This window comes from Pseudoalteromonas lipolytica (genome assembly GCF_900116435.1).
Lineage (GTDB): Bacteria > Pseudomonadota > Gammaproteobacteria > Enterobacterales > Alteromonadaceae > Pseudoalteromonas > Pseudoalteromonas lipolytica.
The window spans coordinates 57,672-98,612 of the sequence record NZ_FPAZ01000016.1 but is presented as its reverse complement, the minus strand read 5'-3'; the positions used below and the strand labels follow the sequence as shown (position 1 = coordinate 98,612).

Annotated in this window: 40 protein-coding genes and 1 pseudogene (1 of these 41 cut by a window edge); 18 read left to right on the top strand and 23 right to left on the bottom strand. The window is 40.7% G+C overall.

The genetic code is table 11. The annotated features are described in order from the left end of the window. Window positions 1-339: pseudogene (locus BM378_RS20460) on the top strand (IS4 family transposase); the annotation flags it as partial. 525 nt (window positions 340-864) lie between these two features. Here the strand turns inward: BM378_RS20460 and BM378_RS16180 are convergent. The 4 genes from BM378_RS16180 to BM378_RS16165 all read right to left on the bottom strand — a co-directional run bounded on the left by BM378_RS16180 (window position 865) and on the right by BM378_RS16165 (window position 2,605). Continuing rightward, window positions 865-1,176: an antibiotic biosynthesis monooxygenase family protein gene (locus tag BM378_RS16180; RefSeq protein ID WP_065979943.1), complete on the bottom strand. Its 312-nt coding sequence runs from the start codon at window positions 1,174-1,176 to the stop codon at window positions 865-867. Window positions 1,177-1,181: 5 nt separating this feature from the next. Further along, the gene (locus BM378_RS16175) at window positions 1,182-1,592 is read right to left on the bottom strand and encodes a GFA family protein (protein WP_074989599.1); all 411 of its coding nucleotides are present in this window, start codon (window positions 1,590-1,592) and stop codon (window positions 1,182-1,184) included. Window positions 1,593-1,609: 17 nt separating this feature from the next. Continuing rightward, entirely contained in the window at window positions 1,610-2,041 is a 432-nt protein-coding gene (locus tag BM378_RS16170; RefSeq protein WP_036968338.1) for a DUF3859 domain-containing protein, read from the bottom strand. An 84-nt stretch (window positions 2,042-2,125) separates the two neighbouring features. After that, window positions 2,126-2,605, bottom strand: a complete 480-nt coding sequence (locus BM378_RS16165; protein WP_051501763.1) for a GNAT family N-acetyltransferase — start codon at window positions 2,603-2,605, stop codon at window positions 2,126-2,128. A gap of 80 nt (window positions 2,606-2,685) precedes the next feature. Between BM378_RS16165 and BM378_RS16160 the strand changes: the two genes are divergently transcribed. After that, entirely contained in the window at window positions 2,686-2,892 is a 207-nt protein-coding gene (locus BM378_RS16160; RefSeq protein ID WP_036968335.1) for a hypothetical protein, read from the top strand. 66 nt (window positions 2,893-2,958) lie between these two features. On the opposite strand, the gene htpX is transcribed toward BM378_RS16160, so the two are convergent. The 5 genes from htpX to bioB form a co-directional block, all read right to left on the bottom strand. After that, window positions 2,959-3,819: a protease HtpX gene (gene htpX, locus BM378_RS16155; protein ID WP_036968332.1), complete on the bottom strand. Its 861-nt coding sequence runs from the start codon at window positions 3,817-3,819 to the stop codon at window positions 2,959-2,961. 175 nt (window positions 3,820-3,994) lie between these two features. Next, the gene (bioD, locus tag BM378_RS16150; protein WP_036968329.1) at window positions 3,995-4,678 is read right to left on the bottom strand and encodes a dethiobiotin synthase; all 684 of its coding nucleotides are present in this window, start codon (window positions 4,676-4,678) and stop codon (window positions 3,995-3,997) included. Then, the gene (locus BM378_RS16145) at window positions 4,675-5,469 is read right to left on the bottom strand and encodes a methyltransferase domain-containing protein (protein WP_036968326.1); all 795 of its coding nucleotides are present in this window, start codon (window positions 5,467-5,469) and stop codon (window positions 4,675-4,677) included. The genes bioD and BM378_RS16145 overlap by 4 nt, the downstream gene beginning before the upstream one ends. Continuing rightward, on the bottom strand, window positions 5,466-6,599 hold the full coding sequence (locus BM378_RS16140; protein WP_036968322.1) for an aminotransferase class I/II-fold pyridoxal phosphate-dependent enzyme: 1,134 nt from the start codon (window positions 6,597-6,599) through the stop codon (window positions 5,466-5,468). The genes BM378_RS16145 and BM378_RS16140 overlap by 4 nt, the downstream gene beginning before the upstream one ends. Before the next feature lie 7 nt (window positions 6,600-6,606). Continuing rightward, window positions 6,607-7,647: a biotin synthase BioB gene (bioB, locus tag BM378_RS16135; RefSeq protein ID WP_036968319.1), complete on the bottom strand. Its 1,041-nt coding sequence runs from the start codon at window positions 7,645-7,647 to the stop codon at window positions 6,607-6,609. Between the two features lie 97 nt (window positions 7,648-7,744). Between bioB and bioA the strand changes: the two genes are divergently transcribed. After that, the gene (gene bioA / locus BM378_RS16130) at window positions 7,745-9,037 is read left to right on the top strand and encodes an adenosylmethionine--8-amino-7-oxononanoate transaminase (RefSeq protein ID WP_036968315.1); all 1,293 of its coding nucleotides are present in this window, start codon (window positions 7,745-7,747) and stop codon (window positions 9,035-9,037) included. A gap of 28 nt (window positions 9,038-9,065) precedes the next feature. On the opposite strand, the gene BM378_RS16125 is transcribed toward bioA, so the two are convergent. Then, window positions 9,066-9,500: an ATP-binding protein gene (locus tag BM378_RS16125; protein WP_036968312.1), complete on the bottom strand. Its 435-nt coding sequence runs from the start codon at window positions 9,498-9,500 to the stop codon at window positions 9,066-9,068. 272 nt (window positions 9,501-9,772) lie between these two features. Between BM378_RS16125 and asnS the strand changes: the two genes are divergently transcribed. Together asnS and BM378_RS16115 are read left to right on the top strand one after the other, a co-directional pair. Beyond that, on the top strand, window positions 9,773-11,170 hold the full coding sequence (asnS, locus tag BM378_RS16120; RefSeq protein ID WP_036968310.1) for an asparagine--tRNA ligase: 1,398 nt from the start codon (window positions 9,773-9,775) through the stop codon (window positions 11,168-11,170). A gap of 160 nt (window positions 11,171-11,330) precedes the next feature. Then, window positions 11,331-12,260: a PstS family phosphate ABC transporter substrate-binding protein gene (locus tag BM378_RS16115; RefSeq protein WP_074989598.1), complete on the top strand. Its 930-nt coding sequence runs from the start codon at window positions 11,331-11,333 to the stop codon at window positions 12,258-12,260. A 318-nt stretch (window positions 12,261-12,578) separates the two neighbouring features. On the opposite strand, the gene BM378_RS16110 is transcribed toward BM378_RS16115, so the two are convergent. Together BM378_RS16110 and BM378_RS16105 are read right to left on the bottom strand one after the other, a co-directional pair. Next, a complete protein-coding gene (locus BM378_RS16110; RefSeq protein WP_074989597.1) occupies window positions 12,579-13,505 on the bottom strand; it encodes an electron transfer flavoprotein subunit alpha/FixB family protein in 927 nt (308 codons plus the stop codon). Further along, window positions 13,506-14,255, bottom strand: a complete 750-nt coding sequence (locus BM378_RS16105) for an electron transfer flavoprotein subunit beta/FixA family protein (RefSeq protein WP_074989596.1) — start codon at window positions 14,253-14,255, stop codon at window positions 13,506-13,508. A gap of 194 nt (window positions 14,256-14,449) precedes the next feature. Here BM378_RS16105 and BM378_RS16100 point away from each other — a divergent pair, with 194 nt between their 5' ends. The 6 genes from BM378_RS16100 (at window position 14,450) to BM378_RS16075 (ending at window position 21,326) form a co-directional block, all read left to right on the top strand. Then, the gene (locus BM378_RS16100) at window positions 14,450-16,096 is read left to right on the top strand and encodes an electron transfer flavoprotein-ubiquinone oxidoreductase (RefSeq protein ID WP_036968302.1); all 1,647 of its coding nucleotides are present in this window, start codon (window positions 14,450-14,452) and stop codon (window positions 16,094-16,096) included. A gap of 366 nt (window positions 16,097-16,462) precedes the next feature. Continuing rightward, on the top strand, window positions 16,463-16,927 hold the full coding sequence (locus BM378_RS16095) for an acyl-CoA thioesterase (RefSeq protein ID WP_074989595.1): 465 nt from the start codon (window positions 16,463-16,465) through the stop codon (window positions 16,925-16,927). A gap of 207 nt (window positions 16,928-17,134) precedes the next feature. After that, a complete protein-coding gene (locus BM378_RS16090; RefSeq protein ID WP_036968298.1) occupies window positions 17,135-17,707 on the top strand; it encodes an outer membrane beta-barrel protein in 573 nt (190 codons plus the stop codon). Window positions 17,708-17,805: 98 nt separating this feature from the next. After that, on the top strand, window positions 17,806-18,510 hold the full coding sequence (tsaA, locus tag BM378_RS16085) for a tRNA (N6-threonylcarbamoyladenosine(37)-N6)-methyltransferase TrmO (protein WP_036968295.1): 705 nt from the start codon (window positions 17,806-17,808) through the stop codon (window positions 18,508-18,510). 113 nt (window positions 18,511-18,623) lie between these two features. Next, entirely contained in the window at window positions 18,624-20,348 is a 1,725-nt protein-coding gene (locus BM378_RS16080) for a proline--tRNA ligase (protein ID WP_036968292.1), read from the top strand. 144 nt (window positions 20,349-20,492) lie between these two features. Next, entirely contained in the window at window positions 20,493-21,326 is an 834-nt protein-coding gene (locus BM378_RS16075; RefSeq protein ID WP_036968287.1) for a UDP-2,3-diacylglucosamine diphosphatase, read from the top strand. Window positions 21,327-21,331: 5 nt separating this feature from the next. Here the strand turns inward: BM378_RS16075 and BM378_RS16070 are convergent, their stop codons facing one another. The 4 genes from BM378_RS16070 to BM378_RS16055 form a co-directional block, all read right to left on the bottom strand. Continuing rightward, entirely contained in the window at window positions 21,332-24,370 is a 3,039-nt protein-coding gene (locus tag BM378_RS16070; RefSeq protein ID WP_083422926.1) for an ATP-binding protein, read from the bottom strand. A gap of 172 nt (window positions 24,371-24,542) precedes the next feature. Further along, a complete protein-coding gene (locus tag BM378_RS16065) occupies window positions 24,543-25,751 on the bottom strand; it encodes an ABC transporter permease (protein ID WP_065979954.1) in 1,209 nt (402 codons plus the stop codon). Beyond that, a complete protein-coding gene (locus BM378_RS16060; protein ID WP_036968282.1) occupies window positions 25,744-26,532 on the bottom strand; it encodes an ABC transporter ATP-binding protein in 789 nt (262 codons plus the stop codon). The genes BM378_RS16065 and BM378_RS16060 overlap by 8 nt, the downstream gene beginning before the upstream one ends. Then, entirely contained in the window at window positions 26,529-27,341 is an 813-nt protein-coding gene (locus tag BM378_RS16055) for a DUF3025 domain-containing protein (RefSeq protein WP_036968279.1), read from the bottom strand. Before BM378_RS16055 ends, BM378_RS16060 begins: the two co-directional genes overlap by 4 nt. Before the next feature lie 111 nt (window positions 27,342-27,452). Here BM378_RS16055 and BM378_RS16050 point away from each other — a divergent pair, with 111 nt between their 5' ends. Both BM378_RS16050 and BM378_RS16045 read left to right on the top strand, forming a co-directional pair. Beyond that, window positions 27,453-29,078: a M28 family metallopeptidase gene (locus tag BM378_RS16050; RefSeq protein WP_036968276.1), complete on the top strand. Its 1,626-nt coding sequence runs from the start codon at window positions 27,453-27,455 to the stop codon at window positions 29,076-29,078. A gap of 71 nt (window positions 29,079-29,149) precedes the next feature. After that, window positions 29,150-30,322 (top strand): putative manganese transporter, encoded by a 1,173-nt coding sequence (locus tag BM378_RS16045; protein ID WP_074989594.1) that lies wholly within the window; start codon window positions 29,150-29,152, stop codon window positions 30,320-30,322. 54 nt (window positions 30,323-30,376) lie between these two features. On the opposite strand, the gene BM378_RS16040 is transcribed toward BM378_RS16045, so the two are convergent. The 7 genes from BM378_RS16040 to seqA form a co-directional block, all read right to left on the bottom strand. After that, the gene (locus tag BM378_RS16040; RefSeq protein ID WP_065979958.1) at window positions 30,377-30,715 is read right to left on the bottom strand and encodes a DUF805 domain-containing protein; all 339 of its coding nucleotides are present in this window, start codon (window positions 30,713-30,715) and stop codon (window positions 30,377-30,379) included. A 287-nt stretch (window positions 30,716-31,002) separates the two neighbouring features. Then, window positions 31,003-32,574, bottom strand: coding sequence for a dihydrolipoyllysine-residue acetyltransferase (locus BM378_RS16035; RefSeq protein ID WP_074989593.1), 1,572 nt, complete (start codon window positions 32,572-32,574; stop codon window positions 31,003-31,005). 8 nt (window positions 32,575-32,582) lie between these two features. Next, window positions 32,583-33,560 (bottom strand): alpha-ketoacid dehydrogenase subunit beta, encoded by a 978-nt coding sequence (locus BM378_RS16030; protein WP_036968262.1) that lies wholly within the window; start codon window positions 33,558-33,560, stop codon window positions 32,583-32,585. After that, on the bottom strand, window positions 33,560-34,774 hold the full coding sequence (locus BM378_RS16025) for a thiamine pyrophosphate-dependent dehydrogenase E1 component subunit alpha (protein WP_036968259.1): 1,215 nt from the start codon (window positions 34,772-34,774) through the stop codon (window positions 33,560-33,562). The genes BM378_RS16030 and BM378_RS16025 overlap by 1 nt, the downstream gene beginning before the upstream one ends. Before the next feature lie 269 nt (window positions 34,775-35,043). Beyond that, on the bottom strand, window positions 35,044-36,099 hold the full coding sequence (astE, locus tag BM378_RS16020; protein ID WP_065979960.1) for a succinylglutamate desuccinylase: 1,056 nt from the start codon (window positions 36,097-36,099) through the stop codon (window positions 35,044-35,046). Between the two features lie 81 nt (window positions 36,100-36,180). Continuing rightward, on the bottom strand, window positions 36,181-37,818 hold the full coding sequence (gene pgm, locus BM378_RS16015) for a phosphoglucomutase (alpha-D-glucose-1,6-bisphosphate-dependent) (RefSeq protein WP_036968253.1): 1,638 nt from the start codon (window positions 37,816-37,818) through the stop codon (window positions 36,181-36,183). A 16-nt stretch (window positions 37,819-37,834) separates the two neighbouring features. Then, on the bottom strand, window positions 37,835-38,431 hold the full coding sequence (seqA, locus tag BM378_RS16010) for a replication initiation negative regulator SeqA (RefSeq protein WP_036968250.1): 597 nt from the start codon (window positions 38,429-38,431) through the stop codon (window positions 37,835-37,837). Between the two features lie 131 nt (window positions 38,432-38,562). On the opposite strand from seqA, the gene BM378_RS16005 reads away from it, so the two are divergent. The 5 genes from BM378_RS16005 to fur form a co-directional block, all read left to right on the top strand. Beyond that, a complete protein-coding gene (locus BM378_RS16005; protein WP_036968246.1) occupies window positions 38,563-39,330 on the top strand; it encodes an alpha/beta fold hydrolase in 768 nt (255 codons plus the stop codon). 96 nt (window positions 39,331-39,426) lie between these two features. Continuing rightward, window positions 39,427-39,648 (top strand): DUF2788 domain-containing protein, encoded by a 222-nt coding sequence (locus BM378_RS16000; protein WP_036968243.1) that lies wholly within the window; start codon window positions 39,427-39,429, stop codon window positions 39,646-39,648. 2 nt (window positions 39,649-39,650) lie between these two features. Then, a complete protein-coding gene (gene ybfE / locus BM378_RS15995) occupies window positions 39,651-39,929 on the top strand; it encodes a LexA regulated protein (RefSeq protein ID WP_004586673.1) in 279 nt (92 codons plus the stop codon). Between the two features lie 14 nt (window positions 39,930-39,943). Beyond that, complete coding sequence (gene fldA / locus BM378_RS15990; protein WP_036968238.1) at window positions 39,944-40,471, top strand: flavodoxin FldA; 528 nt, start codon at window positions 39,944-39,946, stop codon at window positions 40,469-40,471. Window positions 40,472-40,661: 190 nt separating this feature from the next. Beyond that, window positions 40,662-40,941, top strand: partial view of a ferric iron uptake transcriptional regulator gene (gene fur, locus BM378_RS15985; protein WP_036968236.1) — the 5' portion only. It continues 164 nt past the right edge of the window; the window shows 280 of its 444 coding nt (coding positions 1-280); it begins with the start codon at window positions 40,662-40,664; its stop codon lies beyond the right edge, outside the window.

Sequence of the window (40,941 nt, the reverse complement as noted above, 5' to 3'; positions counted from 1 at the left end):
TTACGTAGTAGGAAGCCAGACATGGTACGCCAAGAGTTATGGGGATTACTACTCGCTTACAACTTAATACGCATAATCATGCTTGATGCAACTAAAGAAGAAGATATCTTGCCTACTCAATTAAGCTTTAGCCAATCTATGCGGCAGGTAATCGCTTTCTTCATGTTTACGCCAATACATAGTGCAAGTAAGTTACCTGTTCATTATGATGAGTTACTGACAACACTTAGGTTGTTTATCTTACCCGATAGGCTACCAGACAGGCATTATCCAAGGGTGATAAGAAGGAAACCAAATAAGTATCCTTACAAAAGAAAATGCCAGTCAGCTCTTAACTGACTGGCATTACACAATCGTGGGCTTTATTTTTTAGATAAATAACTCTATGCCAACGTACCCTGTACGACACTGCAATAACGATAATTACATTCAAATCATTAAAAGCTAATTGAATATAAATACATACACATAAAAGATGTTATCGATAACACCATTGTGAAAACTCTTATTTTTCCCTACTCCTCTATTTTGCGAGCTTTTACATACCTAGCGTATTTTCGATGTCATGGGGAGAAATTAAGTCACTGTTCTGATATTACGTATGCGGCTTGCTGGTAACTGAGTGCAAAATGCAACTGGGGTTTATGCACGAAATTAAGACATGTTATTGGTAATAAAGAAGCGACAAAAATGCAAAAGATAAACAAAATTAACTCAGCTCTGCAAAGTTAATTCGACTAAATTAGATGTTACTTAGGGCTTGAACCATCGTTCTTGCGATTAATTATTATACTTCCCCACTCAATTGCTGAGAGTGTAATTAATAAAGATAGAGTATGATGTGTTCTTATTGTTACTGCTATTCTACAGCGAGTATTCACGTTCTACTTTTGCGATACGTGTTGTAAATGCGTTATACCATTTATCGCGACCAAGTTGTTGAGCGTTGAGGTGCTCAACATGTTGTTTCCACGACTTAATAGCATCTAGGCTTTGCCAGTAAGAAACGGTAATCCCTACACCATCACGCACTGATTCCATGCCTAAAAAACCAGGTTGTTGCTCGGCAAGCTCAACCATACGGTTAGCCATTTCTTCATAGCCTGCGGTGTTCTCAGATAAGGTGTTCGTAAATATAACTGCGTAATACGGGGGTTTGGGCGTCGTGGCTATCATAATGGTTACTTACGTCTGCTTGGTTCAAAACCATCATAACATGGAATATCACTGTCGAAGGTATCCCAATTGGCTTTCGAACTGACAAAGTTATGGCTAATCGGACGCTCTGTAATATCGCTGTCCAATAGACCTAAGCGTATACGCAAACGACTCATATCCTCTTTATTTTCACTGTAAATAGGCGAGCCACAACAGCGACAAAAATAACGTATTCTACCGGCTTTAAATTCAAACGCACTCAGATACTGCTTACCTTGTGTAATTGCAAACCCATCACGGCGAATAAACCCATTCGTCGCATAAGCGGTACCCGAATTTTTACGGCATAGTGAGCAATGGCAATGAATAATTGAATCTATGCCACCAGCAATTGTTACCGTTACTTTGCGACACAAACAGCTTCCTTGGTACATATTCCCTCTTGTGGTTTTTAATAGCCGCGATGCTTCCAAAAATCGTTGGCTGAGCCTTCGCTTGGTTTCAGTAAGTTAAACGATTTATCTGCAATTATATGGCCATTTAGCTCAATAGTCATGCGCCAAATACCCACTTTATTATCAACAGGCGCCCAGATAGTATCGCCTAAGTAAAACTGCCAGTCGTTTGTTTTTACATACTCTTCACCTTCAAATGGCGGCATTATTTCACCGTCATCATCGGGAATATTTGGATGATACACACAGAACTTAATTTTTTGGCCTTTTGCTTTTTTAATATTAACAATAAAGCCAAATTCGATATCTAACTCGGCTGGCACATCCGTGGTAAATTCAGTGATTTGTGGTAGGTCTTTTTCTTTTGCATCCCAATGACTGTAGATGCCATAACTTTCAATAGTCGAAACAGGTTTAGCTTTGGCCATACCGACTTAAGGTCCTCTCATTAAACAGGCGCTCATTTTATAGTAGCCATTTTGCCATAACAAGCTTGTACTATAATAACATCTTTAAGTGATGTGTTTTGTCCACAGCTCATTGTTAAGTTCAAAACCACATTTTGCAAGCAGCTTTATGCAAGCTGTATTCTCGGGTTGAACAATTGCATGCACTTTATCGACAGGGGTTGTTATAAACACATTTAGTTTTTGAAAAAACTCTAACAGCACTTTTTGCATTATCCCCTTACCAAAGTAGTGAGATGCGAGTTCAAAGCCTAACACACCCTGCCCATCTATTATGTTAAATAGCCCAATACTGCCAATTACTAAGCCATTGCTTCGTAAAACAATCACTAAACGTATACCTTGCTGGTTATAAAAACCTTCGATATCACCTTGAATAAAATCGTATACGTCACCTTTTGTTAAATCACTTTTATAGTCATTAAATGACTGCACTTGAGGATCTTTTAAAATCTCCCATATTGCTTGGCAATCTTTATGGCGTATGGGCCTTAAATCGTAGGCATAGTTGTCATCACAAGACACGTCTATTTCTTCTTTTTACTTTATGAGCAGGCATTATTGTCTTACTATAAGCGCAATTACAAGCAATTAGGTTTAGTACGATGAGTGAAGAATTTAAAGTAATTCAACCAACCACCACTGTTTATTGCAAAGAACGAGGCGAAGGCTGGACCTTAACAGGCATCACGAGTATTGATGAGCACACATCGGTCATGTTTGACGGTGTGAGATACACACTGCCAGCCAGAGAAATCGTTGAAGTATTACTACCACAGCAACTCGAAAGAGAAAAAAGTCAAAGTGAATAAAAACAAAAAGCCAGCAACAAGCTGGCTTTTTAATGTGTTAATTAGCAACTCACGTTATAAGTTTATTTAACGTAAGGCGTTAATACGCTCATCAAGTGGCGGGTGAGATGAGAATAACTCAGCGACACCTTTACCGCTTGCAATACCAAATGCCATCATTGAACCTTCTAGTTGCGATGGGTGGTTTTGCTTTAAACGCTCAAGTGCGCTGCGCATTTTATCTGCGCCAACAAGTTTTGCAGCGCCTGCATCCGCCGAAAACTCACGTTTACGGCTATAGTAGGCCACAATTACACTCGCTAATACACCAAATAACATTTGGAAAATCATATCAAACAAGAAGTAAGTCCAGCTACTGCCACCTTCTTCTTCATCGCTATTGATAAAGTTATCAACAATACCTGCCAATACTTTTGCCATAAAGATAACAAAGGTATTCACCACGCCTTGAATAAGCGTAAGCGTGACCATGTCACCATTAGCAATATGCGATACTTCATGCGCCAAAACAGCTTCCGCTTGGTCTTGATTCATGTTGTGTAATAAACCTGTACTCACAGCAACTAACGAGTTGTTTTTACTAGGCCCAGTTGCAAATGCGTTCATTTCAGGGCTGTCGTAAATGGCCACTTCAGGCATTGCAATGCCTGCTTTTTTAGCCTGTGCAGCCACAGTTGAAACAAGCCATTGTTCAGTTTCTGAACGAGGCTGTTCAATAACATGAGCGCCCGTTGACTTTTTAGCCATCCATTTCGACATAAATAACGAAATAAATGAGCCGCCAAAACCAAATACGGTCGAAATGACTAGAATGCCGCCTAAACTGCGATGACTAATACCCAGTACACTCATCACAATAGACAACACAATGCCTAACACTAGCATGACCGCTAAGTTAGTCAGTAGAAACAAGAATACACGCTTCATAAAAACCTCAGAATAAACATACCAATTGTATTAACTAACGGCATGATTAAAAACCGTTAGTTAATAAAATTAACTGAGCTTGTTACTACCTTTAGTTTAGTTTTAAAGCAATTGGTTACAAGGAACTAATTGCAACCAATTGTGACAGAGTATGTCAAAAGTAACAACTCAATTATTATGGGTGAATGGATAAAATTTCAAGTAAGGTTTTATAAATATTTAATTTAGGAGTTTTTTCTGTGTAGGGGGTAATACCTAATAGCGGAAACGGTAAAGTATTTTTAAGGGTCTGTAAATTAGCCTCTTGTTCTTGCATGGTGGGGTCAACATGATTTGCTATCCATCCTACACAGTTTACGCCCGACGCTTTAAAATGAGCGGCAGTCAATAAAGCATGATTTAAACAACCCAGTTTCATGCCTACAACCAAAATAACATTGAGGTTTTGCTGTTTAACCCAATCAGATAACAAGTCAGTTTCGTTAATGGGTAAGCACCAACCACCGGCCCCTTCTGTCAGAATATAATCAGTATTGAGTGCTTTCACATTCTCATACGCGCTATCTAGTTTCTCAAAGGTGAGTCTATCGCCAACTTTCGCTGCGGCAATGTGCGGAGCAATTGGTGGCTCATAAGTAAACGGATTCACAATTGTGTACTTAGCACCAACAGACGAGCTTTCCATTAAGGTTAGCGCATCTTCATTTACCAATTCACCAAAAGCCATCTCAGCCCCTGCTGCAATGGGTTTGTAACCAACCGCTCGTCGTTTATGTTGTGCTAGCAGCTTTAATAATAAACTGGTGACATGGGTTTTACCGGCATCGGTGTCCGTGCCAGTGATAAAAAATTCTTTCATTGTTTTTCTAATTCTAAAAGTACGACGTGATAACTCACTCTAGCATGCCCATCAACCAGAGGATATGCCTTGCACACGTTATTCAATGCTTGCTTTGTTAAAAGACCCTGACGCTTTTTATTACTGTGTAATGACGTAGCGCCAATGGCCTTAATTGAACGTATTGCCTCAAGTGGGCTTTTATAAGCGTCGGTATAACAAGTATCTACTGCAAAATTCACCTTAAATCCAGCAGCCTTCGCATACTGTGTGACATTGTCGGATGAGTGAAATTGATTAATACGAGACTGGTCATCTAAACAGGAAAAAGCCTGTTTAATTTCGTGTAATGAGCCTGCAATAACACAACTTAAATACACCCGACCATTGTCTTTAAGCACGGCAAACAGCTGTTTAAAAAGCAAGGGTAAATCTGCCGACCATTGCACGGCAAAATTACTGAATACGCAATCAACACTGTTTTTTTGCAGTGGCAAATTATCCATATCGGCACACAGCTTTAAATATTCACGACTTTTATCGGTGTTTAACATGGCGTGGCTTAAGTCCATCGCCACTACCGTTGCAAAATATTGTTGCAATAGGGCTGTATTAACCAGCGGTCCTGCACCTAAATCGAGGCAAACGCCCTGTTGATTTTTATTCGCAAGCAGTTTGATTAAATGCGCTGCTGCTTGCTTTTGAACGTTAGCATGGCTGTTGTAATGCGCTGCCGCTTTCGAAAACTGACTCGCTGTGGACAGCTTGTGATCTTTTGCGACGTGAGCAGTACTGTGTGCTAATTGGCTCATAAGCACTCCACTAACGTATCTACCAACGTGTTTATATCATCGAGCTGATGGGCACTGCTAAGTGTGACTCTTAACCGCGATGTATTAAAAGGTACGGTTGGTGGACGAATGGCTGTTAACCAAATTCCACACTGTTTTAGCTTATTCGCCACATCAACCGTTTGTGCGGCATCACCGAGTACCAATGGTTGTATTGCTGTATCTGAATCCATAAGCGCTAAGTTTTTCGCTTTTGCTAATGTTTTAAAATACGCAATATTTTTAAAAAGCTGCATACGTTTATTATCAGCGGCCAGTATTTTTTCTAGTTGTACACGCGTACTACTTGCCATCACAGGCGACATGGCTGTTGAATAGATATAATCACGGTTAAATTGCAGCATGTAATCAATAACCGATTTACTCGCCAGCAAGCATGCACCACTGCTAGCGAGGGCTTTACCAAATGTAATGATCAATAAATCGGGTTTGTGCACTTCACAGCTACCAAGCCCGTGCTTACCTAACACACCAAACCCGTGGGCGTCATCAATCATTAGCCAGGCATTATAGTTATGCGCAAGTTCGCACAGCTGTGCAACAGGTGCTTTATCACCATCCATCGAAAACACGCCTTCACTCACAATGAGTTTATGTTTAGCTTTCGATTTTTGTATGCGTGACTCTAAGTGCTTTAAATCATTATGATTAAACCGCACCATCGCCGCTTGAGAATGGAGACCGCCATCAATCAAACTAGCATGATTGAGTTTATCTTGAAAAATTGCGGCAGATTGCGCCACAGCTTTATCGTTAAACAAGGCTTTTAACACACTGCTATTTGCACTAAAGCCACTGTTGAAAAGCATGGCACTTTCATAACCGAGTAACTCACATAGGCGCTGCTCAAGAGCCTGTTGCGGTTTATTATAGCCATTTACTAATGCTGAACTGTGACTGCCTAGTGGCAGCTCACTCACTGTAACGAGTTCATCAGCGAAGCCTAAATAATCATTGCTGGCAAAATTTAAGTACTGTTTTCCTGCAATACGAATAAAGCGTCCGTTTGACTCTTCGACCAGTTGGCGCTGCCTAAGTAAAGCATCTTCTTTACGCGCTTGAAGATGCTGTGCAATAAATTCAAAAGGCATAACGTGTTTAAGCTTCGTAAAATAGTTCTGATGTTGCTTTGTCGGCCACTTTTGAAGAAAGTGAAGCCGCGACAGCTTCATCTGAATAATCTTCACGTTTTTCAGGGTTCATACCCAGCTTTTTAATCAGCATCATATCGGCATCCGCTTCTGGGTTTTCTGTTGTGAGTAGCTTATCACCATAGAAAATAGAATTAGCGCCTGCAAAGAAACACATCGATTGCATTTGCTCGTTCATCGCAGTACGCCCTGCCGATAAACGTACATAACTTTTTGGCATCATAATTCGTGCCACAGCGATGGTGCGAATAAATTCAAAATGATCAAGGTCATCGACATCTTCCAGTGGCGTGCCTTTTACTTTTACCAGCATATTGATAGGCACACTCTCTGGTTGCTGATCTAAGTTTGCAAGTTGCATCAATAAACCATAACGGTCTGCGGCTTGTTCACCCATGCCAACAATACCGCCAGAACATACTTTCATGCCTGCATCGCGTACGTTGTCTATTGTATTTAAACGGTCTTGATAAGTACGGGTGGTAATAATCTGTTGGTAATATTCTGGTGAGGTGTCTAGGTTATGATTGTAATAATCAAGTCCTGCTTCTTTTAAGGCGTGCGCTTTTTGATTATCGAGCATGCCTAAAGTCATACATGTTTCAAGGCCTAATTCTTTAACTTCTTGCACCATTTTTTCGATGTAAGGCATGTCACGATCTTTAGGATCTGACCACGCAGCACCCATACAAAAACGCGTAGCTCCTTTTTCTTTTGCAGCACGCGCTTGCTCAACAACTTTTTCTACTTCCATAAGGCGCTCACGCTCAAGATCTGTTTTATAATGTCCTGATTGTGGGCAGTATTTACAGTCTTCTGGGCATGCACCCGTTTTAATAGAAAGTAGCGTTGAAATTTGAACTTCATTAGGATTGAAATTTTCGCGGTGAACACTGGCCGCTTTAAACAGTAAATCGTTAAATGGCATATCAAATAATGCTTTTACTTGTTGGTGGGTCCAATCGTGACGGACAATTGCGTGCTCCATAATCTTCTCTTTTTAAATTTATTAGGACGGTCTGATTGGCTTAGTCTACGTCTTGACGTAACATTGTCAACGAAACCAAGCAGAGCAAAGTTTACATATGCACAATAAACAAACAATTGATTTAGATTTTGATCGTGAACATATTTGGCACCCTTATACGTCCATGACCACCCCGCTTCCCGTTTACCCTGTAAGCCACGCAAAAGCGAACCGCATTTTTTTAGAAACAGGCGAAGCACTCATTGACGGTATGGCATCGTGGTGGAGTGCGATTCACGGTTATTGTCATCCTGTACTAAACGAAGCCATTACCAAACAGTTAGGTAAAATGAGCCATGTTATGTTTGGTGGTTTAACCCATAAACCTGCGGTTGAACTTGCCAAAAAGCTCGTTGAGATCACACCATCAACATTAAATAAAGTGTTTTTAGCAGACAGCGGCTCTGTAAGTGTCGAAGTGGCTATCAAAATGGCATTGCAGTATTGGTTAAGCCAAGGTATTAAAACCAAACAAAAATTAATGACCCCGCTTAAGGGGTATCATGGTGATACCTTCGCGGCAATGAGCGTATGCGATCCGGTTAACTCTATGCACAGTATGTACTCTGGGTTTCTCCCTGAGCATGTGTTTGTACCCGCCCCCGTCTCCCGCTTTAATGAAACCTTTGATATACATGAAGCAGAAACACTCGAGGTTTACTTTAAAGAGCATCATCAAGACGTCGCCGCTTTTATTATTGAACCTATAGTACAAAACGCAGGGGGGATGAACTTTTACCACCCTGAGTATCTTCGCCATATAAGAGCACTTTGCGATAAGTACAATGTACTGCTTATATGTGATGAAATTGCCACTGGGTTTGGCCGTACTGGCAAACTTTTTGCCGTTGAACATGCCGACATTGAGCCCGATATCATGTGTATTGGTAAAGCACTCACCGGAGGGATGATGACGTTATCAGCCACATTAACGACATCAAAGGTGGCCGTTGGCATAAGTGAAGGCGAAGCCGGTGTACTTATGCATGGCCCCACATTTATGGGGAATCCTCTGGCTTGTGAAACTGCCTGTGCAAGTATTGATTTATTACTAGAGCAGCCTTGGCAAGAGCAAATTGTGCATATTAATGAGGTGCTTACTGAGCAGCTAAGCAAATGTAAGCAACATGCCAATGTGGTGGATGTACGAACACTTGGTGCAATTGGTGTGGTAGAGCTAAACCGCCGTGTTGATGTGGCTAAAATACAACAGTTTTTTGTAGAAAAAGGGGTTTGGATCCGCCCATTTGGAAAACTTATTTACTTAATGCCACCGTACATTAGCAGCGAAACTTGCTTAGAAAAATTGTGTGGCGCAATTGATGACGCCATTAGCCAAAATATGTTCTAGACACAAAAAAGGAAGCGTATGCTTCCTTTTACCATTCAAACATGTAAGCCATTTTGCTTATCATTCTTAGCGGCACTTTGTGCTCACAGCGTTTAGCATATAAATGCTGAAGTGACTTGTCTTTGATTTCACCTACAATCACTTCTTTAACCTGATAACCTAACGCCGTAGCAGCTTGTGCATAGGCAATAAATTCCCATTTTTTTATATTGGTGTTATCTACAATCACCAAGGGGATTTCTTCAGCTAAGGCATTAATAAATCGCGCTAAGTTTAAATTATGATATTCAGGGAGCTTAAATTTATCGAATTGATAGACACCTTCGCTGTTATAAAAATAATCATCGGTTGCGCACACAACATAATCACTTTCATTACCAGCCACCAATTCATCGGCAAGGCTTTGCGCATAATATGATTTACCTGAGCCGGGTAAGCCGCGAAGAATAAAAACTTGTTTCATAGCACCTGTAATACAAATAAGTTAAAAACAATAAGAAACGATTTCTTGTTTAGGATTGATAATAATGCCACAAAATAACCAATTAGCGCAGCGAGAATTTAAATAATCGTCATTTTAACGCAAAATATTGATGCTATTTTATCCAATTGAAGAAAAACTTCTAAAGAGTGTGCCGGAATAGTTTTTTTATTTGATTTACGAAGGTAAGATAGTCGATTCAAGTGCAATGCACAGCATTATAATATTAGGCAACTTATATCATTGGAGTGAAGATGAGCCATTTAGCGATTTCAGAGCTATTAAAAGGCAAGGTTGCGGTAGACAGCCAAGTAACAGTAAAAGGCTGGATCCGTACACGCCGCGATTCAAAAGCAGGAATTTCATTTTTAGCCGTTCATGACGGTTCGTGTTTTGATCCTATTCAAGCGGTAGTACCTAATTCACTTAATAATTATGATGAAGTTACACGTTTAACGGCGGGTTGTTCTGTTTCTGTAACAGGTGTGCTTGTGCAATCTGCTGGCCAAGGTCAGTCGTTTGAAATTCAAGCAAACACGGTTGAAGTATTAGGCTGGGTAGAAAACCCAGACACCTACCCTATGTCAGCTAAACGTCATAGTATTGAATACCTTCGCGAGCATGCGCACCTACGCCCACGCACTAACATTATGGGTGCAGTAACACGTGTTCGTAACTGTTTAGCACAAGCTATTCACCGTTTTTATCATGAGCAAGGTTTTTACTGGATCAGTACGCCTATCATTACAGCAAGTGACTGTGAAGGTGCCGGTGAAATGTTCCGTGTATCAACACTTGATATGCAAAATCTACCACGCACAGATAAAGGCGATATCGATTACAGTGAAGACTTCTTTGGTAAAGAAGCATTCTTAACTGTATCTGGTCAGTTGAACGGTGAGACGTATGCGTCTGCTATGTCTAAAATCTATACCTTTGGCCCTACTTTCCGTGCTGAGAACTCAAACACATCGCGTCACTTAGCCGAATTTTGGATGGTAGAACCTGAAGTTGCGTTTGCTGATTTAGAAGACATCGCAAAACTTGCTGAAAATATGCTTAAGTATGTCTTTAATGCCGTATTAACTGAGCGCCGTGACGACATGGAGTTTTTCGCACAACGTGTTGAGAAAACGGCCATTTCACGTTTAGAAGAGTTTGTAACCAAAGACTTTGCACAAGTTGATTACACTGACGCTATCGAAATTTTAAAAGCCTGTGGTAAACAGTTTGAATTCCCTGTTGAGTGGGGTGTAGATTTACAATCTGAGCACGAGCGTTACTTAGCAGAAGAACATTTTAATGCGCCTGTTGTTATTAAAAACTACCCACGCGATATTAAAGCCTTCTACATGCGTCAAAACGAAGATGGCAAAACAGTAGCAGCAATGGATGTTGTTGCGCCTGGTATCGGCGAAATCATTGGTGGTTCACAGCGTGAAGAACGTTTAGACGTACTTGACCAACGCTTAGAAGAAATGGGCTTAGATAAAGAAGACTACAGCTGGTATCGTGACCTACGTAAATACGGCACAGTACCACATTCTGGTTTTGGCCTAGGCTTTGAGCGTTTAGTCGCTTATGTAACGGGTATGGGTAACGTACGTGACGTTATTGCATTCCCACGTACTAAAGGCAGCGCGACTTACTAAGCAAGCTTAAATGTTAGTGTTAAAAACCAGCCAATTGGCTGGTTTTTTTATACCTATAAATACGCAGCCTTCTCAATTAAATCACCAGCATAATGATTACAAAAGCCAATCTATACTCTATAGTCAACGTTAGTGATTTATAAAGGGGCTATTATCAAACATGCTCATACACTCTCTTAAGATATTAACCCTCACCGCTATTTTTACCTTATCGCCCCGCTTGGTTGCCCTTGAAGAACCCGTTAATGCGAAACCGATTTTAATCGCAGGATCAACGACCGTGACAGAGCTGCTTGTAGAAATTAAGGACGAGTTACGCAATGGCTTTGGCAACTCAATACAAATTAGACCCATGGGCAGTGATAAAGGCATAAAAGCCATTGCCGACAATGTGATTGATGTTGGCAGCAGTTCACGATACCTCACAAAGATTGAACAAGAGAAGTGGCCTTATTTAAAGCAAATTGTGATTGCACAAGATGCGCTTGCTTTTTTCATCAATAGTTCTTTGAATATCGACAACCTGACCAGTAATGAGCTTAGAAACATCTACCAAGGTAAAATAAACACGTGGTCTAGCCTGTCATCAAAAACACCAAAATTAAGTAACAAAAATGATGAGATCCTACTTTTTAGTAAAGGGACTCATCACGGCAGTTTTGATGTGTTTTTAGAGTTTCTCGAACTTGATTACATTAAAGACCCCGATACAAACTACATAAGATTAAAAAATGCAGGCAACAGAGGCTTGTTTTCTAACCAGCGAGTGAGCCTATATGACCATTTCAACCAAGCGCTGGGCATTGTTCAACGGATTCCAAACGCGATTGCCTACGACTCTTACGGTGCAATAAGTAAACTCGAAGACGATAGACGCATTAATAAAGTAACACTGTTATCAATTAATAACGTTAAACCTTCCAAAGAAACGATAGAAAATGGCGATTATGAATTTGTAAGACCGTTAATTCTGATAGTTAATACCCAATCGCCCCGCTCTAAGCTGATTGGCGAAAAGCTAGTAATGCTCTTAAAGTCTCCACAAGTCCAAGCCAAAATGAGCAACCAAGGGTATTTAGCAGTGAATTAATAGAGGTGTAACCAATAGAAGACCTCTTATGTCTAAAAAACAACTTGAAGGCGCATAAACTTGTAGGCGAATAAAACAGTCTATTGAGCTCAGTAAAAGTTCGTCTAAACCGTACTAAGGAACAGTTAAAGCCGGTAAAGCTAATCAGAGCAAATAAAGTCCCAAAGCAAGTTTATGTAACATGCCGATTTTCGATAAAGAAAAGTCGCGCGTTAGTTACATTTATAACGCCCTTACTCGTATTCAGACAGAAACGAGTATAAAAAAAGCTGCGCACCTAGAAGGTGAACAGCTTTTAACAACCAGAATCGTTATGTATTACAGTGCGTTTTCAAGCTCGGGTAATACATCAAATAAGTCAGCAACTAAACCATAATCAGCCACTTGGAAAATAGGTGCGTCAGGGTCTTTATTTATTGCAACAATGACTTTTGAGTCTTTCATACCCGCCAAATGCTGAATGGCCCCACTGATACCTACTGCAATGTATAAATCAGGGGCAACAATTTTACCCGTTTGACCTACTTGCATATCATTTGGCACAAAGCCCGCGTCAACTGCAGCACGAGACGCGCCAATTGCCGCACCTAGTTTGTCAGCGATACCGTTTAATAACGCGAAATTTTCACCATTTTGCATACCTCGGCCACCCGAAATAACCACCGGTGCTGCCGTGAGCTCAGGACGCTCTGATTCAGTTTGTTCTTGTGATACAAACTCGCTTAAGCCCGAAGACCCTTTACTATCAATCGCTGAGACAGAAACAGGGGCTTGTTCAGCGGCCACATCAAAGCTGCTTGCACGTACAGTGATTACTTTTTTAGTATCGAGTGATTTAACGGTTGCAATTGCATTACCCGCATAAATTGGACGCTTGAACGTGTCAGCATCAATCACATCAATAATTTCTGAGATTTGCGCAACATCTAATAAGGCCGCAACACGTGGCATAAAGTTTTTGCCCGTTGTCGTAGCACTTGCCACAATGTGTGAATAATTGTCACTAAGAGATAAAACAAGATCAGCCACATTCTCAGCTAATTGGTGAGCGTATGCTGTATCGTCAGCAACGAGTAAATTGCTAACACCGGCGATCGACGCTGCCTTTTCGCTCATAGCCGCTAGATTTTCACCAGCTAATAATAAATCAACGTCAAAACCTAATTTAACAGCAGCGGTCATTGTTTTATGTGTTTCAGGCTTTAGAACACCGTTGTCGTGTTCAGCTATCACTAATGTTTTCATTTAGATCACCTTCGCTTCTGTTTTTAACTTTTTAACCAACGTCGCAACATCTTCAACGATAATACCGGCTGAACGTTTTTCAGGTTCATTAACTTCAACAAGCTGAATGCGCGGAGCAAGGTCAACACCTAAGCTATCTGCAGCAATGACCTCTAACGGTTTGCGCTTTGCTTTCATAATATTTGGCAACGATGCATAACGCGGCTCGTTTAGGCGTAAATCTGTCGTTACAATGGCAGGTAATTTAAGCGCGACAGTTTGTAAACCACCATCTACTTCACGCGTAACATTCACAGTACCTGATTGCACATCAACTTTAGAGGCAAAAGTACCTTGGCCACGTCCTGTTAAAGCAGCGAGCATTTGACCTGTTTGATTATTGTCTGAATCAATCGATTGTTTGCCTAAAATAACCAGCTCGGGTGACTCTTGCTCAACAATCTTACTTAATAGCTTCGCTACGTGTAGCGACTCTAGTTTTTCTTCAGTTTCGATATGAATCGCTTTATCTGCACCCAGTGCTAATGCTGTACGTAATTGCTCTTGAGATGATTTATTACCAATAGTTACAGCCACAACTTCTGTTGCCGTGCCTGCTTCTTTCAAACGAATAGCTTCTTCAATTGCAATTTCACAAAACGGGTTCATCGCCATTTTTACATTAGCTAAATCAACATCCGATTTATCTGCTTTAACGCGTGCTTTGACGTTATAGTCAATTACTCTTTTAATTGGAACGAGGATTTTCATCGTGACTCCATCAATTGTGTGTTCTTAAAGCTGACGTCTACGTCAACTTATTTATTTTATGATTTCAGACTACTTCCTGTTGACGTAAACGTCAACCTAAAATAACCTTAAAGTATTCACAGCCTGTAACGTTTCATTTGCAAGTATGAAATACGGTTCTTTTAATGCAGGTCCGTCACTGATAAGAGGTTTATATGGTCGAACGCGAAACCATGGAATTTGATGTTGTTATCGTAGGCGCAGGCCCAGCGGGTTTATCAACAGCTATTCGATTGGCACAACAAGCACAAGAAAAACAACAAGAATTAATGATCTGTGTGGTAGAAAAAGGCTCTGAGGTGGGCGCGCATATTTTATCGGGTGCGGTATTCGAGACACGCGCACTTGATGAGCTACTCCCAGATTGGCAATCATTAGGAGCGCCTGTTTCAACAAAAGTGACTCAGGATGACATTTACTGGTTTAATAACAGTGAAAAAGCCACCAGCATCCCCCACTTTGCGAGCCCCAAAACGTTCCACAATGATGGCAACTATATTGTTTCGATGGGCAATGTATGTCGATTTTTAGCTGAACAAGCAGAAAATCTAGGGGTAGAAATTTTCCCCGGATTTAGTGCGCACTCGTTAATTATCGAAGATGACACCGTGAAAGGGATTATTACCGGCGATATGGGTCTTGATAAAGACGGTAATGAAAAAGACGGCTATATGCCGGGCATGGAATTAAGAGCAAAATACACAGTATTTGCTGAAGGTTGCCGTGGTCATTTAGGCAAAGAGCTTATTAATCATTTTGCCCTTGATAAAGATGCATCACCCCAGCACTACGGCTTAGGCTTTAAAGAAATTTGGCACGTTGACGAAAGCAAACATAAACAAGGTACTGTGGTTCATGGTACTGGTTGGCCACTAACGGGTGATACAAGCGGTGGTGCGTTTATGTATCACAGCGAGAACAACCAAGTTGTGGTTGGTTTAATTGTCGACCTTAATTACTCAAACCCGCACCTGAGTCCGTTTGATGAATTTCAACGCATGAAACATCACCCAATCTTTAAAGACGTATTAGAGGGCGGTGAACGTATTGCGTATGGCGCTCGTGCGATAGCAAAAGGCGGCCTGCACTCTTTACCAAAAATGCATTTTCCTGGTGGCTTAATTGTCGGGTGTGATGCCGGCACACTGAATTTTGCTAAAATTAAAGGTAATCACACGGCTATGAAATCAGGCATGGTCGCTGCCGATGTGATTGTTGAGGCGCTTGCTCAAGGCAAAGAAAATAGCGATTTAGCTGAATATGCAACCGCATTTGAGCAAAGCTGGGCCTATAAAGAGCTGTATCAATCACGCAACTTTGGCCCGGTTATGCACAAGTTAGGTAAATTTTTGGGTGGCGCATACAACACACTTGACCAAAATATCTTTGCAGGGAAACTTCCCTTCAAGTTTGAAGACAATACACCTGACTATGCAACACTTGTTGATGCAAGCAGAGCCGAAAAGATTAGTTATCCCAAACCCGATGGCAAACTGAGCTTTGATAAATTATCGTCGGTGTTTTTATCAAATACGAACCATGAAGAATCTCAGCCTTGTCACTTAAAGCTCAAAGACAACAGCATTCCAATTAACGTAAATTTAGTGAAGTTTGACGAACCAGCACAACGTTATTGTCCTGCAGGGGTTTATGAAGTTCAAGAAATCGAAGGCCAAAAAGAGTTTGTGATCAATTCACAAAACTGCGTGCATTGTAAAACCTGCGATATTAAGGATCCAAGTCAAAACATTTGCTGGGTCACGCCTGAAGGTGCGGGTGGACCAAACTACCCTAATATGTAACGCACGTTACTCATTTAATTACTATTTATCCTAAATTCAGGGGCTTCGGCCCCTTTTTTAGTCTATGCTTAAGATCTGTTTACCTTTGCAGATTAAGATTTGTTCAAACTTGGGACGCTTTAATCACGGCACGTGGTTTGTAACCTAGTGAGCTAAGTAAAAACCGAGCAACAAAGAGTAAAGCGCCACTAAGCATAACTCAAAGGGTAGCGCCTGTTTGGTTTCGATGCTGCGTTATCGGCTATTCATGGAGATAACCACACGCCATAGCCGCTGCCTTGACTGAATCGCACACAGACTGCTGCAAATTTAACCTTGAAAGGTAAGCAAACCCTTAGTCGTGTTTAAATTTATAGTGAGTGATATATGCCGTCATCAAGTGTAACTTTTCGTTTTTTAGCTGAGCCTACTGATGTGAACTTTGGAGGTAAAGTACACGGAGGTGTTGTAATGAAATGGATAGACCAAGCAGGCTATGCCTGTGCAGCGGGTTGGAGCGGTCACTACTGTGTCACCGTGTCTGTTGCTGGCGTTAAATTCCAGCGCCCTATTCTTGTCGGACAAATTGTTGAAGTTAACGCCAGTATTGCGCATACCGGTAAAACAAGTATGCAAATTTTTATTCAAGTGCGTTGCGGCGACCCTAAAACACAAAACTTAGTCGAAACAAATCACTGTGTTATTAGTTTCATAGCAATGGATGAAGCGGGTTACCCTATCGCGGTACCGACCTACACAGCTGAAACTGATGAAGAAAAGAAAATCGAAAACTACGCAATTAAAATGAAAGAGATTGCCATTGAAACAGAAACATTACTGCAAAAAGCGTAGTTAAGTAACTTCTACATAGCTGATTGAAATTGTTGCGCGTATGAAACTGAACAGCTGCTCACTGATTAATCATACTGCGCAAAAAAAGCCTAAAACAGTGTTAAAACCAATACTTTAAGCGTATAAAATATATTGGCATATTCAGTGCAATAGTTCCTACGAGCGATATGAATACATCGTTTATTTATTTTTTAAAGGAGCTATTAAATGATTAAAGTAATTTCAATTTCTGCACTTTCTTTAGCACTACTTGGTTTTAATAATGCTGCCCATGCAGATACTTCCGAAATGGATTCTCCTCGTATTTATACTGGTATTGGTTATGGTCAATACTCTTTCCAATTTGAAGACAGTGAAAACGACACCGATTTCGATGATGATTCACAAATGCTTAAAGGCTACATAGGGACACAGTTCAATAAGTACTTAAGCCTAGAGCTTGCCTATCAAAACTTTGATGAAGCAAGTGACATTGATTCAAAAGTAGAGCTTGATGGTATTTCCCTCGCAGCGAGGCTTGCTGCCCCCATTACTGAGAGCTTTTCAGTGTATGCGAAAGGCGGGTGGCTTGAATGGGATGCCGAAGTGGAACAAGATTTAGGTGATCTTGGCAGCATTAGTGCAGATACAGATGGCGGCGATGTATTTTATGGCGCAGGTATTGAGTATGCTTTTACTACCAATATGCAAGTACGTTTTGAGTATGAGCGTTATGAGCTTGAAGATGATATTGACCCTGATATGGATGTCGCATCGGTCTCTTTTCAGTACATGTTTTAATTTAGACCACTTAGTTTAAATGTTTAAAGGCAGCCCAGACTGCCTTTTTTTGTGTTTGCATGTAAAATGATGGCAGTTTTTCCTAATTACAACGCATTATGAGCGAATATCAATTAACGGCTGTCGGGCATATCCATTCTCCTTATAAACAAAAGTTTGCCATACCACGGCAACCACGTTTAGTACCCGAAGCAAAAGCAAAACTCGTTTTTACAGCTGATTTCAATCGTGAAGAATTTGTGCGTGGCCTCGATGAGTTTAGTCATATTTGGCTGCTATTTAGATTTCATGAAACAGCAGACAAAGGCTATTCAGCTATGGTACGCCCTCCTCGCTTAGGGGGTAACGAGCGTAAAGGTGTATTTGCAACGCGTGCCACGTTTAGACCCAACGCAATCGGTATGAGTGCCGTAAAACTTGAAGGCATTGAATACAAAAATGGCCAGTTGAGCTTATTGTTATCGGGTATTGATTTACTTGATGGCACGCCTATTTTAGACATCAAACCCTATTTACCTTACTCAGATGCAATGCATGAGGCCAGTGCTGGCTTTGCCGACACCCGCCCAGAAACAGATATGAGTGTAGAATTTAGCGAAGAATCGCTTGCTTTTATCGCTAAACAAACCGATTATCCCGAATTAAAAGCCTTTATCAGCAATGTGTTAAAGCAAGACCCACGCCCTGCTTACAAAAAGCAACGTGAATCAACACAAAGCTACGGCATGACATTATATGATTTTAATATTCGTTGGTTTGTTACTGGCGACCATAATACTGTAACCAGTATCGAAAAATGCTAGTTTTTAACAGTTAGCGCTTTAGTGTCACCGCTTCCGCTGGTAAACTGAGCGCCTTGTTACTACTCAAATGATTTGAGTAAACGATAATAATTTTAACACTACTTGGAATAGAGATGCGTACCAGTCAATATATACTCGCAACACTTAAAGAAACTCCGTCTGATGCTGAGATTGTTTCTCATCAATTAATGCTACGAGCTGGCATGATCCGCCGCGTTGCGTCGGGTTTATACACGTGGTTGCCCTCTGGTTTACGCGTACTGAAAAAAGTAGAAAACATTGTACGTGAAGAAATGGATAAAGCCGGCGCAATCGAAATGCTAATGCCGATTATCCAGCCAGCTGACTTATGGGAAGAATCGGGCCGTTGGGAGCAATTTGGTCCTGAATTACTGCGTATTAATGACCGCCACAATCGCCCATTCGCACTTGGTCCGACGCACGAAGAAGTTATCACTGATTTCGTTCGTAAAGAAGTAAGCTCATATAAACAACTTCCACTGACTCTTTATCAAGTACAGACAAAAGTACGTGATGAAGTGCGTCCTCGTTTTGGTGTGATGCGTGCACGCGAATTCACCATGAAAGATGCGTATTCTTTCCATTTAAGTGACGAGTGTTTAGAAAAAACATACCAAGTAATGCACACAGCATACTGCAATATCTTTGAGCGTCTGGGTCTTGATTACCGTCCAGTTATTGCTGATACCGGCTCTATTGGTGGCAGCGTGTCGCATGAGTTTCATGTACTGGCTGAATCTGGTGAAGATGCCATTGCATTCAGTGATGCAAGTGATTACGCAGCAAATATCGAAAAAGCTGAAGCGCTTGCACCAACAGATGCACGTCCAGCAGCGACAAAAGAGCTTAAGGCATTCCCTACGCCAGATGCAAAAACAATTGCTGAGCTAAAAGAGCATTACGGGGTTAAACCTCATCGTGGCGTTAAAACACTGATTGTGTATGGCGCACCTGATGAAAACGAACAACGTGGTTTAGTGGCTCTTATCGTACGTGGTGATCATGAATTAAATGAACTAAAAGCAGAGAAACACCCGCTTGTTGATTCACCTCTTGAAATGGCTAAAGAAGAAGACATCGTTGCGGCGATTGGCGCGAAACCAGGCTCACTAGGCCCTGTTGGTCTAAACATGCCTATTATTGTAGACCGCACTGCCAATGTAATGGCTGACTTTGTTGCCGGTGCAAACAAAGATGGTGAGCACTTTAGCGGCATTAATTGGGACCGCGATGTTGAAAACTATGAAGTTGCCGATATTCGTAATATTGTTGAAGGCGATCCTAGCCCATGTGGCCAAGGTACGTTACAAATTAAACGCGGTATTGAGGTTGGTCATATCTTCCAACTGGGTACTAAATACTCTGAAGCTATGAAAGCAGGTGTATTAAGCGAGTCAGGTAAAAATCAGATCATGACAATGGGTTGTTATGGTATTGGTGTATCGCGTATCGTTGCCGCAGCCATTGAACAAAATAATGATGAATACGGTATTAAATGGCCACAACCTATTGCACCGTTTGATTTAGCCATCGTTCCTATGAACATGCATAAATCTCATCGTATTCCTGATATTGCAAACAACTTATATGACGGTCTAAAAGCGCAAGGTATCGATGTGTTATTTGATGACCGTAAAGAGCGTCCAGGTGTTATGTTCAACGACATGGAATTACTCGGTGTGCCTTACACACTGGTCATTGGTGAACGAAATCTAGATGAAAATAAAGTTGAGCTTAAAAACCGTCGTACGGGTGAAAAGCTCATGCTTGATTTAGACACTGCAATCGCTGAAATTGCGGCATTAGTAAAAGGCTAAACCTTTTACGCTATCTCAGTTAAAAAAACCGCTTCGGCGGTTTTTTTGACCATGAGCACTTTGTCATAGTTGTTTCGCTAAACCGTCTTTTTAATGTCACCTTCTATCCCTAGCATTTAGCTTATTACACCATGAGTAAATGCCATGAATAACACAACTAGCAGTAATAAAACTCACTATCCTGCCGTTTGGATTTCCGACGTTCACTTAGGTTACAAAGACTGCCAAGCTCAGTATTTATTAAACTTTTTAAATTCTATCGAATGTGATGTACTTTACCTTGTTGGCGATATAGTTGATTTATGGTCAATGAAACGGCAGTTTTTCTGGCACCCAAGTCACTATGATGTACTTGCGCTTATTCAAAAAAAAGCCAAAGACGGCACGCGTGTTATTTACATACCAGGAAACCATGATGAAACTTTTCGTCATTACGCCAACGAGTCATTATTTGGTATAGAAGTTCATAAAAAATATATACACACCACGAAGGCGAATAAACGTTTTTTGCTTTTGCACGGTGATGACTTTGATTCAGCAACCCGTTACAACAAGCTAATTAGCATAGCGGGTGATGCTGGATACGATTTTTTACTCTTTTTAAACCGCTGGACAAACCGAATTAGACGTTTGTTTGGAGGGAATTACTGGTCACTTGCTTCGTGGATCAAAGCACGTGTACACAAAGCACGTGCAGCAATTGAAGCCTTTGAAAATGCAGCAATTCATGAAGCAAAAAAACAAGGCGTTGATGGCATTATATGTGGCCATATTCATCACCCTGCGGTGAAAATTGTCGATGATATTGTGTATTGCAATGACGGAGATTGGATAGAAAACTGCACAGCGCTTGTTGAAAACAGTTGCGGAAAAATTGAGTTGCTACATTGGAGCGAAACACAAAAAGTCATTCACTCTGCAGATATCAGCAAACTAAACCCAACCCCCGCCTTCGACAAAAGCCAAGATGCGGCATAAGCTGTTTAACCTTTGAGCCACATCGACAATTTATTGCGTAATGTGGCTTGCTTAATGGGTTTTGTAATGTAATCGTTCATGCCAACACTTAAACACTTTTCTCTGTCGCCAGCCATGGCACTGGCTGTCATCGCAATGATGATCACATCTTGATAAGCATCGCCTGCTTTACCTTGTCTGATTTCCTTTGTGCAGTCATAACCATTTAAGTTGGGCATTTGACAGTCCATTAAAATTAAATCGAATATTGTCTTACTATTTTTCAAAAGTTCTAATGCTTCAAAGCCATCATTGGCTGATTCAATAGTCACATTGCTGTCGCGAAGGATGGCTTTACTCACTTCAATATTAATTAAATTATCATCAACAATAAGAATATGTTTATCGCTCAAATCAATTCTAACTTGCTCTTTATCTGTGCTTTTAACATGCTCAACAAACTGCTGACTATTATTCAATAATAGCGCTAATCGATAGCTTAATTCATCAGGCGTAATGGGCTTTGCAATCACCATTACATTAGCTGGTAAGTCATATTTTTTGGCAAGTGACGACATAACCCCTAAGATGAGTGCATGTTTTTGCAGATGATTTTTCGCCCAATTCAACACTAGCTCGAATAAGGGATGTTTGTGCTCAACAATCACTAAATCAAGTAACTTAAGTTCAGCCTCTGTCACGTTATTTAACCTAAGTAGCTGTTTGGGTGCTGGCTCTGATAGTACAGTAAGTTGTTTTTCAAGGTTAGTTGCCAATTTATCGTACTGCACCGCGATACCCATCCGTTTTTCAGGTAATGCAGCAATTACACTGTGTTGTATGGATGTGTCTGAAGGTGCGACACAAACACTTGCGATAAAACAGCTGCCCTTACCTTTTTCGCTTTCTACTGTGATATCACCGCCCATAAGTTGCGATAACTTGCGACTGATTGACAAACCAAGGCCGCTTCCACCGTAATGACGCGTTGTACTCGAATCTTCTTGGGTAAACACCTCAAATAGCTTATCTTGATTCTCTTTTGAAATTCCAATTCCAGTATCACACACCGAAAAATTCAACATTAGCTTATTTTTCTCAACAGACAGCTGTGTAACTGTCAGGCTAACATGCCCTTGGTGGGTAAATTTAAAGGCGTTACTTAACAGGTTATTTAAGATTTGTTTTAGTCGATGACTGTCACCCATAACCGTTCTTCGTGCAATGCCACTGCAATCAAAAAGTACTTCAATGCCTTTTTTCTGTCCTTGCACTGCCATCGATGTCACTAAATCACTGCACACAGATACCAGATCAAATTCGTGACAGTCTAAATCGAGTTTGCCTGCCTCGATTTTCGAAAAATCAAGAATATCGTTTATCAGCGTCATTAAAGAATTAGCGCTACTATTCGCGTAATGTAAATATTTTTTTTGCTGTGGGGTAAGCAGTTCTTCTTCAAGCATTTCTAGCATACCGAGTACACCATTCATCGGGGTCCGAATTTCATGGGAAATATTGGCAACAAACTGACTTTTAGCTTTACTTGCCGCTAATGCTTTTTCGGTTGCTTCTTCAAGCTCGGCTGTGCGCATCTTTACTTTTTCTTCCAGTGAACCATTGAGCTTTTCAAGCTGATGTTGAGCACATTTCAGCGAATCAATATTGCGTAATATTGCCGCAATTTGAAATTCTTGATTAGCCGCATCAAAAATAGGAGCCATGGTAATCGAAAAGTAGTGGGTATTTTCATCGGCAATATGTATCGCTTCGAATGAGCACCGTTTTTCTTCTTTAAGTGCCTGAGCAATGCCCTGAAAATCTTCGTCATTGTAGTTAAATAATTCATCAAATTGGGTGTGTTGCTCTTCAATACCAAAAAACTCTTTCGCTGTTTTATTCGCATTATCGATAACACCGTTTGCTTTTATCATAATAATGGCATCGGATGAGCTTTCGATTATTTTGCTATTCTTCTCCTTAAGAAAGCTTAGCTCGAGTTTACGATTAATATCTCGCTGGTAAATAATGAACAAGATAACGACTACTACAATGATCAAACAGAGCATGGCTATAAATCTGTAGCGCTTTTGCTTTATTTCATACAGTAAGTTTTCAGTATCAATTGCCACTGCTATCGTTAACGGCTCCATTTGAATACCATTTTGAAATGCTATCTCCTCTTTCAAAAAAAGCCTGTCAGGTAAGTTCACCACGTCAAAGAGATCAACGTGAGCCATATCATGATTACTATTAAATTCTTCGTACCAAAAATGCGCATCGCCTTTTTCAAAACTAAAACGGTATGCTTCATTTGGATGATAGATAAATTGTTGTTTTGCATTTAAAAGAAAAACATTAAATTTTCGCGGGGTTCCTTCTATTAAGCCTTGAATTAAATCGTCTGCATAATAGTTAATGATTAACACCGCGAAAGGGTCACCATTGGCATCGTTAGTCAGCTTAGAGACTCGGTACGTGCTTACATAAGGCACTTGAAGTGCGCCGTTTTCACGATTGTAATTAATAGGTGACACATAAATATGGCCATTAGTTAATTGACGGGTGATTTGCATGTAATCACGCTGACCTTTGTGCTGTAAATTTTGCTCAGCAATACGGCTGACTTTGCCGTTTATGTTGTCTACACGTACAACCTCTTTGCCGTTATCAGCGACATATATGTAGCGTGCTTGCGCTAAATCTTTGTCGGTTGCCATAAACCCGCTAAATATTTTAGCTAAGCGGTCTTTCCAGGCTGAAATGGGCGTGCCTAACACAGGGTCGATATTATTTTCATTTGTGGCCCGCATAATCGCCATGATCGGCGGGGTTGCATCAAGGAAGTTTAAAGCTGAAATATTCTCTCTTAACGTCGTAGTAAAGGTCGACTTTTTTGCTGAAAGCTCTCGCTGCATTTGCTCATAAGTTCGTTTGTAGACATCTTCACGCGTATCAATTTCATATTTTACGGTTGCTAAGCACGCCATTATGACAAGGACAATAAATGCAAATATAGGTAACTTGTGTAGCACTATTAAACGCGATAATTTTTCAGAATCCATTGAACAAAAAGCCTTATTTACCACCTTGTAAATAGTATAGGAGAATTTCATGATAAAGATGGGGGAAAGATAAAAAATTATAATTAATTATGACTACCTACAGCAGCGTTCGCTAGAAACGAAAAAAGCACCAAAACGGTGCTTTTAATCGTATAAATAACTGACTTATTGACTATCTAAATAGCACGTCTTCTTTATTAAACCACTTAACGCAGAAAGCCAATAACGCCCCCGCTACAATAACGGTGGCTAAGAAAATGAGCCCAACGAGGGTGTAATCAACAGTGCCTTTAATAATCTCTTTAATCGCTAAAGCAACATTCGTTACCGGAATAAACGCCGTTTTGCTGGTGAGCTCTACGTTAGGCATTAGCGCAATCATAATCGGGAAAATAACCCCAATACTCAGCGGTGCCATGTAGTTTTGTGCTTCTTTAAAGGTACGTGCGTAAATAGAAATCGCGAGCGCAAGCGATGAAAAAATGGCCGCAATTGGAACGAGTAATATAAAAATCAATCCCAAATCAAACACAGTTAATGAGCTAAATGCTGTTTTAACAACGGCTAAATCAACAAATGCGATAGCAACAGACACCCAAATTCCCATACTGAGTACCGTAATCGTCGTTGTTGCGATAGATGAAGCGAGTAATGTAATAAATTTACCAAGAACCAGCTGCGTACGCGTGATTGGCGTAAGTAAAAGAGTTTCCAGCGTACCGCGCTCTTTTTCTCCCGCACCTAAATCAATCGCTGGGTAGGTTGCGCCCATTAAAACCAGTGGGATCAATAAATAAGGAATAAACCCGCCAATTTTTTCACCCAGATTTTCACGTTTATCAGCCGTATCCACTTTCACGACTTTTATAGGCTCGATAATCGCAGCCTGTTGCTGCTCTGATACACCAAAACTTAACAGCTTGGTAGTACGCAGTTTATCGCCATACTCTTTGGCAAGTTCTTTTACACGGTCAAACAAAAAGTTAATCGCTTTTGCATCGTTATACACGACTTGCCATTCACTCTGTTTGGCATTATCTAATGTTTGTTTGGCATCTGAGGGTAAGTATATCCCCATGTCAATCGTGCCAGCTTTAACTGCATTTGTTAAATCTTCAACTGAATTGAACGTTTCTTCGCCTTTATACTGTGAAAAGCTTTTATGATAAAAAACTTTATCTGTAAACTCTTGTGCGTATTGACCATTAATAATGGCGTAGGTATGCACTTCTTGCTCAGCCTCTAACGCAGCTTGCGAGCTAATAAAGGCCATAATTGCAAATAACAATGGAAAAATAGCAACAGGTAGCGCAACCACAAATATGAGTGTTTTACGGTCGCGTAATAGCTCTTTTAATTCCTTTTTAAATACTTCAAACATCACGACTCTCCGTTAAAATATTCATAAACGCTTGGTTCAGCACGTCACTTTGTCCTGTTTGTTTAAATTCATCTAACGTGCCATCAAAGCAGCTAAGTCCTTGATTAATTACTGCGACACGGTCACATAACAAGGCGACTTCATCTAAATGATGCGTTGAAAAAATAACCGGTGTGCCCTGCTCTTTCAGGCCTTTAATAAAGTTAATAACGGTTTGTGTGGTCATAATATCAAGGCCAGTGGTTGGCTCGTCAAGTATGACGACGTCTGGCTGGTGGATCACTGCACGCGCTATATTGGCTTTTTGTTTCATACCTGTAGAAAGGTTTTCGGCGCGTTTATCAATAAAACTGTGCATATCGAGTAAAGTAAACAATTCGTCACAACGTGATGCAATCAGTTTTTTATTCATACCATGCAGGCGTGCAAAGTATTCTACATTTTCTTTGACGGTTAATCGCCCATACAAGCCAGTGCTGCCTGATAAAAAGCCAATTGATTTTCGTCCAATCAATGGCTTTTTAACAATATCGTGACCAGAGATAGTAATACTGCCCTCATCTGGTTTCAATGCGGTAGAAATCATTCTAAGTGTCGTTGTTTTACCCGCACCATTTGGACCAAGTAAACCCAATACTTCACCTTTATCGCAGTGAAAACTGACATCTCTTACAGAGTGAAAAAATTGCTTATCTTCACGGGGATCGATTTTATCCGTGTTGTTTTTTTTATGATCTTTCGTCAGCTTAAATTTCTTTTTAAGCCCTGCTACTTCAATCATGTTCGTTTCCTTCGTTTCGGTCTAAAGTAATCTGTATTACTGTAAAATTCTGGATTTTCATTGTCGGTCCACCACCCTGGCACACCTAACAAAGGGAGTGGCGATAAGTTTTTATTATCACGCAAACAATCATCAAACTTAATCATCTCATAAAGGCGTTGATCTAGATATGCATATTGACTGCTTAAATCTTTACAAAATATGTCATCAGGAACAACGATAAACAACGCCTTGCCTGTCAAACCTATATAAGGTTGAGTGAGCATTTCATAATTTGCATGACCAAACATATAAGGACGAATAGTGCGCCCCCATTCTTCGCGCTTATCAACAAATGCATGTTCCCATTGATGATCACGCAATTGTTGTTGCCATTGCGTGTGTGTAATTGCAAGCACAACACCACATTCATCAAACAATGTTAGGGCGTTTCGGTGTTTACTTCGCTCTTTTAGACCATGTAGTTTAATTTCTTCAATATGTTGATGGTTTATCAGTGACTTTGTTTTTGGAAACAAACACCAAATAAACCCACCAAAGAGATCGTGCCAATTCTGTTGCCGCGTCGGCACGTGGCCCGTTTCGAATATAATTTGTTCATAGTAACGGCTTTCATCAGCAAACTGCTCGTCTTCAACAAAGCGAATAGCTTGGCCTTGCGACGTTGTGGCATTTAAAAATTGTGAAAACCATTGGCAACTCGGCCAATCAGTCAATTCATGAATTTTGAATAAATCGGCTAAGTCGGCAAATGCGCCGGTGGTTAAATACTGTGTTGACCACTGCTCTGGCGGTGTAAATCGTTTCATGGGCTATTACATTTAACTTCTTGAAGCTTTACGCTAGTTTACCGTAAAAACTGGTTCTCATTAATAGAACCTCATATACTATTGCCATCTTAAAACAAAAAAAGAGCTATTATGAAACGCTATTTTCCAATGACAGTACTCGCAAGCGCTATTCTTGCAGGCTGTGCTTCAACAAGTATTACTTCTGATGATGTAGAAAAAGCCTATCAAAGCATTAATTCAGCACAATTAGCTGAGCATATTAAAGTGCTTGCTTCAGATGAGTTTGGTGGTCGTGCACCTTCATCAAAAGGTGAAGAATTAACCCTTGCTTACCTAACAGAGCAATTCAAAGCGCTTGGTTACCAACCAGGTAATGGTGATAGCTTCTTACAAGAAGTGCCTCTGGTATCCCTTGAAGCCGACCCTAACATGGTCCTTACTATCGGTGGTAAAGATTATGAGTATAAAAAAGACATGGTCATGGGCAGTAGCCGTATCAGCGCACAACAAAGCATCAAAGATTCTGAACTCGTGTTTGTTGGTTACGGTGTTAACGCCCCTGAATATAACTGGAACGACTACGAAGGCTTAGACGTTGAAGGTAAAACAGTGGTTATGCTGGTCAACGACCCTGGTTTTGCTACAAAAGATCCGGCGCTATTTACCGGCGATGCGATGACCTATTATGGTCGTTGGACGTATAAATATGAAGAAGCGAGCCGCCAAGGTGCCGCAGGTGCAATTATTATTCACGAAACCGCACCGGCCTCTTATCCTTGGTCTGTGGTTGAAAACTCATGGAGTGGCGAACAGTTTGGTTTTCAAAAAGAAAACAACAATATGGACCGTGTTGCTGTTGAAGGTTGGGTAACGACAGATGTCGCTAAAGAGCTTTTCACAAAAGCAGGCTTAGACTTCGATACCATGAAAGCCAACGCAGCTAAAGGTGCATACCATGTTGATATGGGCGATTTAACCGCAAGCGTAACTGTAAATAATACAATTAAAAAGTCGATTTCATATAACTTTATTGCGACTCTGCCTGGCAGCGAAAAACCAGACGAGCATGTTATATACTCAGCTCACTGGGATCACTTAGGCACTGATAAAACCCGTAAAGGTGATCAGATTTATAACGGTGCGCACGATAATGCGACAGGTACTGCGGGTTTAATTGAGGTTGCTGAAGCATTTACAAGTTTACCGAAGCACCCTAGCCGCTCAATGACCTTTTTAGCTGTTACCGCTGAAGAGCAAGGCTTACTTGGCTCTAAGTATTACGCTGCTAACCCCGTTATTCCTGCTAAAAATACTGTTGCTAACATTAATATGGATAGCTTGAACTTGCTCGGTAAAGTAAAAGATATCAGTGTTGTTGGTATTGGTAAGTCAGAAATGGACACGTTATTAGAAACGGCAGCTAAGGCACAAGATAGAACTGTTTCGGGCGATCCTAAACCTTCATCAGGTGGCTACTACCGCTCAGATCATTTTGCATTTGCAAACATGGGCGTGCCTGCAATGTATGCAGGCGGTGGAAGTGTTGCTTTTGATGAAGAAACGGCCACTTACCGCAAGCGCATGAGTTTAGTGCTTCGTGGTTGTTATCATCAACCTTGCGATCGTTACCGTGATGAATGGGATCTTTCAGGCGCAGTTCAAGACCTTCAGTTATTCTATCAAGTTGGTTTTGATATCTCTGAGCGTGAAGAATGGCCTAAATGGAATGAGAGCTCAGAATTCCAACGCAAATAGATGCAAATGATATTGATTTTCATTTAAAGTAATAATACAGTGTAATCTGATTAATTTTTAGGTTGCACTGTATGATTTTATTAACACAATCGAGATTCTTTTCTCAAAAAGCGAGGTGTTATATTACGGACAATAAGCGCTTATTCTTGCCCCTTTTAATTCTTATTGCCCTTGTTGTACCAGCAACTCGCGGGTTTACCTTACAAGCATTAAGCGATGCTTTTTTTCAGGTTTCTGTTTTCGTAGCCGCAACCCTATTAATCTATTACTATTTAATTGATCGCCTTCCCCAACTGCAATTAAGCTATTTACACGCAAGATCTGGTTTTTTAGAGGTGAGCTTTGCCTCTATATTGGGCGCATTACCCGGTTGTGGCGGAGCAATCATTGTTGTCACTCAATTTACTAAACGACAAGCAAGCTTTGGTTCTGTGGTTGCGGTATTAACAGCCACAATGGGTGATGCTGCATTTTTACTACTCGCAACCCGCCCACTTGATGGCCTTATTATGATGTTTTTAGGCGTGTGTGTGGGCATCATCAGCGGACAAATCGTTAACCTTTTTCATAGTCGGCACCGCTTTCAGCCTTCACAGCCAAGCGACTATATTGAAGAGCCACAATGTCAGCCAAAAGCAATCCAATTTAGCCGACCTATTTGGAAGTTTTCACTGATCCCAAGTGTGATCATCGCTTTTTTAATTGCTATGAATGTTGAAAAAACTCTTTTTAGCCAACCTATTATCGATATCATCAGTGTGTTTGGATCGATAATGGCCTTGTTTGTGGTTGTTATCTGGGCGTTGTCGTCAAAAGGTCAAAATTACAAACAAATTACCAGCGAAGAAGCGCCCTGCACCCCGCCTTCAAAGTTAACGAAAGTCTTGATGGATACACACTTCGTTACTGCCTGGGTTGTCGCTTCGTTTATGGTATTTGAGATTTTTGTTAATGTGGTGGGTGTTGACCTGACTGGTTGGTTTTCTGACTATGCCTATTTAGCCCCCTTGATAGCTGTTGCCATAGGACTGCTTCCGGGTTGCGGACCACAAATTGTGGTTATGACTCTTTATATTCAAGGCATTATTCCGTTTAGCGCGATGGCTGCAAATGCAATCTCTAATGATGGTGATGCCCTGTTCCCTGCAATAGCGCTGGCTCCACGAGCCGCAGTGGTCGCCACTGTTTATTCGTCTATCCCAGCCTTGATTGTTGGTTACGGTTTATATTTTTACGGTCTTTAGTGTAGAGATTAAACGCACAATGCCCTATGAAAACAGGGCATTGTGCGACGCGTGCTATTTAGGACATGGGCCGTACTGATTGTGTTCTTTTTCTGAGTCTAAAACACAGAACACAATAACGATAAGCACACCAACAACAGGTAATAAATACAAAAGCTGCCACCAACCTGACCGGCCAGTATCATGAAGACGTCTGGTGGTTGCACTTAATGATGGTATAAAAAGCGCTAATGCATAAATACTGCTAATAATCTCTTCGCCCAGTAAGCTATCAATTAAGCCGCAAAGCATCGCAAATAGCAGGTAAAAGAGGATAAACATCCAATATGACTGACGACGTATGCGCCCGGTAAAGTCGGCATATCTATTCAACGCTTCTTTAAAGTGCTCCATTTAATTCCTTGTAAAATATCGTTATTTATACACATTCACTTAAACATCATACATAAAAAAACCAGCCGTAGCTTAATGCAGATCAGTTAAGGAAAAACCAATAAAATAAAGGGTTACAGCGATGATTTATAAAAATCTTACTGTAGCCCTTTTGCTATATGGTCTTTAGCTAATTTTATCCCCACCTGCTTTAAGCAGCTTTAACTGAATAATATTCACATATTTATTCAAAAAACTGCTTAACTGACTGGCATTAAGCCGTAGCTGGTTTTTTAATAACGAATAAATTAGCTCATTGCCATCATCATTTTTGCGGGATCTTCTAAGTAAGATTTCCACAAATTATTGAATCGAGCAATAGTACCGCCATCGATAACACGGTGGTCACCAGACCAGCTCACTTGCATAATAGCTGCCGATACCACATGACCATTTTCATCAAAGCGCGGTAAATGCTGTAATTTACCTAATGCGACAATTGCCACCTCAGGCTTATTGATGATCGGGGTTGCAATTGTGCCACCAATCGCACCAATATTAGAAATACTGATTGTTCCACCCTTTAAGTCATCAGGTGATACACGACTATCACGAGCGGCTTCTGTTAAACGAGTAACTTCGTTTGCAACATCAACAATGCTCTTCGACTGGCATGATTTAATATTAGGCACTAATAAACCAATCTTCGAATCTACTGCCATACCAATATTATGATCATCAAAGTACGTCAACTCCGTACACTCATCGTTTACTTGCGAGTTAAGCACTGGGAACTGCTTAATTGCAAGCGACAACGCTTTGATAAAAAATGGCATCATAGTGAGCTTAACGCCCTGCTGCTTATACTGCTCTTTTAAATCAGTACGCAGTGCAATAAGTTTTGTTAAATCGATTTCGTCACAGAATGTAAAATGAGGAATTGTCGATACTGACGCAACCATTTGCTTAGCCATCGCTGCTTTAATGCCTTTAATTGGCTCAACACGGCTTCCGCCTGTCGCTACCACAGGTGTTGATTGTGATGTTGCTGACGAAACAGTTTCAGTGCGTGCTTGGCTTTGACCCTCATTTAAGAAGTCTTCAATATCCTGCTTATAAATACGGCCATTTTTACCCGAACCTGGCACTTGCGTTAAATCAACATCTAGCTCACGGGCTTTACGACGCACTGCCGGTGATGCAACTGCTTTTTTGTTAAGCTGTTTATTTGCAGCAGGCGTTGCTGGTTTTTCTGAAGGTTTATTGGCCGCGTTAGTTTGTGCTTTAACAACCGCTGAGCTGACATCAGGCTCGGCAGTATGGCCTTCGATACTCATTTGGAATAACGGGCTGTGTACCGCAGCAATATCGCCTTTTTGATAGTAAAGCTTTTCGACTTTACCCGTGTATTTAGCCGGAATTTGAACCAAAGCTTTGTCTGTCATCACATCACAAACAGCTTGATCTTCTACTATTTCATCGCCTTCGCTGACTAACCACTCAACGATTTCGCATTCAACAATACCTTCACCAATGTCTGGCAAGATAAAGTCTTCTAAATGCGAGCCTGAGGTTGCAGTTTGCGGTGTTGGCTGTGCAGCGGTATCGTCTGCTGCTTCAACTGTTTGGCTTGGCGTTTCACCATCAACATCCATTGCAAATAAAGGAGCATGCACTTTTGCAATATCACCTTTTGCGTAATATAACTTGCTGATCACACCATCGTGCACTGCAGGAATTTGTACAAGTGCTTTGTCGGTCATTACGTCACAAATAGGCTGATCTTCTTTTACCGTATCACCCTCTGCAACTAACCACTCAACGATTTCACACTCTACGATGCCTTCGCCGATATCTGGTAAGATAAAATCTTTAGACATACTGACTCCTAAAACTCAACTGATTGCTTAATCGCAGCAAGCACTTTGTGCGCATCTGGCACATATTCTTTTTCAAGGGCGAGTGGGTACGGCGTATCTAAACCACACACACGTGCAATTGGCGACTCTAAGTGTAAGAAACACTCTTGTTGAATAGTCGCAACAATCTCGGCCCCAAAACCATTGGTAATTGGCGCTTCGTGGCTAACAATTAGGCGTCCTGTTTTAGTAACAGATTTAGCAATTGTTTCAACGTCCCAAGGTAAAATTGTACGTAAGTCAATAACTTCACAACTAATACCCTGTTCAGCTGCTTTTTTCGCTGCGTCTTCAATGATTTCCATCTGCGCACCCCAAGCAAGTAAGGTAACGTCAGTACCTTCTTGAACAACTTCGGCTTTACCAAGCTCAATGCTGTAATCTTCTTCAGGCACTTCACCGGTTGATGCACGATATAAACGCTTAGGCTCAAAGAAAAGAACCGGGTTGTTGTCCTTGATTGATGCACGTAATAAACCTTTAGCTTGATAAGGGTTACGTGGCACAACCAATTTTAAACCTGGGGTATGTGCAAAATAAGCTTCAGGCGATTGTGAATGATATAAACCACCTGCAATCCCGCCACCATACGGCGTGCGAATTGTTAAATTACCCACGTTAAATTCATTACCACTGCGGTAACGGAATTTAGCTGATTCATTCACAATTTGGTCAAATGCAGGGAAAATATAATCAGCAAATTGAATTTCTGCTAATGCAGGCGCACCGAATGCAGCAAGGCCATTGGCAAAACCTAAAATACCTTGCTCAGTCAAAGGTGTATTAAATACACGATGCTTACCGTATTTCTCTTGTAAGCCTGAGGTTGCACGGAATACACCACCAAAATAGCCAACATCTTCACCAAAAATACAGGCATTTGGGTGCTCTGCCATGGTGATATCAAGGGCAGAATTAATTGCATGAAGCATGTTCATTTTAGCCATTACTTTAATCTCCCTGCAGTCGTTGGATAAGCATCAGGATGCTGCAAAATGTGTTGTTTTAATTCTTCGTATTGTTTTTGCAGTGATGGAATTGGCGTATCGTATACATCAGAGATAAGTTCTTCTAACGCTGGTTTCGCCACTTTTTCTGCACGTTTAAGTGCCGCTAAAATTTCTTCACGAATAGTTTCTTTATCTTTCGCATCTTGGGCTTCATCTAACCACCCCTGCTTAAGTAACCACTTGCGAAAACGCTCAATTGGGCAACCTTGATGTTTGGCTTCTTCGTCTTTACTGCGGTAACCACTTGGATCATCACTCGTAGAGTGTGCACCTAGTCGATAAGCAATCGACTCAATCAGTACCGGCTCACCATGAGTTGTAACGATTTCACGTGCTTTCTTAGTCGCAGCATAGACAGCAAGTGCATCTGCACCGTCAACTCGAATAGTTTTAATGCCATAACCAACACCGCGTGATGCAATACCGTCACCTTTAAATTGCTCATCTGCAGGCGTTGAAATCGCATAGCCATTATTACGTGCAAAAAAGATAACAGGCGCTTTATGAACCGCAGCCATATTCAAACCGGCATGGAAATCACCTTCTGAGGCAGCACCTTCACCAAAATAACAAATAGTGATGTTATCAATCGTGCTGTTTAAATCACCCGTTTCTGCATCAATGTGACGTACTTTTTGACCGTATGCGTAACCCGTAGCCTGCGGGATTTGTGTCCCTAGCGGCGACGATATAGTCATATAGTTAAGTTCGCGAGAGCCATAATGGATTGGCATTTGGCGACCTTTACCTAAGTCTTTCTCATTCGAGAACATCTGATTCATAAATTGATCTAGGCTAAAACCACGATAACGTAATGCTGCTTGTTCGCGGTACTGCGCCATAATCATGTCATTTTGATCAAGCGCTGCAGCCGAGGCAGTCACCGCCGCTTCTTCGCCTAAACATTGCATATAAAAACTAACACGACCTTGACGCTGTGCCGCTTGCATACGCTCATCAAGCGCACGAATGAATCGCATTGTCTCATAAAGACGAATTGCGGTGTCTTTGTCGATATCAGGTGCTGTTGCACCTTCATAGATGTCGCCTTCCTCATTAAGAATGCTTAATGTAGGGATTTTTAATGCGTGACCATCAATAAATGACAGTTCATGATTAATATTCAGCGATACGTTATTTGGATTACTCATAACCTACCTTCTTTCGTTGTCAGATACATACGCAACTGCCCTTATTTGAATTTTTATCAGCAAAAGCTGTAAGGATAAAGTTTGCGTAATTTTCAATCTATTTAAATTAAACTGCCGACACTTTACGTTAACGTAAGTTGTTATTCAACTAATCATAGACGAATAGTCGATAAATCGCTAAACATGCATGGAAAGTTAACTATACAACAATAAATTTTATTTAATATCATATAGTTAACTGTATTTTGGTGGGTGTAAATGCAACTATTTTAAATAAAGTTGCTATCAACTTGCATTGGAATAACCGTCAATAATGCACGCTGACCTAAGGCTACATCAGCATTTGGGAAGATTATAGCTTCACCCTCAACCTCAGCCACATACCTGGTCTGACCATCAGTTGCTAATAATTCACCTTTCGCGAAGCCCGTAAAATTTTCTACGTCATCTGCGAATGGAAAACTAAAGTCTTCGCACGTTCGGTTTATTGTTCTATAAACTGAAAAAAGCTCAAAATCAGATGCATTAAACTCACCATATTCAACACTTTCTTGACTAATTAATGCAATTAAAGTTTCTTTGGTTTTCGCAAAGCGTGACATATCATTCTCACCAAACGCTTTAACTTGACCGAGCTCAACGGTAAATGAGTCAGCGCCATGGACAAATGACGAGTAGTAGCTAAAGGTTGTCGCTGCCGACTTCATCATTAATACGGTGTTTACGCCACAGCTTAATAAAAACTGCAATTGTGATTTTTTCCACGGTTTGCCATGTAAGTACGGATACACAGCAAATTTTTCATTTTTTGAACCACGAATAGCAGTATGCAGATCATAATGACAACGTGCGCTACCTTCGCTGCCACGACTAAAAAAGTCACTGACAACATCTTCTAATTGTTTTGCGCGCACACGCTCAGGGTTTGAAGCAATGCCCTCTTGGGTATGATGACCATTGAATAAACGATTTAAGTTTTCTTCAACAAATCGCTTACCGATATTTATTGATTTTGGGTTACCAAAAATAAACAGCACGCGTTGTTTTAAGGTCATCTCTTCTTTAATTATTGCACTAATTAACTGATCGCAAATTTCAATCGGTGCTGTTTCATTACCGTGTATAGCACTTGATAACACAATATCTTTATTGCTTGCTGTTGCAGGCTGAAACTCGATAATCCCCGTGTCATGGACAGTCACATTTGTCCCATTCGTTAACGTGAATGATGAATAAGGTAATGAAAATTCGTTTTCACGAGTTAAGCTTAGAAAATCACCCGACGCTTTAAGCGCATCCAGGTAAGTAGCTGATGAGTAGCTCATGGTCTGATCCTAATATTACGTGAGAGTAGAATACAAAAACGGCTGATTAAATCAGCCGTTATAATAAAAAAGAAAGATAAATTAGCGAATAACAGAATCAACTAATTTTTTGGCTTCTTTTTCTAGTAATGCAAGGTGTTCTTCACCTTTGAATGATTCAAGGTAAATTTTATAAATATCTTCCGTACCTGAAGGCCGCGCAGCAAACCAACCATTTTCAGTTACGACTTTTAAACCACCTATCGCCGCGTTGTTACCCGGTGCATGGGTCAGCTTTTGAATGATTTCATCACCTGCAAGTGTATTGGCTTTCACATCGTCAGCTGATAACGCTTTTAGGCGCGATTTTTGTTCAGCATTCGCAGGCGCATCGATACGCTTATAAATCGGCGCACCAAACTCTTGTTCAAGCTCTTTGTAAAGCGCTGAAGGTGTTTTGCCTGTTACCGCTAAGATCTCAGCAGCTAGTAAGCCAAGAATGAAACCGTCTTTGTCTGTATTCCACACGGTACCATCAAAGCGTAAGAATGAGGCACCTGCACTTTCTTCGCCACCAAAGGCTAAAGCGCCACTACTCAACCCTTCAACAAACCATTTAAAGCCAACCGGCACTTCTTTTACTTTACGGTTATTGCGCGCAACGACCTTATCAATCATGCCGCTTGAAACAAGCGTTTTGCCAATTGCCACATCTGCAGACCAATCGCGGTGATTTAATAAATAATCAATCGCAACAGCAAGGAAATGGTTCGGATTCATTAAACCATCCGGTGTCACAATACCGTGACGGTCGTAATCTGGGTCATTACCAATGCTGATATCGTAATCGTCTTTCAGGGCAATTAAATTCGCCATGGCGTAAGGTGACGAGCAATCCATACGAATTTTACCGTCTTTATCAAGCGGCATAAATGCAAAACGTGGATCGACTGACTTATTTACGACCGTTAGGTCTAAATTGTATTTTTCGGCAATCACTGGCCAAAAGTTAATACCTGAACCCCCTAGTGGGTCGATACCAATTTTAATTTTAGCGTCACTGATGGCTTTCAAGTTAATGATATTCTCTAAATCATTAACGTACGGCGTGATCAAGTCTTGATATTTAATAAAGCCTGAGCGAGACGCTTTTGCAAAAGGAAATAACTCCACCTCAACAAGGTCTTCTAATAAGAGTTGATTTGCTCTGTCTTCAATCCATTTGGTAACGTCTGTGTCTGCTGGGCCACCATTTGGCGGGTTATACTTAAAACCGCCATCTTCGGGTGGATTATGAGAAGGTGTAACAACAATCCCGTCAGCTAACTCATTTTGGTTCACTTTATTATGTGACACTACCGCGTGGCTAATTACCGGCGTTGGTGTGTATTCATCATTCTCTTGCGTAATCACTTGTACTTCATTAGCAACAAGGACTTCGATTGCAGAGTTAAATGCCGCTTCACTTAATGCGTGTGTATCTTTACCTAAGAAAAGTGGTCCAAAAATATCGTTTTCTTTACGAAAATCACAAATAGCCTGGGTGATCGCTAAAATATGCGACTCATTAAACTTTACATCGTACGAGCAACCACGATGGCCAGACGTACCAAAGGCAACGCAATGCTCTGGATTTTGTTCTAGATCTGGTTCATTTAAATAGTAGGCTGAAACCAGCTTTGGTACATTGACTAAGCTTTCTTGAGGTGCAGTTTTACCTGCATCTGGATGAATCGCCATAATATTTCCTTATTGATTATAAGTAATCACGAATCTTTTCTGCTTCATCAGCCGTGTAACCAAGGCACAAGGCGACTTCATGAAGCATCATTTTTTTACGCGTAGTATTAGAGTTTGTCATCACCCAGTATTCTGTATCAGTGATGTTTTTCGGGTTCATACTGCTGCCACTTTCAAGTAACGCTTCTTTACTTGTGGCAAAATAAACGCGGTCACGTCCTTTAATTTCAAGCACGTTAACAAAATCGTCTTTATGTGTTCTGTACAAAGCAGCCAAAATAAATAAGAAACGGCCGACAACGCCTTTTTGCATCGCTAGCTCTTCTTTATTAAGCACATTGAATACATTACCTTTAGCGTATGTCGTTGCTGTGACAGCTGGTTGGCTTTTTGATTCAGGCGCTGCTGATTCTGTGTGTTGTTCCGTGTCTTCTTCTGATTCAACAACGCTGATTTCTTGTTCAGTGTTTGTCGTCGTTGAATGACTGGTCGTTAAAGTGCCATCAGAAAGGTTTAATAAACGACGCAAAATGGTTGATGCACTTTCACCAATACTTTGCGTATTACTCGCGATGTATTGATATAACTCGTCGTCTATGTCGATTTTTTTCATGTTATTCCTGTCTTTACGGGTCACATTTTAAAAGTTCGCAATGATTATACCTAAGCTCGCAGCAATTCTCTATGTTTTGCAATTTGTTATTTCACTAGGCAAAATAGCGCCACTTAAAATAGGAGCTAAAAATGCTATTAAATTACCAGCAAAGCGGCCAAGGTTCGCATGTTGTTTTGATCCACGGATTATTTGGTTCGCTAGAAAACTTAAATGTCATCGCGAAAGCACTGTCAGAAAATTACACAGTGACCAATATCGATTTACGTAATCATGGTAAATCATTCCACAGTGATAGCATGAACTACACGGTAATGGCTGCCGATGTTTTAGAGTTACTGAACCATTTAAATATCAATAAAGCACATATTGTTGGCCATTCAATGGGCGGTAAAGTGGCTATGCAATTAGCACTTAGCTACCCAGAACGCGTTGAAAAACTAGTGGTTATGGATATTTCGCCAGTGGCTAACAAACCTCGCCATAGCGCTATTTTCAAAGGTTTGAACGACGTTGCTAATTCTGCCGTTACAGATAGAAAAGCAGCCGACGAAATACTTGCCAAACAGATTCCCGAGCTTGGCGTACGCCAATTCTTATTAAAAAGTTTTGCCAAAAATGAACAAGGCCAGTATCAGTGGCGGTTTAACTTAGCTGTTTTAGACCAACAATATGAAAATATTTTAGCACAACTTGATGAAAATGATTCTTGTTTATGTGATACTTTATTCATTAAAGGGAATGATTCAGACTATATTTTAGCTGAACATCGCCCTGTTATTATGGCGTTATTTCCAAATTCAAAGGCAAAAATAATTCATGGTGCGGGTCATTGGCTTCATGCTCAAAAACCGCTTGCTGTAAATAAAGCAATCAGTGATTTTTTAGCCTCGAATTAACGTCGATAAAATTCACTGTTTTTGATCGTACGCACTAAATTAATACGATTTTGTGTGGTATAGTACGCGCCGTTTAATTTGAAGGTTTATACGTTGATGGTCAGTCAGTTAATTAACGAATTTGATACCTTAGGGTTGTATTTTGGCTTAGCCGGCATTTTCTTTTTTATTGGTATGGCAATTCAAGACGTACTAAAGAAAGGTGACGTGCCCCGATTTGGCCGATACATCGTTTGGTTAGTGCTATTTTTAGGCTGCTCTGGTTTTATAGCAAAAGGACTTATTCAAGTCTTCTGGCAAGGCGCAGGTGTAGGCTAGGCATGGCAAAGTCAGAAACAGATAGAACAACACCCGATTTATTTGAATACGAAAAGCGTCCTGGTAGACCAAAAACAAATCCCCTACCACGTGACATGCAGTTGAAAGTCAACAAACGTAATCAAATAAAACGAGACAAAGCACGTGGTTTAAAGCGTGTAGAATTTAAGGTTTCATCACAGTTATATCAAGCACTAAGCGATATGGCCGATGCGCAGAATATTAGCCGTAGCGCGTTGATTGAAACAATTTTACAAGAAAGATTGGCTATTGATAGATAGAAGGTTTTAAATCCATGTCAAGCGTAGGTATTTTTTTCGGAAGCGATACAGGCAATACTGAACACGTAGCAAAAATGATTCAGAAAGAATTAGGTAAAAAGCTCGTTGCTGTTCACGATATTGCAAAAAGTTCTAAAGAAGAGATTGCTGAATTCGATTTATTGTTATTCGGTATCCCCACTTGGTACTATGGCGAAGCGCAATGTGACTGGGATGATTTTTTCCCTGAGTTAGAAGAAGTAGACTTCGATGGTAAACTTGTTGCTATTTTTGGTTGCGGTGACCAAGAAGACTATGCTGAGTATTTCTTAGATGCGATGGGCATGATCAACGATATCGTTACTGAACGTGGTGCTATAGTTGTGGGTCACTGGCCTACTGAAGGTTACGACTTCGAAGCCTCAAAAGCGGTCATTGATGATAATCACTTTGTAGGCCTAGGCATTGATGAAGACCGTCAGCCAGAACTTACTGAAAAGCGTGTTAAAGAGTGGTGTGCTCAAGTTTATGAAGAAATGTGTTTAGCAGAACTTGCTGATTAATAACAAGTACTACTCGCATTTACTAGCTGATGTAAAGATGCACAACCAGTTCATTTTTGTCTAAAAAATCGGCAATTAAACGAATTGTTCTTTGCACTTAGTAACTAGGCACGTTATTCTAATATTTGCTAATGTGTCGTGTGCATCTTTATGATGCCTAGTATAAATAAATAAAATTGAGACAGATTTAATGACTGATCACAACTTGGAATTAAAAAAAGCAGGGTTAAAAGTAACACTGCCGCGTATTAAAATTTTAGAGATTCTACAATCTCCAGACAACCAACACATCAGCGCTGAAGATGTCTATAAAATTCTGTTAGACATTGGCGAAGAGATTGGTCTTGCAACTGTCTATCGTGTTTTAAACCAATTCGACGATGCAGGTATTGTGTCTCGTCATCATTTTGAAGGTGGCAAGTCAGTTTTTGAATTATCGGGTAGTACTCACCACGACCACTTAGTGTGTT

Coding starts and splice junctions, on each gene's coding strand:
- BM378_RS16105 (WP_074989596.1), bottom strand. CDS start 14,255: ATGAAAATCCTCGTTCCAATTAAAAGAGTAATTGACTATAACGTCAAA.
- BM378_RS16075 (WP_036968287.1), top strand. CDS start 20,493: ATGAATAACACAACTAGCAGTAATAAAACTCACTATCCTGCCGTTTGG.
- BM378_RS16170 (WP_036968338.1), bottom strand. CDS start 2,041: ATGGCCAAAGCTAAACCTGTTTCGACTATTGAAAGTTATGGCATCTAC.
- BM378_RS16035 (WP_074989593.1), bottom strand. CDS start 32,574: ATGTCTAAAGATTTTATCTTACCAGATATCGGCGAAGGCATCGTAGAG.
- BM378_RS16110 (WP_074989597.1), bottom strand. CDS start 13,505: ATGAAAACATTAGTGATAGCTGAACACGACAACGGTGTTCTAAAGCCT.
- BM378_RS16160 (WP_036968335.1), top strand. CDS start 2,686: ATGAGTGAAGAATTTAAAGTAATTCAACCAACCACCACTGTTTATTGC.
- bioA (WP_036968315.1), top strand. CDS start 7,745: ATGCACAATAAACAAACAATTGATTTAGATTTTGATCGTGAACATATT.
- BM378_RS16000 (WP_036968243.1), top strand. CDS start 39,427: ATGGTCAGTCAGTTAATTAACGAATTTGATACCTTAGGGTTGTATTTT.
- BM378_RS16040 (WP_065979958.1), bottom strand. CDS start 30,715: ATGGAGCACTTTAAAGAAGCGTTGAATAGATATGCCGACTTTACCGGG.
- tsaA (WP_036968295.1), top strand. CDS start 17,806: ATGAGCGAATATCAATTAACGGCTGTCGGGCATATCCATTCTCCTTAT.
- BM378_RS16025 (WP_036968259.1), bottom strand. CDS start 34,774: ATGAGTAATCCAAATAACGTATCGCTGAATATTAATCATGAACTGTCA.
- BM378_RS16005 (WP_036968246.1), top strand. CDS start 38,563: ATGCTATTAAATTACCAGCAAAGCGGCCAAGGTTCGCATGTTGTTTTG.
- BM378_RS16125 (WP_036968312.1), bottom strand. CDS start 9,500: ATGAAACAAGTTTTTATTCTTCGCGGCTTACCCGGCTCAGGTAAATCA.
- BM378_RS16095 (WP_074989595.1), top strand. CDS start 16,463: ATGCCGTCATCAAGTGTAACTTTTCGTTTTTTAGCTGAGCCTACTGAT.
- BM378_RS16145 (WP_036968326.1), bottom strand. CDS start 5,469: ATGAGCCAATTAGCACACAGTACTGCTCACGTCGCAAAAGATCACAAG.
- BM378_RS16180 (WP_065979943.1), bottom strand. CDS start 1,176: ATGATAGCCACGACGCCCAAACCCCCGTATTACGCAGTTATATTTACG.
- BM378_RS16070 (WP_083422926.1), bottom strand. CDS start 24,370: ATGGATTCTGAAAAATTATCGCGTTTAATAGTGCTACACAAGTTACCT.
- BM378_RS16060 (WP_036968282.1), bottom strand. CDS start 26,532: ATGATTGAAGTAGCAGGGCTTAAAAAGAAATTTAAGCTGACGAAAGAT.
- bioD (WP_036968329.1), bottom strand. CDS start 4,678: ATGAAAGAATTTTTTATCACTGGCACGGACACCGATGCCGGTAAAACC.
- htpX (WP_036968332.1), bottom strand. CDS start 3,819: ATGAAGCGTGTATTCTTGTTTCTACTGACTAACTTAGCGGTCATGCTA.
- BM378_RS16090 (WP_036968298.1), top strand. CDS start 17,135: ATGATTAAAGTAATTTCAATTTCTGCACTTTCTTTAGCACTACTTGGT.
- seqA (WP_036968250.1), bottom strand. CDS start 38,431: ATGAAAAAAATCGACATAGACGACGAGTTATATCAATACATCGCGAGT.
- BM378_RS16050 (WP_036968276.1), top strand. CDS start 27,453: ATGAAACGCTATTTTCCAATGACAGTACTCGCAAGCGCTATTCTTGCA.
- BM378_RS16080 (WP_036968292.1), top strand. CDS start 18,624: ATGCGTACCAGTCAATATATACTCGCAACACTTAAAGAAACTCCGTCT.
- astE (WP_065979960.1), bottom strand. CDS start 36,099: ATGAGCTACTCATCAGCTACTTACCTGGATGCGCTTAAAGCGTCGGGT.
- BM378_RS16175 (WP_074989599.1), bottom strand. CDS start 1,592: ATGTACCAAGGAAGCTGTTTGTGTCGCAAAGTAACGGTAACAATTGCT.
- bioB (WP_036968319.1), bottom strand. CDS start 7,647: ATGGAGCACGCAATTGTCCGTCACGATTGGACCCACCAACAAGTAAAA.
- fldA (WP_036968238.1), top strand. CDS start 39,944: ATGTCAAGCGTAGGTATTTTTTTCGGAAGCGATACAGGCAATACTGAA.
- ybfE (WP_004586673.1), top strand. CDS start 39,651: ATGGCAAAGTCAGAAACAGATAGAACAACACCCGATTTATTTGAATAC.
- BM378_RS16115 (WP_074989598.1), top strand. CDS start 11,331: ATGCTCATACACTCTCTTAAGATATTAACCCTCACCGCTATTTTTACC.
- BM378_RS16065 (WP_065979954.1), bottom strand. CDS start 25,751: ATGTTTGAAGTATTTAAAAAGGAATTAAAAGAGCTATTACGCGACCGT.
- asnS (WP_036968310.1), top strand. CDS start 9,773: ATGAGCCATTTAGCGATTTCAGAGCTATTAAAAGGCAAGGTTGCGGTA.
- BM378_RS16100 (WP_036968302.1), top strand. CDS start 14,450: ATGGTCGAACGCGAAACCATGGAATTTGATGTTGTTATCGTAGGCGCA.
- BM378_RS16055 (WP_036968279.1), bottom strand. CDS start 27,341: ATGAAACGATTTACACCGCCAGAGCAGTGGTCAACACAGTATTTAACC.
- BM378_RS16140 (WP_036968322.1), bottom strand. CDS start 6,599: ATGCCTTTTGAATTTATTGCACAGCATCTTCAAGCGCGTAAAGAAGAT.
- BM378_RS16045 (WP_074989594.1), top strand. CDS start 29,150: ATGATTTTATTAACACAATCGAGATTCTTTTCTCAAAAAGCGAGGTGT.
- pgm (WP_036968253.1), bottom strand. CDS start 37,818: ATGGCGATTCATCCAGATGCAGGTAAAACTGCACCTCAAGAAAGCTTA.
- BM378_RS16030 (WP_036968262.1), bottom strand. CDS start 33,560: ATGGCTAAAATGAACATGCTTCATGCAATTAATTCTGCCCTTGATATC.